Here is a 56,696-nt window from a genome sequence, read left to right as displayed (position 1 = left end):
GGCATCTTCGGCCACGGCAACGTGGCCGGCCTCGGCCAGGCGCTGATCGAGTACGGCGCCGACATGCCGTTCCACCAGGGCCGCAACGAGCAGTCGATGGTGCACGCGGCGGTCGGCTACGCCCGCCAGTCGGGCCGCCTCTCCACCCACGCGGTGACGACGTCCATCGGCCCCGGCGCGACCAACCTGGTCACCGGTGCCGCCCTGGCCACCGTCAACCACCTCCCGGTCCTGCTGCTGCCCGGCGACATCTTCGCGACCCGCGTCGCCGACCCGGTGCTCCAGCAGCTGGAGGTGCCGTACGCCGGCGACGTGTCGGTCAACGACTCGCTGCGCCCGGTGTCGAAGTACTTCGACCGGATCACCCGCCCGGAGGCCCTGATCCCGGCCGCCCTCCAGGCCATGCGGGTCCTCACCGACCCCGTGGAGACGGGCGCGGTCACCCTCGCGATGCCGCAGGACGTACAGGCCGAGGCGTACGACTGGCCGGACGAGTTCTTCGCCGAGCGCACCTGGGTCGTACGACGCCCGGGCGCCGACCCGACCGAGCTCGCCGAGGCCGTCCGGGTGATCCGCTCGGCGAAGCGCCCCCTGATCGTCGCGGGCGGCGGTGTCCACCACAGCCGCGCCGAGGAGGCCCTCGCCGAGTTCGCCGGGACCACCGGCATCCCGGTCGCCTCCACCCAGGCCGGCAAGGGCTCCCTGCGCCACGACCACCCCCAGGACGTGGGCGGCGTCGGCCACACGGGCACCGCCACCGCCGACGAACTCGCCCGCACCGCGGACCTGGTCATCGGCGTCGGCACCCGCTACACCGACTTCACCACCGCTTCCAACACCCTGTTCCAGGGCGAGGGAGTCCGCTTCCTCAACCTCAACATCGCCCCCTACGACGGCCACAAGCTCGCCGGCATCCCGCTGATCGCGGACGCCAGCAGCGGCCTGTCGGAGCTGACCGCGGCCCTCCGCATGCACAAGCACCGCGTCGCGGACGCGTACGTCACCGAGTACACGGAGGACAAGGAGCGCTGGGAGCAGCGCGTCGACGCCTGCTACGAGGCCGAAGAGCCCGACGTACGCCCGACGCAGCCGCAGGTCCTCGGCGCGCTCGACGCTCTCGCCGACGAGTCGGACGTGATCATCAACGCGGCCGGTTCGCTCCCCGGAGATCTGCACAAGCTGTGGCGGGCCCGCTCCCGGGACCAGTACCACCTGGAGTACGGCTACTCCTGCATGGGGTACGAGATCCCGGCGGCCATCGGAGTGAAGATGGCCGCGCCCGAGCGGAACGTCTGGGCGCTGGTCGGCGACGGCACGTATCTGATGATGCCGACGGAGATCGTGACGGCCGTGCAGGAGGGGATCGCGATCAAGATCCTGCTCGTGCAGAACCACGGCTACGCCTCGATCGGCGGGCTCTCGGAGTCCGTCGGCGGTGAGCGGTTCGGCACCGCCTACCGCTTCACCGCGCAGGACGGCACCTTCACCGGTGCGCCGCTCCCCGTCGACCTGGCCGCGAACGTGGCGAGCCTGGGCATGCGCGTCCTGCGCGCGAAAACCGTCCGCGAGCTGCGCGAGGCCCTCGCCGAGGCGCGCGCCGCCGACACTCCCACTTGTGTCTACGTGGAGACCGAAACGGCCGACACTGTGTCGGGCCCGCCGCCCGCGCAGGCCTGGTGGGATGTACCTGTCGCCGAGACCGCGACCCGACCGTCCGCGGTGAAGGCACGAGAGCTGTACGAACGGCACGTCTCCACCCGACGCCGCCATCTGTGAAGGAGTACTCGGTCATGACGAAGATCGTCAACCACTGGATCGGCGGCAAGACCGTCGAAGGCGCGTCGGGCACGTTCGGTCCGGTCACGGACCCGGCGACCGGCGCGGTCACCACCAAGGTCGCGTTCGCGACGGTCGACGAGGTCGACGCGGCGGTCGCGGCCGCCAAGGACGCGTACGTCTCGTGGGGCCAGTCCTCGCTGGCCAGGCGCACGGAGATCCTGTTCCGCTTCCGCGCCCTGCTGGACGCCAACCGCGACGCGATCGCCGAGCTGATCACCGCCGAGCACGGCAAGGTGCACAGCGACGCGCTCGGCGAGGTGGCCCGCGGCCTGGAGATCGTGGACCTGGCCTGCGGCATCAACGTGCAGCTGAAGGGCGAGCTGTCCACGCAGGTAGCGAGCCGCGTGGACGTCTCGTCCATCCGCCAGCCGCTCGGTGTGGTCGCCGGCATCACGCCGTTCAACTTCCCGGCGATGGTCCCGATGTGGATGTTCCCGATGGCCATCGCGTGCGGCAACACGTTCGTGCTGAAGCCGTCCGAGAAGGACCCGTCGGCCTCCATCAAGATCGCCGAACTGCTCGCGGAGGCCGGTCTCCCCGACGGCGTCTTCAACGTCGTCCACGGCGACAAGGTGGCGGTGGACCGCCTCCTGGAGCACCCGGACGTCAAGGCGGTGTCTTTCGTCGGCTCGACCCCCATCGCCCGCTACATCCACACCACCGCCTCCGCGAACCACAAGCGCGTCCAGGCCCTGGGCGGCGCCAAGAACCACATGCTGGTCCTCCCGGACGCCGACCTGGACGCGGCCGCCGACGCGGCTGTCTCGGCGGCCTACGGCTCGGCGGGCGAGCGCTGCATGGCGATCTCGGCGGTCGTGGCCGTGGGCACGATCGGCGACGAACTGGTGGAGAAGATCCGCGAGCGCGCGGAGAAGATCAAGATCGGCCCGGGTAACGACCCCACCTCCGAGATGGGCCCGCTCATCACGGCCGTCCACCGCGACAAGGTGGCCTCCTACGTCACGGGCGCGGCCGCCGAGGGCGCCGAGGTGGTCCTCGACGGCACCGGCTTCACGGTGGACGGCTTCGAGGACGGCCACTGGATCGGCATCTCGCTCCTCGACAAGGTCCCGACGACCGCGAAGGCCTACCAGGACGAGATCTTCGGCCCGGTCCTCTGCGTCCTGCGAGTGGACACGTACGAAGAGGGCGTGGCCCTCATCAACAGCTCCCCGTTCGGCAACGGCACCGCGATCTTCACCCGGGACGGCGGCGCCGCCCGCCGCTTCCAGCTGGAGATCGAGGCCGGCATGGTCGGCGTGAACGTCCCGATCCCGGTCCCCGTCGGCTACCACAGCTTCGGCGGCTGGAAGGACTCCCTCTTCGGCGACCACCACATCTACGGCAACGACGGCACCCACTTCTACACCCGAGGCAAGGTCGTCACCACCCGCTGGCCCGACCCGGCCGACGCCCCGGCAGGCGTGGACCTTGGTTTCCCGCGCAACCACTGAGCCCGTCCCGGGTGAGTTCCCGGAGGGACGGGCACGCCTGATACCGCGCCTGGTGTACGTACGAGGGGTCACGTACATCCCTGGGAGGGTGTGGAGTTCGGTCTGCGGTCGACAACTGTCCGACAGGTTGACCCCGTACCGTTGAAGCATGGATCTTCGACTGCCCGGTCTGCGAGGACCACGGCGGCCGCGACGGCTTCTCACCGCCGCGGCCGCCGTCGTCGTACTCGCCGGTGCCGGTACGTGGACGGCCGTCGCCGATGACGACGACCGGCCCGCGGTGCGCCACAGCGATCAGGTGATGTCCGTGGACGGCGTACGCCTGGACACCTCCTTCTTCACCTCCGGCGGCTCCGGCCGCCGCCCCGCCGTCCTCCTCGGACACGGCTTCGGCGGCACCAAGGACGACGTACGGCAGCAGGCCGAGGAGCTCGCCCGCGACGGGTACGCGGTCCTTACCTGGTCGGCGCGCGGCTTCGGCAAGTCCACCGGCAAGATCGGGCTGAACGACCCGAAGGGCGAGGTCGCCGACGTCTCCCAGCTGATCGACTGGCTCGCCGCGCAGTCCCAGGTCCAGCTGGACAAGAAGGGCGACCCGCGCGTCGGCGTGGCCGGTGCCTCGTACGGCGGCGCGATCTCCCTGCTCGCCGCCGGGTACGACGACCGGGTCGACGCCATCGCGCCCTCGATCACGTACTGGAACCTCGCGGACGCCCTGTTCCCCGACGGCGTGTTCAAGAAGCTGTGGACCGGGATCTTCTTCAACACCGCGGGCGGGTGCGAGAAGTTCGAGGCCGCGCTGTGCGCGATGTACCAGCGGGTCGCCGAGTCCGGCACCCCGGACGCCGCCGCCCGCGCCATGCTCGACGAACGCTCGCCGTCCGCCGTCGCCGACCGCATCAAGGTCCCCACCCTGCTGGTGCAGGGCCAGGCCGACTCCCTGTTCACCCTCGCCCAGGCGGACGCCGCCGAGAAGGCGATCAAGGCCAACGGCGCCCCCGTGGACGTCGACTGGATCGCGGGTGGCCATGATGGTGGTGATCTGGAGACCAGCCGCGTCCAGGCCCGCGTCACCGACTGGTTCGACCGTTACCTCAAGGGTGAGAAGAGCGTCGACACCGGGCCCGCCTTCCGAGTCACCCGCACCGGAGGCGTCGACTCCACCGACGGGACCGTCCCGCTGCGCGGCGCGAGCGGTGACAGCTACCCCGGCCTGGAGGGCGACCGGAGGAGCATCACGCTCACCGGCCGCGAGCAGTCCTTCGACAACCCCGCCGGCGCCAGCCCGCCCGCCATCTCCGCCCTGCCCGGCCTCGGCGGCACCGGCCTCGGCCAGCTCTCCGCGTTCGGCGTCGGCGTCTCGCTCGACTTCCCCGGCCAGTACGCCGCCTTCGAGTCCGCGCCCGTCAGCGGCGAGCTGCGGATCACCGGCGCCCCGACGGTCACCGTCCGGGTGAAGTCCACCAGCGACGAGGCCGTCCTCTTCGCCAAGGTGTACGATGTCGGACCCGACGGCAGCCGGCAGCTCCCCTCCCAGCTGGTTTCCCCGATCCGCGTCGAGGATGCCAAGGCGGGCAAGGACGTCACGATCACCCTCCCGGCGATCGACCACGACATCGAGGAGGGCCACCGGCTGAGCCTGGTCCTCGCCTCCACCGACCTCGGCTACGCCTCCCCGGCCGCCCCGGCGACGTACACGGTCTCCGTGAAGAGCGAGCTGCGGGTTCCGACGGCACCCGGAGTCACGACCGCCGCCGCCCCGCTCCCGTCCTGGGTGTGGTGGCTGCCCCTCGCGGGCGCGGCCGTCGCCCTGCTGCTCCTGCTCACCGGCCGCCGCCGCACCGCGATGCCGGCTCCCGACCCGGAACTCGCCGAGGTCCCGCTGCAGATCGCCGGCCTGAGCAAGAAGTACGCGGGCGGCGACCGCTACAGCGTCCGTGAGCTTTCCTTCCAGGTGGAGAAGGGCCAGGTGCTGGGCCTCCTCGGCCCTAACGGCGCCGGCAAGACGACCACCCTGCGCATGCTGATGGGCCTGATCAAGCCCGACGAGGGCGAGATCCGCGTGTTCGGTCACGCCGTCCGCCCAGGCGCCCCCGTCCTGTCCCGGGTCGGCTCCTTCGTCGAGGGCGCCGGTTTCCTGCCGCACCTCACCGGCCGGGAGAACCTGGAGCTGTACTGGAAGGCCACCGGCCGCCCCGCCGAGGACGCCCACATGGAAGAGGCCCTGGAGATCGCCGGGCTCGGCGACGCCCTGGCCCGCGCCGTACGGACGTACTCCCAGGGCATGCGCCAGCGCCTCGCCATCGCCCAGGCCATGCTGGGCCTGCCCGACCTGCTGATCCTCGACGAGCCGACCAACGGACTCGACCCGCCGCAGATCCGCGAGATGCGCGAGGTGATGATCCGGTACGCGGCCGCCGGACGCACGGTGATCGTCTCCAGCCATCTGCTGGCGGAGGTCGAACAGTCCTGCACCCACCTCGTGGTCATGGACCGGGGCCGGCTCGTCCAGGCCGGACCGGTCGGCGCGATCGTCGGCTCCGGCGACACCCTCCTCGTCGGCACCGCCACCCCCGTGGAGGAGCCCGTCCTGGAGAAGGTGGCCGCGCTGCCCGGCATCGCCTCGGCGGACCGCACCGACGACGGCCTGCTCGTACGGCTCGACGCCGGCGGCAGCGCCCAGCGCCTGGTCGCCGAACTCGTCCGGCTGGACGTCCCCGTCCAGTCGGTCGGCCCGCACCGCCGCCTGGAGGACGCCTTCCTCACCCTGATCGGGGGTTCCGCATGAGCACGCTCACCGAGGTCGCCTCCGGCTACCAGGCAGGCCGCACCCTGCCGTTGCGCGTCGAGCTGGTCCGCCAGCTCAAGCGCCGCCGCACGATCGTCATGGGCGGCATCCTCGCCGCCCTGCCGTTCGTCCTGCTCATCGCCTTCGCCATCGGCGGCGAGCCCGGCGGCCGCAACAACCAGGTGACCCTGATGGACACGGCCACCGCGTCCGCCGGCAACTTCGCCGCCGTCAACCTGTTCGTGTCGGCGGGCTTCCTGCTGGTCATCCCCGTCGCCCTGTTCTGCGGGGACACGGTCGCCTCCGAGGCCGGCTGGTCCTCCCTGCGCTATCTGCTCGCCGCGCCCGTGCCCCGGGCCCGGCTGCTGTGGTCCAAGCTCGTCGTCGGTCTCACGCTCAGCCTGGCCGCGATGATCCTGCTGCCGGTCGTCGCCCTCGCCGTCGGCACCGCCGCCTACGGCTGGGGACCGCTGGAACTGCCCACCGGCGGCACGCTGGACTCCGTCACGGCGGCGCAGCGGCTGGTGGTCGTCGTCGGCTACATCTTCGTGTCCCAACTGGTCACCGCCGGGCTCGCGTTCTGGCTGTCGACGAAGACGGACGCCGCCCTCGGCGCGGTCGGCGGCGCGGTCGGACTGACCATCATCGGCAACGTCCTGGACGCCGTCACCGCCCTCGGCGACTGGCGCGACTTCCTGCCCGCGCACTGGCAGTTCGCCTGGGCCGACGCCGTCCAGCCCAACCCCGAGTGGTCCGGCATGCTCCAGGGCACCGCCGTCTCCGTGACCTACGCCGTCGTCCTGTTCGCCCTGGCCTTCCGGGGGTTCGCCCGCAAGGACATCGTGTCTTAGACCGATTCGAGACCGGTCCGCAACCTCCCGTACCGCACGTTCCGGCCCCCTGCCCCGTCACAGTCACAGAAATCGACGGACACAGGGGGCACGGACGATGAAAACCCACCGCACACCGGCACTGCTCACCCTCGCCGCCGCACTGCTGCTCACCGGCTGCGGCGCCGGCGACTCCGACAGCAGCGGCGCGGCCTCGGACAGAGCGGCCCGCAGCGAGGCCTTCCCGGCACCGAGCGCACCCGCCACAGAAGTGGACGGCGACGAGGCCGCCCCCGACCACCTCTCCACCTTCGCCCTCGACGTCGACACCGCCTCCTACGGCTACGCCCGCCGCACCCTCGTCGACGGCGCGCTGCCCGACCCGTCGACGGTCCGCCCCGAGGAGTTCGTCAACAGCTTCCGCCAGGACTACGAACGCCCCGACGGCAACGGCTTCTCGGTCACCGTCGACGGCGCCCGCACCGGCGACCACGACTGGTCCCTGGTCCGCGTCGGCCTCGCCACCCGAGCCGCCGCCGACGAGAGCGAACGCCCGCCCGCCGCCCTCACCTTCGTCGTCGACGTCTCCGGCTCTATGGCCGAACCGGGCCGGCTGGACCTCGCCCGGCACGCCTTGGACACGATGACCGACCAACTGCGCGACGACGACTCCGTCGCCCTCGTCACCTTCAGCGCCGACGCCGAGACCGTCCTGCCGATGACCCGCCTCGGCGACCACCGCGCCCGCGTCCACGGCGCGATCGACCGGCTGGAGCCCGACGACTCCACCAACCTCGGCGCCGGGGTGGAGACCGGCTACGACACCGCCGTGGAGGGCCTGCGCAGGGGCGCCACCAACCGGGTCGTCCTGGTCTCCGACGCCCTCGCCAACACCGGCGACACCGACGCCGACGCGATCCTGGAACGCATCGACACCGACCGCCGCGAGCACGGCATCACCCTCTTCGGCGTCGGCGTCGGCAGCGACTACGGCGACGCCCTCATGGAACGCCTCGCCGACAAGGGCGACGGCCACACCACCTACGTCTCCTCCGAGGACGAGGCCCGCGAGGTGTTCTGCACCGACCTCCCACAGAACATCGAGCTGACCGCCCGCGACGCCAAGGCCCAGGTCGCCTTCGACCCCGAGACGGTCGCCGACTTCCGTCTCGTCGGCTACGACGACCGCGCGGTCGCCGACGACGACTTCCGCGACGACCGGGTCGACGGCGGCGAGGTCGGCCCCGGCCACACCGTCACCGCCCTCTACGCCGTCCGTACCCGGCCCGGCGCCGAGGGCCGCCTCGCCACCGCCACCGTCCGCTGGCTCGACCCCGACACCCGCACCCCGTACGAGACCTCCGGCAGCCTGAAGGCCGACGCCCTGTACGACTCACTGTCCGCGGCCCCCATCCGCTTGCAGGTCACGGCGACCGCCGCCTACTTCGCCGACGCCCTGCGCCACGCCGAGACCCCGCTGCCCGACGCCCCCTCCCTCGCCGAACTGTCCGAACGCGCCCACACCCTGGCCGCCCGCACCGAGGACGAGGACGTGGCCCGTCTCGCCCGGGCCATCGACCAGGCGGCCCGCATCGGCGGCTTCGACGAACCGTACGAGGGAGGCGACGGGGACGATCCGGTCCCGGCGGACGGCTGAGCGGACGGCTGGGCCCGGCAGGTCCGCTTGTCTTCACCCACACGAACGGCGGGCCACCGGAGAACCGGTGACCCGCCGTGCGGTACGTCGGACTGACGAGGCTCAGCCGTTCTGCGCGCCGTTGCCCGAGAGCAGCGCGATGTCGTCCAGGATGTGCGACAGCGGTTCGTCGCCCTTGGCCTGGGTGCTGTTCTCGACGCACTGCTGGTTCTGCGCGGCGGACAGGATCGGGGTGTCCTGGAGGAGCGTGCCGCCGCCGTCGAGCGTGGCGATGTTGGTCTTGGTGGGCAGGGCGAGACAGGGCTTGTTCAGCGACCCCTGAATCAGCGAGAGCTGCGGGCTCATGTCGCCGAACGTGGCCGAGTTGCCGAACTCCTGCGAGGCACCGTTGCCGCTGGCCGACGTCGTGCCGCTGTCGTCGCCGATGGCCAGGGCCTGCGGCGCGGAGGCGACGACGAGACCGGCCAGGGACGCGGCGACGGCCGCGGTCGCCCACAGCTTCTTCATGTTCATTCCCTTTCGAAAAGCGGACTCCCGGGGAGGAGCTGCGTGATCGTCAACGCGCCACCCCGGGTGAGAGTTGCGCATTTTGCCCCGATTGGCGTAGCGCATGGGGCTCAGTGGTTGGCGACGCCGTTGCCCGCGAGGAGCGAGATGTCGTCCAGGATGTGCGACAGCGGTTCGTCGCCCTTGGCCTGGGTGGAGTTCTCGACGCACTGCTGGTTCTGCGGGGCGGACAGGATCGGGGTGTCCTGGAGGAGCAAGCCACCGCCCTCGCCGGTGAGCGTGGCGGTGTTGAGCTTGGAGGGCAGGGCGACGCAGGGCTTGTTGAGGGAGCCCTGGATGAGCGCCATCTGGGGGCTCATCTTGCCGAAAGTGGCCGAGTTGCCGAACGACTGGTGGGCTCCGTTGCCGCTGGCGGACGTCGTGCCGCTGTCGTTGCCGATCGCCAGCGCCGGAGTCGCAACGGCGGCGGAGGCGCCGACGACGGAAGCGGCAACCGCGGCGGTGGCCAGAACCTTCTTGATCACTTACTGGTTCCCTTCTGAATGAACCCCGGCCATCGGAGCGCTCTGAGCAACTTCTCCCGCCGGGTTTGGTTGCTGCTGTTCACTCCGATGGCTCATTCCTCAGAGGAATCCGGCAGGGGTGCTCGACAGGCAATGTGTCGGCGCGTGCGGGCCGTCCGGCTTTTTATATGAAGACATTCGAGTGAATACCCCGAGCGCACGCGTTCGCCGCTTTCCCCGGCCGTCAATCTCTCGTGTGCAGCCTGCGGGTCATGGTGCGAGCCGATCCGAATGCGCTCGCTCGGTTCCGGCCGACAACGAGGCATGGCCGCAGAGAAGGGAATTTTCATGAAGAAGACTGCTGCTGTCGTAGCCGGTCTGGTTCTGGCCCTGGGTGGGGCCGCCGCTCCGGCCTTCGCCGATGCCGAGGCCCACGGTGTTGCCATCGGTTCGCCGGGCTTCCTGTCCGGAAACGTGTTCCAGGTGCCGATCCACCACCAGACCAACGTGTGCGGCAACTCGTTCGGCGGCGGGCTGTTGAACCCGGCCTTCGGCACCCTCTGCATCAACGACTGACGCTCCGCCACCCAGCCGTACGGCTGGCCGAGGCCGGTTCCGGGACACCTTTCGCGCGTTCCGGGGCCGGCTTTTCCCACTTCTTCAAGCAGGAAGACAACGAGAGTGCGACAGACCCTGAGAAAGGGGATGGTCGCGGCCGCCGCCGCGACGAGCATCCTGTACCTGGGCGGTGGCGCAGCCGTCGCCGACACGCACGAGGACGGTACGGCCACGAGTGCGCCGGGCGTGGTGTTGAGCACCCCCGACGCGACCCAGGAGGCCGAGCCCGCGAGCCCCACCCACGACACCCCGTCGTACAGCGACCAGAACTCCGGCCACCGAGGCTACGGCGACGACGACTCCTATCACGGCAGCCACGAGAAGCCCGGCTACGGCGGCGAGGAGAGCCCCGGTCACGGCGACCACGGGAAGCCCGGCCATGGCGACCACGGGAAGCCCGGCCACGGGGGTCACGAGAAGCCTGGCTACGGCGGCGAGGAGAGCCCCGGTCACGGCGACCACGGGAAGCCCGGTCATGGCGACCACGGGAAGCCCGGTCACGGGGGTCACGAGAAGCCCGGTCACGGTGATCACGGGAAGCCGGGTCATGGCGACCACGGGAAGCCCGGTCACGGGGATCACGACAAGCCCGGTCACGGTGACCACGACAAGCCGGGCCACGGTGACCACGACGGCTACGGCGACCACGGCAACGGCGGCCCCACCCACGGGGACGACGACTCCAGCCACGGCACGCACCCGCCGCACACCACCCCGCCGCACACCAAGCCCCCGCACACCACCCCGCCGCACACCACCCCGCCCCACACCGAGCCCCCGCACACGAAGCCTCCGCACACCACCCCGCCGGAGCACACCTACCCACCCCACACGACCCCGCCGGAGCACACCTATCCGTCGCACACCCACCCGTCGCACTCCTACCCGCCCCACAAGAAGCCGGAGCTGTCCCACACCGGCAGTGAGGCGATGCTGGCCGCCACGGGCGTCAGCGCCGCGCTGATCGCGGGCGGCGCCGTCCTGTACCGGCGAGGGCGGGCCGGATCCCGTCAGTGATCGCGCCGGGTGCCGGACGCCCTCGCGCCCGGCACCCGCGCCCCCGGTTCCCGCAGGCCCCGTCAGCGGCTGCCCGCCTTCTCGTCGTCCGTCTGTTCCGTCTGTTCCGTCTGTTCCGCCGCGGGCGGTGCCGCGGGTGCGGGCACCCGGGCGAGCAGGGCGGCCGGGCCGGGGTCCGAGGGGGCGGTGCGGGGGAGGCGGTCCCGCAGGCGCCGGGTGACGTGGGCGCACCACAGCCGCCGCATCGCACGGCCGGGCGCGGGGTCGTCCCCGGCGGACCAGGCCAGTTCGCGGCCGTGCGGGGCCGGGCGCAGCGCGGCGAGCGGCGCGTAGTTCTCGACGACGAACGTCCGCCCCGGCACCGGCTCCCCGGCCGGCAGCGGACGGTGGGTCAGATCCAGGTGCTGGGCGCGTACGACGTCCAGCCCGGCCGCGTCGGCGAAGAGCCGGAACTGCGCACCGGGACGGGGGTTGAAGTCGAGCAGGTGGTAGGCGCCGGTACGGCCGCACCGGCGGAAGTCCAGGTCGAGGATGCCCCGGTAGCCGAGCGTGTCGACGAGCCGTTCGGCGAGCGAGCCGACCTGCGGGTTCTCGGTCCACTCGCCCACCGCCGTCAGCCCGGCCCCGCGTGGCCAGGCGCACAGCTTGCGCCCCGGCCCGCCGCCGCGCAGCTCCCCGGAGCGGTCCGCGTACCCGTGGAGGAACCAGTCCCGGTCGGGGCCCGGCGGCAGGAAGGCCTGGAGCAGCAGCCGGCTGCCGGCTTCCGCCGTCCGCAGATACAGCTCGCGTGCGTCGTGGACGGAGCGCACGACGACCGTGCTGCGCAGTCCGGTGCCGGCCGGCAGCAGCCAGGGCCTGCTCCACTTCGCCACCAGCGGCAGCCCGAGGCGTTCCGCGGCACGGGCGGCCTGCTCGGCGCTGTCGGGGACGGCCGTCTCGGGGTGCGGTACGTCCGCCGCGGCGCACAGCGCGGCCAACTCGGCCTTGTCGGCGACCCGTTCGGGCACCGCGCCGGGCTGCTGCGGCAGCAGGTAGGAGGGTGCCAGTTCCTCGCGCAGCCGGGCCACCGCGACCGCGCCCGCGTCGTCCATCGGGATCAGTACGGCGGGGCGTTCGATGCGGGCGGCCACCCGCTGCAGGGCGGCGGCGATGTCGGCGGGCGTGGCGCCGGGCGGCGGCGGGGGATGCAACTGACGTACGAAACGGGACCTGCTCACGGGGCTTCCCGTCACGTCGGCGATCACGTGCACATCGATCCCGGCCCGGCCGAGCGAGCGCACGGCGCCGAGTGTTCCGTGGTGAAAGGGGTTCCGGTCGATCCGCAGCAGTACGGCGGGGACGCGGGTGTCGAGCAGCGACACGGGCAGTTCGCTTCCTGTGGTGGTGGGGGCCGGGTCGCCCGTACGGGCGAGTGAGGGCACTCGAAAGCCGTAACGGCGGCGACGCGGTCCTTTTTATGTGACTTTCATATGATTACGTGTCAGTAGGGCGTCCGCATCCCCCGTGACCCCCGCATCCCCCGTGATCCCCGTGACCCCCACGACCTCGTGTGAGTGAGGAGGAGCCGGCATGGCCCCACAGCAGCGATGTGCCCGGTCCCGACGGCCGGCCCTCGCCGTCGCCACGGCGGTGGCCGCGGTGTCGGTGGTACTGGCGTCCGGTCCCGGACTCGCCGTCACCGACCCCGTCCCGGTGCCGGGCGCGCTGCCGGCGCAGAGCGCGCAGCCGGTGCCCCCCGCAGCCCCGGAGTCCCCGGCGACCGCCGCGTCCACGCCCCCCACGTCCCCGGCCCCGGTCGTGGCTCCCACCCCGTCCCCCGTCCCGACCCCGTCCTCCGTCCCGACCCCGTCCCCCACCCCGTCGTCTCCCGTCCCGGCCGCCGACCCCACCCCCGCCTTCGGCGCCTACCTCGACTTCGGTGCGCGGGGTGTGGCCCGGATCGCCCAGCTCAGCGCCTGGCTGGGCGGGGCCGAGCTGCGGGTCGGACACACCTATCTGCCGGGTGACCAGTGGCGGAACATCGAGGGCCCGTCCGACTTCCTCGACGTGTGGGCGAAGTGGCGGCGGGAGAAGGACGACCGGATGCTCGTCCTCAACGTGCCCATGCTGGAGCGCAACGAGGAGGGCGTCTCCGACGCCGAGGTGCGCGAGCTGCTCCGGCGGGGCGCCGCCGGGGATTTCGACCACCACTTCCGCGCCCTCGCCGAGCGGCTGGTCGGACTCGGGGTGCCGGACACGGTGATCGTGCTCGGCTGGGAGATGAACGGCACCACGTACACCCACCGCTGCGGGCCGGACCCCGCGGCCTGGAAGACGTACTGGAGCCGGATCGTCACCGCCATGCGCGCGGTGCCGGGCCAGCGGTTCCGGTTCGACTTCACGCCCACCCGGGGCAAGGACGCCGTTCCGTGGACGGAGTGCTACCCCGGGGACGACACGGTCGACATCATCGGCATGGACGCCTACGACCAGCCGGCCGGACTCTCCTTCGACCGGCAGGTGTCCGAGCCGCTCGGCCTCCAGGAGCACGTCGACTTCGCCCGCGCCCACGGCAAGCCCGTCTCGTATCCCGAGTGGGGGCTGTTCCGCAACGGCGACAACGCGGAGTACATGCGGGGCATGCTCGACTGGATGGAGCGGCACGGAGCCCTCTACAACACGCTGACCGACTACTGCCCGCACGGGGTGTGGCAGTGCCGCTGGAACCCGAGGGCGTCCGCGGTCTACCGCTCGCTGCTGTCCGGCCGTACGGACGAGCGCACCCCGGTGACTCCCACGCTCCCGCAGCGCCCGGCGGACTGCTCGCCGCTCGACCTCGCGGCCTCGCTCGTCGGCAGCCTCGGCGCCAGGCTCTGCCTGCGGCTCGACGGGTGGTCGCGCGCCCGCTGAGCCCAGGGGGGCGCGCGGGACGCCGTCAGGTCCCGCCGGCACCGGCGTGCTCCTTCCGCCGCTCCCAGCGCAGCAGCAGTTCCTTGCTGCGCCGCCGTGCGGCCACGTCGCAGACGACCGCCGACAGCAGCGGGGCGGTGCGCCGCCGGGCCAGCAGCAGCCGCTGGTTGACGACCGGTTCGGGCCGCCAGTGGTGCTTGTACGGCTCGTTGCCGCGCAGCAGGCTCAGCGCGGCCCGTCCGCCGCCCTGGATGTGCTCGGCGCACGCGTCCAGCAGCATCACCGCCACGTCCGCCTTGCGTTCCCTCAGCCGGGGATGGGCGCCGTAGAGGTAGCCGCCCGCCAGCCGGTGGGACAGCAGGGTCAGATCGACCGCCACCACGTCGTCGTCCAGCCGGAACTCGGTGACCACCGCGTTCCCGGAGCGCACCATCGGGCCGACCGAGCGCACCAGGTGCTCGTGGAAGCGCGGGCGCAGATGTTCGCCCGTCACCTTGCGGCCCTGCCACTGCAGCCGGTGCAGTGCGAGGAGCCGGTGCAGCGCCGCGTCCACCTCGTCGGGCCGTACGGTGTGCCGCTCCACGCCCAGCGCGGTCAGCTTGCGCAGCTTGGCCCGCGCCCGCTGCTGGGCCTTCCCCGACGGCAGCCGGGCGACCAGCTCGTCCATGGGGACGGCCGGCAGCTCCAGGCACAGCGAGTCGCCCACCCTCCGGCGCGGCCCGCACCAGCGGTCGTAGACCTGTTCGGCCGCGCCGCCCGGCCGTACCTCGCGGAAGTCGATCAGCGCGGTGCGGGCGGCCGCCGCGAGGCCGCCGGTGAGCGCGTCGACGGCCCGCTCGCCGTGTTCGTCGTCGACGAGGACGTCCCCGTAGTCGGAGATCGCCTTGCCGAGCGGGACCAGCGAGGGGACCGGCCGGTGGACGGCCATCAGCGGGGCGACGGCGACGAGTTCGGCGCCGCCGCGGACCACGAGCAGACGCAGTCGCCCGCGCCTGCCGTAGGACAGCCACCAGGAGTGCAGCCAGGCGTGGCTCTGGAACGGGGTGGCCGCCGCGCACCGCCGGTAGAGGCGGTCCCAGGCGGGGCCGAGGCGGGCGAAGTCCCGCTCGTCGGTGACGAGTTCGGCGGTGAGCCCGGTGGTGAGTCCCGTGGCGGGTGACGGGTTGACGGGTTCGGTGACGACCCCCGTGCCGACTTCCGTGCCGACTTCCGTGCCGACTTCTGTGCGGTACGGCGGTTTCACAGCGCTCCATGGAGTTCGGCGGCGGGCGCGGTCGGGGCCGGTACGGCGCTCGGGGCGCCCGGCGTCTCCCGCTCCCGTTCCCGCCGCGGCCGCACCAGCAGCGCCAGGCCGCCGAGCAGTCCGCCCGCGCTCGCCCCCACCAGAGAGGTCAGCGCCGGGGACGGCGAGGACGGGTCGGTGGGCTTGACCGCGCGGGCGAACTGCTGGAGTTCGACGTTGGTGGTCTTCCGGGTGCTCCGCGCGTGCTCGGTGAGCGAGCGGGAGACCGCGTTGGCCATGTCCGCGGCCAGGCCGGGGCGCGGGGCGGTGGCGGTGATGGAGACCATCGGGGCGTCCGGCGAGGTCGCCGTCGTCACATGGCGCTGCAGCGTGCGCGCCCCCACGCCCGCCTCCGCCTCGGCGTCCCCGAGCACCGCGAGCTGGGTCGCGACCCGCCCGTAGGCCTGCGCGAAGCCCAGCGCGGACGCCGGGTCGGACTTCTCGGTGGGGACGGCGACGACGTAGGCGGTGGCGGTGTACATGGGCGGGGTGAGGGCGCCGTACGCGCCGCCGATCAGGCCGCCGGTGACCACTCCGGCGGCCAGCAGGGACCACGGCGGGAGCGACCTGGCGCGGCGGAGGGCGGTGGGGCGGCGGGGGTGCTCGGTCATGGGGAACTGACTCCCTGGGGGGTCGGGGAAGCGGAAGCGGAGGAGGAGGCGGGGAAGAGGACGGGGGACGGCAGGGGGCGTCCGGTGACGGCGGCCGTGTACACGTCCATGAGCCGGGCCGCGCTGCGGGCGATGTCGTAGCGGTGGGCCGCGTCGGGCGCGGTGCGCGGGCCGGGCGGTGCGGCGCGTGCCTCGGTGAGCGCGTGGGTGAACGCCTCGGCATCGCCGGTCACTCGGCGGGCGCCGGGGGCGGTGAGGCCGTCGAGCGCGGGGCAGGAGGCGTAGCGGACGGGCAGGCCGCAGGCCAGCGCCTCGATCACCGCGAGGCCGAAGGTCTCCTCGGGGGACGGGGAGACGAACACGTCCATCGCGCAGACGAGGGACGGCAGATCGGGGCCGGGGGTGCCGTCGGGGACGTAGGGGCGTTCGCCGGTGAGCAGGACGCGGTCCCCGACCCCCGTCTGCCGTGCGAGGCGGCGCAGTGCCTCCTCCTGCGGGCCGCCGCCGACCAGCAGCAGCCGGCAGTCGGCGGGGAGGGCGGCGAGAGCGCGGACGGCGACGTCGAAGCGTTTGCCCGCGGTCAGCCGGCCGATGCCGCCGACGACGTACGCGTCCCGGGGCAGGCCGAGGTGGCGGCGGGCGCGGTCGCGGGCGGCCGGGTCGAAGCGGAAGCGGGCCAGGTCGATGCCGTTGGGGACGACCGCGATCCGGGGCGACGGGACGCCCCAGGCGCGCAGCCGTCCGGCGACCGCGGGGGAGACCGCGACCGTGGTGCGGCCGAGGCGCTCACCGGCGAGGTAGAGCGCGCGGACCCCGGCGGTCAGCGGTCGGCCCTCCAACTGGGAGTCGCCCAGGGAGTGTTCGGTGGCGACGATCGCCCGTACCCCGGCGAGCCGGGCGGCCGGGCGGCCGTAGACGCAGGCGCGGTAGAGATGGGTGTGGACGAGGTCGTAGCCGCCGGAGCGGATGATCCGCGTCAGACGGGGCAGCGCGGCCAGGTCGCGGTTGCCGCGCATGCCGAGGTCGACGACCCGGACCCCGTCGGCCCGCAGCCCGTCCGCCACCGCGCCGGGGTTCGTCAGCGTGACGACCTCGCACTCGGCCGGCAAGTGCCGCAGCAGCAGCCGCAGTTGCTGCTCGGCCCCGCCCACGCCGAGGCCCGTGATGATGTGCAGGACCCTCACCGCGGCGCCTCGACCCGGCGGCGGCGCAGCGGGTGCAGCCGGTACTTGAGGAGGAGGCGCGCGGAGGTGTCGTTCTGGCCGACGTGGACGCGCGGGAAGGCGTACGGGCCGGTGAGCGGGCCGGGGTCGATCGCGCAGGCGTAGGTGTATCCGGCGTCCCGTACGGCGTCCACGGCGCGCCGGTCGATCGTCCCGTAGGGGTAGCAGAAGCCGGCGGGCGGTGTGCCCAGCAGTTCGGCGAGGGCGGTGCGGCTGCCGGTGGTCTCCGCCTTCAGGGTGGGGTCGTCTGCGCGGGTGAGGTCGGTGTGGGTGAGGCCGTGCGAGCCGATCTCGACGCCCTCGGCGGCGGCCTGCCGGATGCCGTCGGCGGTGAGCAGCGGTTTGCGCGGGCCGAGCGGGTCCCAGGCGTTGTCGCCGCCGTACCGGCCGGGCAGCACGAACAGGGTGGCCGTGCAGCCGTGGCGGCGCAGGACGGGCAGGGCGTGGGTGAGGAAGTCGGCGTACCCGTCGTCGAAGGTGAGGCCGACGAGTCCGGAGCGGGCGGGCGCGGCGAGCAACTCCGCCATGGAGACGCCCTTCAGGCCCCGCCGGGCCAGCCAGGCCAGCTGCCGGTCCAGCCGTTCGGGTGTGACCGTGACGCGGTACGGGTCGTCGGCGCGGTCCTCGGTCACCGAGTGGTACATCGCCACCCAGGGGACGGAGCTGCGTCTGGTGCTGTCAGGAGCGGCCATGGGAGAGCCTTCGGGTCGCGGAACGGACGGAACGGAGTGCGCGGGCGACGCCCTGGACGCCCAGGGCCCGGCCCAGCAGGACGAAGACGACGGTCACGGTGAGCCCGCCGGCGACGAGCCCGGCGAGGGCGCCCGTGCAGCGGGCGGTGACGAGGATCCCCGCCACGGTCGCGAACAGCGCGGCGAGCACCGGGCGGCCGAGTTCGAGCAGCACGGCCCGGGTGTGGAGGGGGACGCTGCGGGGGCCGGTCCCGGCCAGCAGGATCAGCGCGGTGACGGTGATCCCGGCCGCGTTGGCGACGGCGATCCCGTACACCCCCCAGGGGCCGACGGCCGGCGCGCCGACGGCGGACGTCAGCAGGATCCCGGTGGCCATCGCGCCCACCGGGTACCAGCGGCCGCGGCCCCCCGAGAAGTAGGAGCGGACGAGGACACCGGTCAGGGTCTGGCCGAGCAGCCCCAGCGCGTACACCCGCATCACACCGGCCGTCGCGGCCGTGTCCTGCGCGGTGAACGCGCCCCGCTGGAAGAGGAGTTCGATGATCTGCGGGGCGCAGGCCACGACGGCGGCGGTGCCGAGCAGCACGATGCACGAGGCCAGCGACAGGTCCCGCTCCACCCGGGTGCGGGCCCGCTCGGTGTCGCCCTCGGCCAGTGCCCGCGCGACCACCGGGTAGGTGACCGTGCACACCATCACCGACAGGATCATCGGCATCTGGGCGACCTTCTGGGCGTAGTTGAGGTGCGAGATCGCCCCGGCGGGCAGGTTCGAGGCGAGGAACCGCTCGACGAGGACCTGCGACTGCCGGCACAGCGCGAAGAGCAGCACGGTGACGAGGAGCGCGGTGTCGAGGGGCCGGGGTTCCTCCCCGGAGACCTCCTGCGATTCCGACCGCTTCCTCAACTGCCGTAACAGAGAGGGCAGTTGTACGGCGACCATCAGGAGGCCGCCGACCGCGACCCCGGCCGCCGCCGAGCGCACCCCCCACCGCCCGCCGAGCGCGAACATCCCGGTGACGATCCCGACGTTGTACGCCACGTAGATCGCGGCGGGCGCAACGAACCGGCGGTGCGCGCGCAGGGCGGCGCTGCAGTACCCGGCGAGCCCGAAGCTGACCACGCAGGTCGCGGTGAGCCGGGTGCAGTCGACCGCGAGCGCCGGGTCGGGCAGCCCCGGGGCGAGGATCCCCACCAGCTGGGGGGCGATGCCGGCGAGCAGCGCGCCGATGGCGACGAACGCCAGCGACAGCCGCGGGAGGGTCCCCGCGACCAGGGCGCGCACCGGATCGCCGGGGGCACCCTGGGAACGGCGGGCCAGCGCCATGCTGAACGCCGGGATCAGCGCGAACGCCAGCCCGTCCTCGATGAGCAGCGTGGCCGCGAACTCCGGCACGGTCCAAGCGACGAGAAAGGCGTCCGTGTCACTGCCCGCCCCGAACAGCCGCGCCAGCGCCTGGTCCCGGACCAGCCCGAGCAGCGACCCGGCGACCGAGAGCGCGGCGGTGACGAGAGCGGCCTTGGCGAGGAAACCCCGTGAGGCCGGGGGGAGTTCGGGGGGAGGGGGGAGTTCGGAGGGCGGGGTGGGTTCGGAGGCCGGGGGGAGTCCGGCGGGCCCTCCGGCACCGGGGCCCTCCCCGGCCGGGGAGGTGTCGCGGGCCGACGGCAGGGCCGAGCCGCCGCGGAGATCCATCAGAAGGGCCCTGGGTGTCCGTCGGGGCGGCCGGGACGGCGTCACCGTCACGCGCGGGCCTCCCCGGCTTCCGGAGTCCGTGCGGGGGGTTCGGTGTCCCGGTCGCTGCCGGTCTCCCCTCCGACCAGCGCCCACCACGCCACCAGTCCGAGGGCGACGGCGGTCAGCACGGTCGAGGGGCCGCCGATGTCGGCGTACACGAAGTCGGTGAGCTGCCAGACCAGGAGGCCGCACGCGATGAGGGCGCAGTCCGGACCGGGGCCGCGGCGGCGGGCCCGGAACAGGCCCCGCAGGGCGCAGACCAGCAGGGCCAGCCAGCTCCCGGCGAGGGCCAGCAGTCCGATCAGGCCCTGCTCGCCGAGGACCAGCAGATACATGTTGTGCGGGGACAGCAGCGGCTGCCGTACGAAGCCGGAGCCCGCGCCGTCGGTGTCGCTGCCGGAGGACAGGGCGAGGGAGGCGTACGCGTCGCGGTGCTCGGGGAAGCCCTTCAGCCCGACACCGGTGAGCGGATGCTCGCGCCACATGCCGACGGCGGCCGCCCACATCGTGTACCGGTCGGTGACCGACTGGTCCGGGGCGTCCGTGACCCGCGTGATGCTGCCGACCCGCTCCTGGAGCATCGCCGAGCCGACGCCGAAGCCGCCGACCAGCACCACCCCGGCCGCGACCCCCACCGCGCCCACCTTCAGCGCCCGCCGCGCCCCGGCCAGCACCAGCTGCGCCGAGCAGGTCACCGCGGTCGCGATCCAGGCGCCCCGGCTGAAGGACAGCGTGAGCGGCACGGTCAGGGCGAGCGCGGCGAGCGCGGAGACCGTCCGCTGCCGTACGGGGGCCCGGCCCAGCGCCAGCCCCACCGCGCAGACCAGCCCGAAGGACACCACCGTCGCCATGCCCATCACGTCCTGCGGGCCGAAGGTGCCGACCGCGCGGATCGTCTCGCCCTGGTAGGAGGCCCCGGTCCCGGTGACGAACTGATGGACCCCGACCGCGCCCTGCCAGCCCGCCAGAGCGACGAACGACCAGGCCAGCACGCGCAGATCGCGCCGGTCCCGCACGAGCAGCAGCACGGCGGCCGGGACCAGCACGAACACCTGGAGATAGCGGCCGAGGCCGGCCAGCCCCTCGCCCGGCGAGGGCGCGCCCGTCGCGGCGAGCGCGAGCCCCGCCACCGGCAGCCCCAGCACCACGGCGGCCCTACGGGACAGGGGGCGCCGCCGCTGCCGTAGCAGCCGGACCGCGCAGAACAGCACGACGAGCGCGGACACCGCGTCGGCCGGCCCGGCACCGCCCTCCCCGCCGGGCGCGACGGGCAGGGCCAGCAGGGCTGTCACGGCGACGACCGGCAGCACCGGCGACAGGGACCGGACGGCGCCCGGGAGGGGCAGGGCGTGGGTCATGGGCGGGCTCAGCTCCCCGTCGGTCGCACGAGCGCGGCCGCGGTGCGCAGCAGGATGCACACGTCCTGCCACAGCGACCAGTTGTCGATGTACGCGTTGTCGAAGCGGGCCCGGTCCTCGATCGAGGTGTCGCCGCGCAGCCCCTGCACCTGGGCGAGCCCGGTGATGCCCGCCCGCATCCGGTGACGGGCCGCGTAACCGGGATAGGTCTGGCTGAACTGGCCGACGAAGAAGGGGCGTTCGGGACGCGGCCCGACCAGGCTCATGTCGCCCCGCAGCACGTTCCACAACTGGAGCAGCTCGTCCAGCGAGGTCCTGCGCAGAAACCGGCAGAACGGGTTCATCCGCACCTCGCCCGCCACACTCCAGCGGGTCGCGGACTCGTGCTCGTCGACCGGACGGTGGGTACGGAACTTCAGCAGCGTGAACGGCCGTCCGTCCTTGCCGACGCGTTCCTGGCGGAAGACGACCCCCGGCCCGTCGGTGCACCGCAGGACCCCCGCGCACACCAGCAGCAGCGGGCTGATCAGCAGCAGCGCCACCCCGGACACGGTGACGTCGAGAAGCCGTTTGCCGAGGCCGCCCCGGTGCCCGTGCCCCAGGTCGAGGCGGCGGCAGGCGAACCCGGCGAGCCGCTCCCGGCCGGTGTACGAGGGCGAGTCGGCGTCGACCTCCCACACCGTGCAACCGGAGTCGGCCAGTGCCCGCAGCAGCGGGCCCTGCTGGGTGCGGACGGCGGGGTGGACCAACAGGACGTCCCGGACGCCGTTCTGGATGAGGGCCCGCTGCACCTCCTGGCCGGTGGTCAGCACCGGCAGCCCGTCGGTGCCGTCCGGCCGCTCCGCGACCACACCCACCGGCTCCACCCCGCAGCGCGGATGGCGCAGCACGGCGGCGGCCACCCGCTGGGCGGTCGCGGCGGGCCCGATGACGAGCGCGGCGCGCGGACACCGGACCAGTGCCCGTCGGCGGCGCAGATGGACGAGCGCACGCCCGGCGCAGGCGGCCAGGGTCTGCGCGGCGAAGCCGGTCAGCAGGGTGTGCGCCGACAGCGTGTGCGCCGGGTGCCAGGCCGCGGCGAGCGCCCCGAGCGCCAGCCAGACCACCATGATCCGGCCGCAGACGGTGGGCAGTTCGTCCAGCACACCTCTCACCGCGGGCTGCGGTCTGCGCCGCACCGCTAAGGCCAGTGCCACCAGCACGGCCGACAACGCCGGGTGATGGCCCGCCCCGAGCAGTACCGCCCCGCCCGCCGACGCGGCGACGCCGTCGGCGAGCAGCAGCGGGGGCTCGGCGGGCCGGGCGAACGGACGCCGGGCGGGGAACCGGAGGCCGGTGCCGCCGCTCTCCGGCCGGGGGACGATCGACAAGGGCGGATACCCGGGCTGCGCGCCGGCCGAGGTGACGGTGGATTCCGCAGTGCTTTCCGCAGTCACGGGTGGATGGGCTCCCTGGACTCGGTGGACTCGGTGGGTACGACCAGCGGCGCGGGCACCTGGCACAGCAGGTCGCGGTACACGTCCGCGACCGCCGCCGCCGTACGCCGCACGTCGTGCGTGGACAGGACGTGTTGGCGTCCCCGCTCGCCGAGCGAGGCCCGCAGCGGCGCGTCGGATAGCAGAGCGGCGACCGCCCCGGCCAGCCCCGCCGGATCGCCGGCGGGCACCAGACAGCGGGACGCGAGCGCGTCGGGGAGGCTCTCCCGGGCGCCGTCCACGTCGGTCACCACCACCGGCCGCCCGCAGGCCAGCGCCTCCAGCGGGGCGAGCGCCATGCCCTCCCAGCGGGAGGGCAGCACCACCAGGTCGGCGGCCCGGTACCAGGGGGCGGTGTCGTCGACGGCCCCCGCGAACAGCACCGACTCCGGCGCCCCGGACCGCAGCCGCTCCGCGTCCGGCCCGTCCCCGACGAGCACCAGCCGCGCCCCGGGCACCGTCCGCACGACGTCCGCCCACGCCTGAAGCAGCACGTCCTGCCCCTTCTGCCGGCACAGCCGCCCGACGCACACCGCGAGCGGTGCGGCCGGGTCGAGATCCGGCAGGAGGGCGGCGCGTACGGCGTCGGCCGCACCGGGGCGGAACCGCTCGGTGTCGACGCCGTTGGGGACGACGCTCCACCGGCCGGTGATCCCGGCGCGCAGCCCGGTCGCGCGCTCCGCCTCGCTCACGCACAGCAGCCGGCCGGCCCAGCGCGCCCCGAACCGCTCCCACCTCAGGGCGAGCGCCGCGGTGGCCCCGCCGACCGCCTCGAAGGACCAGGCGTGCGGCTGGAACACCGTCGGGATCCGCCCCCGTACCGCGAGCCGCCCGGCCAGCCCCGCCTTCGCACTGTGGGCGTGCACCAGTGCGGGGCGTACCCGGTCGAGCAGGCGTACGAGCCCGCGTACCTCACCCGGCAGCGAGGCCCCGGGGGACCGGGTCGCCTCCCAGCGCCGCACCTGTGCGCCCAGTGCGCGCAGGCCGTCGGCGAGGGGACTGTCGGGGCAGGCCACGGTGACGTGCAGCCCGGCCGCGAGCTGGGCCCGCGCCAGGTCGGTGACGACCCGGGCGACACCGCCGTCCACGGGCTGGGTGAGATGCAGGACCCGGGTCCCGACGTCGGGTTCTGGCTGGTGCATCGCGCGGTTTCCTCGCTCACGGTGGCGCTCGGGACGGGCGGGAACGCGCCGACTGCTTCGTCCGCGTGCCGGCGGTCGCGAAGAGCGCCCCGGTCCACGCCGCGTCCCCGTGGAAAACGAGCCTGAACCTCCGCTGGTCACCACCCGGCCACAACCCGCGCCGAGATCGAACACGTCACCGCAACAGCCCAGGGCGTCGGTATGCGCCGGGGAATGCGCCGCCGGAGCCGCCCCGGCCCGCTGATCACGGTGTTCAACACATCGTCAGATGGATAGACCGGTCGGCCGGATGTCGAGGTGGAAGCGGTGGGGGTGGGCGGTGGTCGAGCGAGTGAGCGATTCAGTTCACTCCTTCGGCGGCACAACCCCCGGCGGCGCAGCGCGTTGACACAGCGCCGGGCGTCCCCGCCCGGGTGTTGGTGTGAAAGAACCGGCAAAACCCCGTCAAAACCCCAAGGAGTACCTCTCCATGTCGCGTATCGCGAAGGGCCTGGCCCTGACCTCCGTTGCCGCCGCGGCCGTCGTCGGCGCCTCCGGCATCGCCACCGCCGACAGCGGCGCGTACGGTGTCGCCGAGCACTCCCCGGGCCTGCTGTCGGGCAACGTCCTGCAGTACCCGATCCACGACGCGTTCAACGAATGCGGCACCACCTACAACGTCACGGGCCTGCTGAACCCGGCCTTCGGGAACACCTGCGTCAACGACTGACGTCACGTCAACGACCGGCGTCACGTCACGTCCTCGTCGAACGGCCGCGCTCCCGCCGGGAGTGCGGCCGTTCGGCTTGTCCCTCCCCGGATGGCGCACGGAACGTGACCACCTGTTGCGGAGCGCCCCTGCTCCTTTCACGGTGGGTCACAGGATCCGACGCACCTCGAAAGGGACCCCCATGCGTGGCCTGCCCGTACGGCGTATCGCCTCCACCGCACTCTGCGCCTCCCTCGTCCTCGGTTTCGCCGCTCCCGCCGCCTTCGCGGCCGGCACGGCCCCGGCGGCCACCGCGTCGCTGCCCGCCGACCCCGAAACCGACGTGCTCACCGCGCTGCAGACCACGGTGGACCAGCTGCTCGCCGCCGCCACCTCCGCCGGCGTCACCGACGTCGTCCCCACGGCCGCGGGGGTCGTGAACGGTCTGGCCGACCTGGCCGACCTGGCCGACCTGGCCGACCTGGCCGACCTGGCCGGCGTGGTCGCCGCCGCGCTGAGCGACGCGCTGACCGCCGCGGGCCTGCCGCTGCCGGGCCTGCCGCTGCCGGGCGTGCCGCTGTCGGGCGTGCCCGGGTCGGCCGGCCTGTCGGTGTCGACGTCCGAGGTACCGGCGGCCGCGCCTTCCCTGCCGACGGCAGCGCCCTTGGCTCCCGCGGCCGCACCCTCCCTCCCGGCCTCCGTCGCGCCTTCGCTGCCGGCCGCCGCCCCGTCCCTCCCGGCCGCCGCGCCGGTGCTTCCGGCGGCCAACCTGCTGCCGGCCCCCTGACGGGCCGTCCGTGCCGTTTCCGCATCCCACGGGGATCGTTGTGCACGGCGTCAGCACTCCCCGTGAAAGGAACCCGATGAAGTCCCTGAAGGCCGCCGCCGTCGTCGCAGGGTCCGTCGTCCTCGCCGGCGCCGCCGCACCCGCGTTCGCCAACGACTCCGCGGACCTCACGCCCACCAGCCTCAACGGCGCCGTCGACACGATGACCAAGCGTGGTCTCACCGCGCGGGACGTGATGCCGCTGCAGAGCCAGTCGAACGCGCTCGACACCGAGAACAAGGGCTCCCTGCTCCACACCGCCAACGGCACGGCGAACGCCCTCAACCAGCACGCCAAGCTCCTCGGCGGGCTCCCCCTGAACGGCTGACGTCCCCTTCGCGGAGGGCCGGTCCCGCACGGGCTGGACCGGCCCCGGACGCGGGTGAGGGAACACTCCGGGAACGACGTCCCTCGTTCGTGTGGAGCACCCTTGAGGCGTCCCCCGGTCGGGTGAGAACACCCTCGGCCGCCCGCCGTAGCGCTTGTAGGGTCGCGCGGTGACCTCAACCCCAAGCGCAACCCGCCCCTTCCGCGTGGCCGACCTGGGCACCCTCGTCGTGCTGCCATGGAGCGGCGAGGCTCCCGACGGCAGCGACATGCCCTATCTGCTCGCCTACTCCCTCGGCGACGCGGACGGCGGCGCCGCGACCACCGCCGCCGCCATCGAGCGGCTGCTCGCCGACAACGGCCTGCCCGTCGGCGGCGATCTCGTCGACGGCAACGTACGCCCCAGCCTGCCGGTCACCCTGCTCGTCACGGCCGGCGCGGCCGTGCTCAACATGCCGATGCTCAACGCCCAGTGCGTGCCCCCGCCCGAGTGGCTGGACGCCGTCGAGGCCCGCGGCTACGCCTACCTCATCTTCACGACCCGCCCATGGCCCGAGGCCGTCCCCGGCAGGGCCGTCGAGCCCGAGGCGCTGACCGCGTTCGCGGGCGACGAGGACACGCTCACCGCCGCGGCCCACGTCGTGCTGCCCGCCCGTAGCCTGCGCGGCTGACGTCCGTGCCGGGGGCAGCCGACCCGAGGCACGCGCACCGCAGGCCCGGGCGGGTGGCGGGCTCCGGCCGCGCCTTCGCCGTGCTGCTCGTCCTGAGCGGCGCGGCCGGACTGCTGGCCTCCTGGGTCATCACCCTCGACAAGTTCAAGCTGCTGGAGGACCCCGGCTTCACCCCGGGCTGCAGTCTGAACCCGGTGGTGTCCTGCGGCAGCGTGATGACGAGCGACCAGGCCTCGGCGTTCGGGTTCCCCAACCCGATGCTGGGCCTGGTGGCCTACGGCATCGTCGTGTGCGTCGGCATGAGCCTGCTGGCCGGCGCCGCCTTCCCCCGCTGGTACTGGCTCACCTTCTCCGCCGGCTGTTTCTTCGGCGTCGGGTTCGTGTCCTGGCTGCAGTTCGAGTCCCTGTACCGGATCAACGCGCTGTGCCTGTGGTGCTGTCTCGCGTGGATCGCCACGATCGTGCTGTTCTGGTACGTCGTCTCCTTCGACGTACGCGAGGGATTCCTGCCGGCCCCGCCGGCCCTGCGCACGTTCTTCGCGGAATTCACCTGGGCCGTGCCCGTGCTGCATCTCGGCGTCGTCGGCATGCTGATCCTGACCCGCTGGTGGGATTTCTGGACGAGCTGACGATGTGGTCGTAGCACTACTGCGGCAATCGGGGGAATCGTGAACTGGTGCCGTTTCCCTGCTCGTTGTCCGGTACGGACGCACCGACCCGCACCGCCCCCAGAACCTGACGAAAGGGCCCGTACCCGAGATGAAGCCGACCACCCGAGGAACCCTCGCCGCCGTACTGACATGGGTGGCCGCCGCGGCCGGAGCAGCCCCCGCGACCCCCGCCGCGGCGGTCGGCACGGTCCCCGTCCCCGTCCCGCTGAACGGCCTGGAGAACTCCCTCGGCATGGAACTGCCCCAGGCCGGCGGCGAGATCCCGGTGCCGGCGACGGGCTCGCCCGAGGGCCCGCGCCATGCCGAGGACCGGCTGATCCCCGAGCGGGCCGTCCCGCAGCTCCCCGCCGGCGCCGGTCTGCCCGGCGCCGGCGTACGGGCTCCCCTGCCGGAGACCCTCGGGAACGGCTTCGAGAACCTCGGGCTCGACGCCCCCGCCACCGACGTACGCACGCTCGGCCCCGGCCTGGCCCTGGACGCCCCGCTCACCCCGCCGAACCCGGACAACTTCGGCCTCCCGGACCCCAAGCTGCCCCAGGCGGGCGTGCTCACCCCCGTACTGCAGGCCGCACCGGCCGCGAACCTCGGGATGGGGCAGGGCCTGTAGCACCCGCGCGGACGGCAGGGCCGGTGACACCGGCGCCGACGACCGAGTGACAACGGGCCCGGACGGCATCCCGTCCGGGCCCGTCCGTGTGCTTCGCGGTGACCCTGCGGGCCGCCGGGCGGTTACCGCTACGGACAACCGCACCCGAGGAGGAGCACCCCATGGTCGTCAACGCCGACCGAGTACCCGTACCCACCAGGCAGCCGGGAGCGGCGAGAGCCGGAACCCGGCGGGAGACGCTGCGCGGACTGCTCGGCGTCGCCGCCGGCCTCGCGCTCGTCCCGGTCGTCGCCGCCTCCTGGCCACCGGACCCCACGGACGGCGCGGGAGACACGGGCGACACGGGCGACGCGGGCGACCGGGCCGGCGTCGGCTTCGACGAGATGTACCGCGGACGCCGTATCCAGGGCGTCCTCATCCCCGTCGGCCGCTCGGCCGCCGGGGGTGCCCAGTGGGAGGTCACCGTCGACGGCCGCCCGCTGCACCTCATGCGCCGGGCCGACGGCACCTGGCTGAGCATGGTCGACCACTACCGCTCGTACCGCACCCCGCTGGAGGCCGCCCGCGCCGCCGTGGACGAGCTCGGGCCGGGCGAGATGCTCCGCGAGGGCGACGACCCGGCGGACGGCGGCCACCTGCACCACATGGGGGGACGCCATGGTCTATACGCGTAAGGACGTCAGCAGACTGACCGCCGGCGAGCGCCGACGGTTCGTGAAGGCGATGCTGGAGGTCAAACGGCGTGGCGAGTACGACGAGTTCGTACGGATGCACATCGACTACTACGTCTCCGACGGCGAGGGCGGCCTGCGAACGGCCCACATGGCGCCCTCCTTCCTGGCCTGGCACCGGCGGTTCCTGCTGGACCTGGAGAGGGCGCTGCGCCGGGTCGACTCCTCGGTGACCGTGCCGTACTGGGACTGGACGCGCAACCGCACCGCGGCCTCCACGCCCTGGACCGATGACCTCCTCGGCGGCAACGGACGCCGCTCCGACCGCCGGGTCACCACCGGGCCGTTCGCCTACGCCACCGGCAACTGGACCATCAAGGAGAACATCACGGACGGCGCGTTCCTCACCCGGGACCTCGGCCGCGCCGCCAACCCCATCGAACTGCCCACCGCGGCCGAACTGGAGTGGGCCCTGAAGGACCCGGTCTACGACACCGCGCCCTGGGACTCGACGGTCACCGAGGGCTTCCGCAACAAGCTGGAGGGCTGGGGGACCGGCCGGGGCAGCGCCGCCTGGCGCAACCACAACCGGGTGCACCGGTGGGTCGGCGGGGAGATGCTGGGCGGCGCGTCCGTCAACGACCCGGTGTTCTGGCTCCACCACGCCTTCGTCGACCTGGTGTGGACCCGCTGGCAGGCCCGCCACAGCAGCCACCGCTATCTGCCCGCCGCACCGCCCTCGTCGGAGAGCCGGCAGTACCGCCGGGTCGTCGCCCGCCACGAGAAGCTGCCGCCCTGGAATGTGACGCCGAATCAGATGGAGGACGTGTCCGGGATCTATCGGTACGCGTAGGTCCGTACGCGTGGGCCCGTACGTGTAGGCCCGTACGTGCAGGCCGTACGCGTGGTGGTGGTGGACGCGCGAGAGCCCCGGCGCTCGAGGTGCCGGGGCTCCGCTGATGCGTGGGGACGCGTGCGTCAGTTGCCGTAGCCGGCGCCGCCGTGCTTGCCGCCGCCGTGGCGGTTGTGGCCGTAGTCGCCGCCGTGCTTCTTGCCACCCTCGTCGTGGCCGCTGGCGTTGATGCAGGTGTTGCCGAAGGCCGGGTTCAGCGCACCGGTGAAGTTGACGGTGTTGCCGCAGAAGTTCACCGGCATGTGGATCGGAACCTGGACGACGTTGCCCGACAGGACTCCCGGCGAGCCGACGGCCGCACCGTGCGCACCCGCGTCCGCCATGGCCAGGCCGGCCCCACTGACCACTGCGGCGCCGGTGCCGAGGGCAACGGCGGCCACCTTCGCGATGCGAGACATCACGTTCTCCTTAAAGTGATTCGGTTCGCGCGACAGCAGGGAACGCCGTCGCACACGCCGTTCAACGCGACCGGCCCGACCGGGTCACGGCACGGCGGTCCGGATCACCCTTTTTGAACAGGAGAGACGTACAGACGGGTGCCTAGGCGGCCCGGAGGTGTGTCGCCACGAAGTCGGTGAGCGTGGCGATGGACTGCAGGCTGTCCAGGCTCAGGTCCAGCGCGGCGACGTCCACCCCGAACCGGGCGTCGATCGCGCCCAGCAGGGTCACCCCGGCCAGCGAGGTGAGGGCGATCTCCGGGCCGAACAACTCCGTGTCCGCGGGGAGTTTCCCCACCACGTCCGGGTCCAGACGGGCGGCCTCGGCGATCATCGAGCGCAGTTCCCGCTCCACACCGGCGGGGTCCTGGATGGCGGGGTCCTGGATGTCCGTCACGCCTCGGCGTCCTCTCGGTCGGATACGTGCAGATAAGGGGGCGGCTTCGGGAGGTCGCCGTGCAGGGGGCGGCCGAGGACGGCCGAGTCGGCGCCTGTGCCGGGGGCGTCGTCCACGCGGCTGTCGTCCACGCGGCTGTCGTCCACGCGGCGCAGCCCCGCCTGGCGGAGCAGGATCCGCATCTCCAGGTTGGCGTCCGTCGGGCGCAGGGTCACCCGGAACTCCTCGGCACCGGCCCGCCGGGCCCGTCCCATCAGCCAGAACAGGAAGGCCGCCGCCGCGCCCCGCCCGGCGACCCGGCAGGAGAGGGCGAGCAGCGGGACCGACCAGGTGCCGGGGGCGGTGCGGTCGACGAGGGCGGCGCCGATGACGCCGTACGACCCGAAGCGGTCCGTCATGCGCGCGGTGTACAGCTCGCGCCCGTCCGAGCCGACCAGCTCGCGCAGCCGGTCGGGGGTGAGGCCGGAGGAGTTCAGCCGGTGGGTGCGGGCGGCGAGTTCCAGGGCGCGCGGGATCTCGTCGGGCGTGGCCGCGCCGACCGTGAGCCGCATGGCGCACCAGCTCAGGAACTCCTCCCGGCTGCCCTGGAAGCGTTCGCCCTCGGCGCGGCGGGCCTCCTCGGTGCGGTACCGGCCGACCCGGGCGCGCGACTCGGGCGTGACCTCCCGGCCCTCGAACGCGGCCAGCAGCGCGGGCACGTCCTCGGGGGCGAGGGTGCGGACGACCGGCAGCAGGGCCTCGACCTCGGCGCGTTCGTAGGGCGAGTCGTCGACCAGGACGAGGGCGTCCACGGCGATCCCGAGGTCCTTCGCGATCCTGCGCAGCGACTCGCTCTTGTCCTGCCAGGACACCTGCGGGGCGAGGAACCGCTCGCGCACCTCCGGCCGGCCGGCCGCGAGCCGGTCGAGCACGGCGGGCGCACTGCGGCTCGCGATGCTGCTGAGCACGCCGCGGGCTGCCAGCGCGTCGATCGCGGCCAGCATCTCGGGGCGGGGGACGGGCAGTTCGTCGGTGGGGGACTCGACGGCGATGTCGTCCCAGAGGGTGCCGTCGAGGTCCCAGACGACGCACTTGACGCGGTCGGCGTCGAGGACGGTCATCGCTCCTCCCGGGGCAGGAAGAGCTTCATCGCCAGGCTGGTCGGGTCGAAGCCGAACTTGCGGTAGACCGTGCGCATCGGGACGTTGCCGACATGGACCCGGCCGGTGACCTCGGTGATGCCGTTGGCCAGGCAGAACTCCAGTCCTGCGGTGAGGAGGAGTTCGGCCACGTCGCTGCGGTTGTCCACCGGGGAGACCGCGAGGGAGCGGAAGTTGGCGTAGCGGTCGCCGGTCATCGCGTTCTGGTTGATGCTCACCCAGCACCAGCCGACGGGCTCCCCGCCCGGCCGCGCGGCGACGATCATGCCCTGCTTCGACTTCTCCATCGCCTTGCCGAGCCGGGCGGCCCAGCGGTCGGGGTCGTCGATGGCGTCCTCGCCGAAGGACACCCGGGCGATCTCCGCCTCGAACGCCCCGATCGCCGGAAGGTCGCGCTCGTCGGCCTGCCGGGTGACATAGGGATGCGCGCGCTTTTCGAGGGCGGCGCGGTCCTCGGGGGCCGGGGGGCGCCAGCCGATGGTGCGGGTGGAGGGGGTGACGGTGGCCGCAGGTGTGGCGGGGGTGGCGGGGGTGGCGGGGATGTCCGTACGGACGGGTGCCGCGGGCTTCTGCTCGGCCGTCGCGGGGGGCTGCTGCCGGGCCTCCGGCGCCTCCGACGGCTCCGATGCCTTCGGCGGCTCCGGCGCCTCCGAGACCAGCCGTCCCGGCCGGAACGGCCCCTTCCCGCAGCTCGGGCAGCCGTCGGCGCGCAGGGCCGCGACCGAGGCCCACCGGGCGCCGGGGCCGACGCGGACCTTGTGGCCGCAGGCCACGCACTCGTACTCGCGCTGCCGGGTCCGCTTGTCGCCCGTGTACAGGGGGCCGCCGTAGTCGCCCTGGCGGGAGGCGGTGGAGCTGGTGGTGAGGAGCTGCTGGAAGAAGCCGACACCGCCGAGGATGCCGCTGCCCTCGTACTCGTTGAAGTTGCGGATGTAGCCGTTGGTGACCAGGCCCAGGGCCATGATCTCCCGCTGGACCTCCAGCATCTCGTCCGGGCTCTTGCCGCCGAAGGAGAAGAAGACGCTGTGCGCGGGACCGGGCCGCAGGCCTTCCACGGCGCGCGACAGGAAGAGCCGGGCGCCTTCGGGCGTGTACGGCGGGTCGGTCATGGCGACGTCGTGCCGCCCGCGCAGCCGCTCGGGCAGGGGCTGCCGCAGATCGTGCTGAACGGTGTCGACGCGGGTGCCGAGTTCCGCTGCCACCTTCTGGACGTAGTCGAGGATCTCGGCGGAGATGTCGACCACGGTCACCCGCTCGACGATCGGCCCGCCCAGTACGTCACCCACGACGGCCACGGCCAGCGACACGAGGTCGTCGTCGCCGATGAGCAGCAGCGAGCCGCCCGGCAGCGCGCCCGCCGTCAGCAGCGCCAGCACCCGGCGCACCTTGGTCTCGGCCGTGCAGTGCGACTGGTCGATCGCCATGTCGGCGGCGGGACCGGACTCCATGAGCGCCCGCAGCCGACGTACGGCCTCGTCCAGCACCTCGGGGATCACCAGCTCCCGGCCGTCGCAGGTGCGGCAGGTGGCGTCCATGGTGAGGTCCATGCCGAGCTGCGCGACGAGGTCCGCGCCGGCCTCGGTCAGCCGGGACGGGCGCTCCTTGGTGACGAGACCGCGGCGGCGCAGTTCGTTCCCCAGCGCGGCCACGATCGGGACCGGCAGGCCGGTGGCGCGGCTGAGGTCCTTGGTGGAGGCGGGGGCGAGGCGCCGCAGCGCACGCAGCACGGACCGCACTCCGGGCGGGCCCTCCTGAAGCCGGACGGCGTCCGCGACTTCCGTGAGCAGTTGATCGGCGGTGGTACTCCGAGGGTGCCGACGCACGTTCGTCACAATGCTGCTCCAGGGAAGCTGGTGGATTCCGGGGGTATCGAGTATACGGGCCGGTGGACGCCCCGATCGGACTCGGTGCGACGGCCGCGAACAGGAATGGGAAAGAGGAATTCCGGAGACGGTCCCGCGGTGTTCCAGCTGGTGTTCCGACCGGTGTTCCGGCGGGCGGAATTCCGCACCCCCGGTCGAGAACGTTTCCCGGAATTCACGACACACTTTTCCGGCCGAATATGCCCCCGGTCTTCCCGCCCCCTTGACGAGGTGTGCTCGCGAGCCGCATAGCGCCCCGGATGCTAGGCTTGGCCCAACCGAGCGCCAGTCCCGGGCCTCGCGACCTTTCTCTTCAGCCGCGCGGACCAGCGCAGATCTATCCGAAAGGAGACGGGGGCAGCGGTTCCTCACCCCCGGTTCCCCATGACCAACTCCGCAAACCTCGCCACCGAGGGTATAAACGTCGACGATCTGTGCTCTTATGCCGTCGACGTATGGGTGAGCGACCACAGCATCCTGACCGACGAGGAGCGCCTCCTCCAGGTGCTGCGCACGGCCGCCGAAAAGGGAAACGCCACGGTTCTCGGTGAGGCGTCGCACGTTTTCCCGAACGGCGCGGTGACCGCCATTCTCCTGCTTTCCGCCTCACATCTGAGCATTCACACCTGGCCCGAATTCAGCCTGGCCAACGTCGACCTGCTCGCCTACGGCCGGCTGAACGGCGAGCGGATGATGCAGAGCGTGGAGCTCGGCCTTTCGCCGACGAAGATCAACGTGACGCGCATGCTGCGCGCGGTGCACTAGCGCCGCGGCACTGGTTTCCCTTCCCGCTGCCGCTCCTGCTGCCGTCGTCGTGAAGTCCGTGCAGGTCTCGTGGGCGCGCTCAGCCGATGCCCACGAGGGGCTGCCGGCTCTGCTCGACCCGGTGGAGCGCGCCCGCTACGAGGCGACGGTGGACCCCGCCACCCGGAACCGGTTCCTCGTCGGCTGCGCTCTCAGCCGCCGGATCCTGGGCGAGCTGCTCGGCGTACCCCCCGAGGAGGTACCCCTGCGGCGTGCCTGCCCGACCTGCGGCGGACCGCACGGCAAGCCCCGGCTGGCGGTCCCCGCCGGGTACGACTTCTCGGTCACCCACAGCGGTGACGTCGTCGGCGTGGCCGTGTGCCGGGGCGCGGAGGTGGGCCTGGACGTCGAGGAGGCCGGCACCGCCCTCGACGTCGACGCCGCGGCCCGTACGGCACTCTCCCCCCGTGAGTCGGCCGCCCTGTACGCCCTGCCCCCGGCCGAGCGGAAGCCCGCCTTCCTGCGTGTCTGGACGCGGAAGGAGGCGGTGCTCAAGGCGCTCGGTGTGGGCCTGCGCGCACCGCTGCGGGAGCTGGAGGTGTCCGCCCCCGCCGCTTCCCCGACGGTCCTGGCCTGGCCGGATCTGCTCGGCGACCACCCGGGGACGACCCTGACGGACCTGACCGTGGACGGCGTCCATCCGGCCGCGGTGGCGGTGACGACCGGCGTGCGGACACCGTCGTAGCCCGGCGCGGAAGGCATCCGAGCCGGGCTGCGACGGAGCTGCCCGCAGCACCCGCGGCAGGCCCGCCGACAGCAGGCCCGTCAGAGTCGGGCGGTCACTTCTTCGTTTTCGGGGTCTGGCCGCCCGAGGCCGGCTTGATCTGGACCCAGCCCGCGGTGCTGGGCACGCCTTCCTCGTTCAGGAGGAAGAGCATGTAGTAGCCGGGAGGGGCGGCATTGGCCGACGGCGGTGCCTGAAGTTCGAGGAAGTTGCCGCTGCGGCTCTTGATCCGCAGGTCGAGGTGGCGCTGGCTGGTGTTGACCGAGTGGGTCGCGGTGGTCGGCGCCAGCAGGACGGCACGGGTGACGTCGGAGGCGGTGTTGCTGCTCACCGTGATCTTGTCGTTGTACCCGACGGACGGGTTGAACACCATGCCGAGGTGGGGGCGGCTGCCCTGCTGGAGGTAGGCCGGCTCGTAGATCTCGATGCTGCCGTTCATGTCGTCGGTGATGTCGGGGTCGTTGGCGAGCTGCTGGAGCTCGTCACCGGTGACCATCACCCGGCCGTCCGGGAGCACCACGGCGTTGGAGTGGTAGCCGCGCGGCAGCCGCTGGGCCGGGCCGAGCCTCCAGTTGCCGTTCTCGTCACGCAGTTCGATCTGGCGGTACTTCAGATCCGCGTTGGGGTTGTACGGGCCGTTGCCGTAGTCGCGGATGTCGAAGGCGCCGTTGACGGTCATCAGGGTCCCGTCCGGCATGAGTAGGGTGTCGTCCTGGGTGCGGCCGAAGGCCCTCGCCTTCTCCTTGCTCCACTGGCCGCCGACCAGCTGGTACGTGTTCGGGTCGTCCCGGTCCCCGCCGAGTACCAGCACCGAGTCCGGGCCCTTGAAGCCGGCCGGGAGCGGCACGGCCGAACCGTAGTTGCGCGGCATGTTGTCCGGTCGGGGTGCCAGGTCGGTCCGGGTCTCGGCGGCGGGGTCGAACTTCCACTGCTGCTCGGGGTTGCGGCCCAGGCCGTAGATCTTGCCGTCCCGCAGCGAGAAGAGGTGCGGGTAGTCCCGCTTGAACGGGGCGTCGGCCTTGAACCGTTCCACCGCCCAGCCCTCCGGCCTGTCCGTCCTGGCCGTGGGCACGGGCTTGTTCAGGGCGGGGAAGCGCTCGACGATCGGGGTGGGGGTGCCCCAGCCGAGCTCCGACTGGCCGGACATGATCAGCTGCCGGCCGTCCGCGCCGGTCACCACCGACGGGTACCACCGGCCGACCGCCATGTCCTCGTTCTGGTACCACTTCTCCTCCCACGGGTCGAAGACGAGGGAGAGTTTCGCGCCGGAACCGCCGTTGCCGCCGAGGTTGCCGCCGAAGACACCGAGCATCCCGTTGGGCAGGAAGGAGTGACCGGCACAGAAGAACGGCGCGGGGCGGGGCTCGTCGAGCCCGTCCGGCATGTTGATCACGGGCGGTGTGACCTTGGTGAACGAGCCCGGGCCGGTGCCCTTGGCCGGATCCCACAGGTACGCGCGGCCCGCGTTCTCCTTGCCGATGGTGTCGGTCGGGGCCGGCTCCTTCTGGGGGTTGCTCTCGATGCGCTCGAAGGAGAACAGCAGCACCTTGCCGGTCGGCAGCATGGCGATGTGCGCGGCGAAGTCCGGGGACTGGAAGTACTCCCGGAACCTGCCGGCGTCCAGCGCGTCGAAGTCCGCGTTGACCTTGGCCTGGGAGGCCGTGAGCGCCTTGAGCCGCTCGGTGCGGGTGGACTGCGGGTACTCGCCGACGTCCTTGATGGCCCTCCTGGTCATGGCGTGTTCCTCGGCGTGCTCCTTGCCGATGACCTTCGCCTCGTCCGGGTCGGCCTGCGCCCGGTCGGCGTGCGTCCGGTCGGCCTGGGCCCGGTCGGTCTGCGTCCCGTCGGCCGAGGGGGCGTCGTCGCCGTGCCCGTGGGCGGCGGCCGGGCCGGACGACAGCACGGTGAGGGTCAGCGCGGAGACGGCACACGCGGAGATCGCCGCGTACAGCATCCGTCTGGACGACGGACCGGGCAGGTTCCTGGGGGACATGGGACTCCTTGCGAGAGAGAGGGCAGGCGGTAGCGGTGGCGTCGGGGCCGCGCCGTGTCACCGGTCCGATGGCGAGCACGTGACGAAAGCACTTGACGAGAGCACATGACGTAGGCGCGCGACATAGGTGCACAATGAAGCCGAACGACTACTCACAGTGTTCGCGCGTCGGACGGCCGCTGTCGCGCGATGCCGGGCAGGCGGGTGACACCTCGACGGCCAAGCGGGTCGGAGCCCTTGCGGGACAGGGGTTCTGCGCCGGAGCGCGCGAGATCGCGACGAGGTCGACCTGCAGGCCCCCCATCCCCACGTCGGTCACGTTGGGTAGTTCCATGATTACTATGACGATGGGACGGCATATGCGACTGTCAAGGAGGAAATGTGGCCGAAGACCTCAAACTGCGTGAAAGCGACGACATTCAGGGCGATGTGCTCGCGGGCTTCAAGAAGGACCGCATGACACTGCTCTTCCTCAAGTTCGAGGACCCCGCGCGGGCGCGCACCTGGGTGAAGCGGCTCGCCTCCCAGATCTCCACCACCAGACAGGTGGCCGCCTTCAACGCGGCGTTCCGCAAGGCCAGACAGGCCACCGGCGGCGACGACCCGCAGACGCTCAAGGCCACCTGGACGAACGTCAGCTTCACCTACGAGGGCCTGAAGGTCCTGGTCGGCGGCAAGGACCCACTGCCCTCGGTACGCAAGGGCGGCACGCTGGAGGCGTTCAAGGAGGGGTCCCACAAGCGCTCACTGGGCGACACCGGCGACAGCTCACCCGAGAACTGGCTGTTCGGGGACGGCAAGGGCCAGACCGTGCACGCCGTGATCACCGTCGCCTCCGACACCGCCGAGGGGCTCCAGGACGCGTTGACCGCCCAGCGCGAGGCAGCCGCGCAGGCCAAGATCGTGATCGTCTTCCAGCAGAACGCCGCCACGCTGCCGGGTACCCGCCGCGGAAAGGAACACTTCGGCTTCAAGGACGGGGTCAGCGAGCCGGGGGTCATCGGCTTCGACGAGCCCGACCCGAAGCGGCCGGAGTACGTCAAGGACCACCCGGGCACCCGGCTGATCCCGCCCGGTGAGTTCGTCGTCGGGCACGACCGGGTCGGCGGGATTCCGTACGACGAGATGCCCGAGTGGGCCGGCAACGGCAGCTTCCAGGTGGTGCGTCGGCTCGGTCAGGACGTCCCGGGCTGGTGGGCCCAGGTCACCGCGCAACTGAAGGTCCTGAGGAAGGCCAAGGTGGTGCCTGACGAGGCGACCACCGAATGGCTGGCCGCCCGCCTGGTGGGCCGCTGGCGCTCGGGCACGCCCGTCGCCAAGTGCCCGCACGCCGACATGCCGGACAACGCCCTCGCGAGCCAGGACAACGACTTCGGCTACCGCAACGACCCGGAGGGGTTCATCACCCCGCTCTTCTCCCACCTGCGCAAGACCAACCCCCGGGACGGCCTCCAGGAGAAGCCCGGCGCGGACCCGTTCCCCGAGAACCCGGTCATGGACCGACGCCGCATCATCCGCCGCGGCGCCCCCTACGGCGCGCCCTTCGACCCGGCGTCGGACGGCCCCGGCGGCCCCGACCAGCCGCGCGGACTGCTCTTCGTCTGCTACCAGTCCGACCTCGTCGAGCAGTTCGAGTTCATCCAGAAGAGCTGGATCAACAACGTCGACTTCCCGCCGAACCGCCCCGCGAAGCCCGGCCCCGACCCGATGGTCGGCCCCACGGGCAAGATCGCCTTCGAGAGCCCCAACGCGACGACCGAGCTGAGCTTCCACCAGTTCGTCACCACCGAGGGCTCGGTCTACGCCTTCGTCCCCTCGCTCACCACACTGCGGCTGCTGGGCGACGGCCGCCTCACCGACAAACTCCCGGACACGGTCCGGCCGACCGACGCCTTCCTCCCCATCCCCGACCGCCGACGGGACCAGGGCAAGAGCTGGTACTGGGCCTACGGGACCGGCGGCGACGGACCGGTCTGCCGCACCCTCTCCATCGCCGACGGCGACGAGCACAAGGACGTCGTCGAGCGCCCCGACCGGCCCCTGTCCACCTGGGCGGCGTACGACGGCGTGTCGCGGGTGGACGCGATCCTGCCGGTACCGGACGAGCAGCGCGTGGGCGGCCGGAGCCGGTACTGGCTGTTCCACACCGTGGAAGGCCGCCAGGTCTACCGGCTGATCTCGGTCGCGGACGGAGCGGAGTCCGGGCTCGCCCCCGAGGCGGCAGTCGCCGTCGACCGGCCCGACCGGCCGATCTCGGCCTGGGCCTCGTTCAACGGAATCGCGCAGGTGGACGCCTTCCTGCCGGTGCCCGACATGCAGCGCCAGAACGGGAAGAGCCACTACTGGCTCTTCCACTCCTCCCTGGGGCAGCAGGTCTACCGGCTGATCTCGATCGCCGACGGCTCCGCACACAACGACGTCATCGAACGCGGCGACCGTTCGCTCGGCCTGTGGCAGTCACTGGCCGGCATCTCCCGCGTGGACGAGTTCCTCGCCGTGCCGGACATGCAACGCATCAACGGGCTGAGCCTGTTCTGGGTGTTCCACCAGCAGAAATACCGGATCATCTCCATCGCCGACGGCAGCGGCCACAACGACCAGCTCACGGTCGACGACCGCCCCCTCACCCTGTGGAAGTCCCTGACGGCCTGAACCACGCCCCCGAAGGCAGCTCCACGGTTCAGCGGAGGTGCCTTCGGGGTTCCGCCGGAGCCTGTCTCAAAGTCCGGCTCATTTGATCTTGTGGCAAGATCGCGGGATGCTACGACTAACCGACTTCATCATCGATTGCCCGGACACGATGAAGCTGGCAGCCTTCTACTCCGAGGTGATGGGGCTCCCGGTGAAGGAGGGCAGTAACGAGAACTGGGCCGGTATCCAGTTCGGCGAGATCGAACTGGCCTTCATCCAGGTAGAGGACTACCGCGCCCCGCAGTGGCCCGACAGCGAGCACCCCAAGCAGTTCCACCTCGACTTCGAGGTCGACGACATCGAGGCCGAACAGCGCCGCGTCCTGGCCCTCGGCGCGACCCTGCAGCGGGACTGCATCGGCCCCGACGGCTACGGCTTCCGCGTCTACGCCGACCCCATCGGCCACCCCTTCTGCCTCTGCCGCAACAAGGGTGTCATCTGGACCGATCAGGGCCTCATCTGGCCCGAGCGCGACTAGCGGTTGATCGAGATCTCGTAGACCGGCTCGCAGCGAGCGGCGGGCACGACGATACGGTTCACGACACCTGCCCCGGCGTGCGGCCCTCCCTCGGGGAGGACGGCAAGAGTGCTGGCTGTGAGGTCGTACGGCTCCCAGCTCGTCGAGAATTGCACCGGCCTGGCGTCGGCAAGGAACTCATACGCCGTTCGCACGCACAGATCCCCTTCGGCGATCCCGAGCCGCGCCGCGATCTCCGCCGGTGCCGGCACCTTGGCATCGGTCCGGCTCTCTCAATCCCCTTGCCTGCCAACGGCCTTCATGTCCGCGCGGAAGGGCGACCCGTTGGGCTGCTCGCGGGTAGCGAGGCAGGCTCCTTTCCAACCCGCGCTGGGAGAGGGACTTGAGCACGAAATCGGATCCCTCTCCCTGCTACGTCACGTCGGGCGGACCTGGCCCGTCTCCGCTACCCTCACCGCTCCCGCACGGTCTAGCACAGGTGTAGCGGGGCTGGTCGAACTTCCGCTTCACTATGCGGCATGGAGCTTCAGTGGTTGGGCCCGTGGGAGGCAAGCCACCATCAGGCTGACACAGCATCTGCGCGGGGCGAGTGTTCCTGGGCTGCGCCATGCCCTAGCCCTGCAATGTGGAGTGTTCGCGTCGCGGACACTGGCTGCGAGAGCTGGTGGGCTGTGTGTGCGGAGCATGCTGCCACTTCTCGGGTGCTGTCCTCCGGCTTGCCGGCTGAGTAGCACATGAACAGGACGAATCGCGTCCTACCGCGGTCGCGTGACTGATACGTGGATGGGATCGAGCGGGCCGTACGCGGTGAGGGCCTCGCTGATCGGATCACGCTGCGTTGCGAGCTGCTCCGCGACCAGGAGAACGGTCCCGGCGAAAACGTCGAGGTTCGGACGCTGGATTCGATCACGCTTGCCTTCGCGAGGAGGTCATATGCCAAATATCGCCGTCCAATGATGGAACTCTTGGCTGACGGCCGATCCGCTTATGCAGTCCGAAGGGACGGCCGTGCCCTGGTCCGGCGGGTCGATTCAACGGTGGCCGCGCTGGAGAAGGGCGGCATACTCGCGGGTTCGGTCATCCGCAGGGCGTGGCGGAGCGCGCGCAAGGCCGTCCTGCCCCAGCACGTCTTCGAGGTGCCCACGGGGAGGCGGGTGTACGACAACCGGCACACGCGCCTCACGAAGTGGCTCAATGACGGAATTCCGCCCGCCCAGGTGGCGGAATGGGCCGGGAACAGCGTGCCGGTGCTGCTGGCCCCATATGCCCGGTGCGTCGAGGGACAGCTTCCTGACCTGAAAAGGCGGCTGGAGGCGGCGGGGGACCTTCCCGAGCCGCCCGATGCGGGCTGAGGCGTCTCGCCGAGGGGGAGTGCCCGGGGCTTCGCCATGAGGAGTGAAACGTGCTCTGAACAGCAAAAATGCCCTCCCAGAGGGAGGGCGGAGACTTGCGCCCCCGGCAGGACTCGAACCTGCGGCCAAGCGCTTAGAAGGCGCCTGCTCTATCCACTGAGCTACGGGGGCCGGGTGGGGTGGCCTCGTACGTGCTGCCCGGGTGTGGGCTGATCCGTGACGTTGCCGGGGACAAGGATAGGGCTCCCGGTTCCTTGTCCTGGTTGCTTCGCCTCCGTGGCTCAATGTGGAGGTTCGGTGAAGCGGTCCTGATAATCGCAGGCAGGTGCGAATCGTGCACCGCTTTTGGCGTCTCGCGACCCGGGTGTTGTGCACTCGTTATGCCTGGGCTGTGCCTGTGTCCCAGTCGTCCCTTCCGTCCCTTGTGTCCTATCGGCACGCAGACATGCCTATATGCTTCATAAATCCCCCGAAATTGGGCATTCTTCGCATGTGGTGACCTTGGACGTACGGCCTCAGCTGCTCGACGCACTTTCCGCCCTGCGCGACCGTGTCGCCGCCGCTCGCTTCCCGCTGCCCCTGGCGGGGGCGCCACGCGCGCGTGCCAACCGCGACGAACTGCTCGCCCAGCTCGACGACTACCTGGTGCCCCGCCTCAGACAGCCCGAAGCACCGCTCCTGGCCGTCGTGGGCGGTTCCACGGGCTCGGGCAAGTCGACTCTCGTCAACTCCCTGGTGGGGCGGCGCGTCAGCGAGGCGGGCGTGCTGCGGCCGACGACCCGGACCCCGGTGCTGGTCTGCCATCCGGAGGACCATCACTGGTTCAGCGGTATGCGCGTCCTGCCCGGCCTCACGCGCGTGTGGGTGCCCCATCAGGAGTCCGCGGACGACCTGTTGCCGCCTGGCGAGGACGGCCGGCGCGTCCTGCGCATCGAGACCGCCGAGACCCTCCCGCCCGGCCTCGCCCTCCTCGACGCCCCCGACATCGACTCCCTCATCGCCGACAACCGCGTCCTCGCCGCCGAACTGATCTGCGCCGCCGACATCTGGGTCATGGTCACCACGGCCGCCCGCTACGCCGACGCCGTGCCCTGGCATCTGCTGCGCACCGCCAAGGAGTACGACGCGACCCTCATCACCGTCCTGGACCGCGTGCCCCACCAGGTCGTCGCCGAGGTGTCCCGGCAGTACGGCGCCCTGCTCACCAAGGCCGGACTGGGCGACGTACCCCGCTTCACCGTCCCCGAGCTCCCCGAGTCCGCTTGGGGCGGCGGGCTGCTCCCGGCGACCGCCGTGGCCCCGCTGCGGACCTGGCTCGTCCACCACACCCAGGACCCCGGCGCCCGCCACCACGCCCTCGCCCGCACCGCCCACGGGGTCCTCGACTCCCTCAGGTCCCGGATGCCCGAACTCGCCGGCGCCGCCGCCGCGCAGTACGCGGCCGCCCTGCGGCTCACCACCGCCGTGGAGAAGGCGTACGACAGCGAGTACGCGCGCGTGCGGGGCCGGCTGCAGAACGGCGCCGTCCTCGCCGGGGACGCCCTCAAGCGCTGGCGGGCCTTCCCCCTGGACTGCACCGCGGGCGAACTCCTCGACGCCCTCACGGAGAGCCTGGCCACCCTCCTGCTGTGCGCCGTCACCGCCGCCGACGAACGCGTCGTCGAGGCCTGGCGCCGCGAACCGGCCTCCGCCGCACCGGCCCTGACCGACGCCGAGTCCACCCCGGAACACGCCGAACACCGTATCGGGATGGCCGTACGACGGTGGCGGCGCGAGCTGGAGGAGTACGCGGAGGACGAGGTACGCGCCCTGGAACGAGGAACCGCACCCGACCCCGAGGCGGTCGCCGCCCTCGTCGCCACCGCCCTGCTCGGCGGGCGCCGGGCCCGCACCGCGGGCGAGGGCCTCGCCGAACGGCTCGGCGCACACGGCGCGCTGCGCCTGCGCGACCGCGGCGGCCGGCTGCTCACCGAACACCTGGACCGCGTCCTGCACAGCGAACGCGAGCGCCGCCTCGCCCCCCTCGACGGACTCGACGTCCACGCCGAACCCCAGGCCGAACTCATCGCCGCGCTGTCCGTACTGCAGAAGGAGAGGTGACCGGTGACCGCCGTCACTGACGAGGACCACACGGACCACTCGGATCACTCCGGCCACTCGGATCACACTGCCGACAGGGGGTGTGGCGGCGGTGGTCGGGGCGGGGAGGGTGTGAACGACGCTCCTGCGGGCGATACCCCGGCTGCTGAGAAAGGCCGTACGGAAGGCCGTACAGACCGTACGGACCCCGTCGCCGAAGCGGTCGGCGCCTGGGACGACGGGCTCATCGCGCGCCGGGTGAACGAGGGTCCCGCCGGCGAGCAGGCCGCCCCGGTGAAGACCGTCCGCGCCGCCGGCGCCCCGGCACCCGCCCCGCCCGTCTACGACGGCCCCCTGCGCTCCCGGCTCGACGCGCTGCGCGAACTCGTGGGCCTCTCCCGCACCCGCCTCGACAACAGGACGCTCGCCGAGGCCGGCCAGGTGCTCGACGAGGCGGCGGCGCGGCGCAAGCTCTCCGGACAGCACACCGTCGTCGCCCTCGCGGGCGCCACCGGCAGCGGAAAGTCCCAGCTGTTCAACGTACTCGCCGGGGTGCCCATCTCGGAGACCGGCGTACGGCGCCCGACGACCGCCGCGCCCATCGCGTGCAGCTGGAGCGACGGCGCCGCGAGCCTCATCGACCGCCTCGGCATCCCGGGCCGGCTGCGCAGACGGCCGGCGCAGAACGCGGAGGCCGAGGCACAGCTGCGGGGACTCGTCCTGATCGACCTGCCCGACCACGACTCCGCCGCCGTACAGCACCGCCAGCAGGTCGACCGCATCCTGAAGCTCGTCGACGCGGTCGTCTGGGTGGTGGACCCCGAGAAGTACGCCGACGCGATGCTCCACGAGCGGTATCTGCGGCCCCTGGCGGGCCACGCCGAGGTGATGTTCGTCGTCCTCAACCAGGTCGACCGGCTGCCCGGCGAGGCCGCGGACCTGGTCCTCGACGATCTGCGCCGGCTGCTCGACGACGACGGCATCGCCCTCGGCGAGTACGGCGAACCGGGCGCCACCGTGCTCGCGATGTCCGCGCTCACCGGGGACGGCGTCGGCGAACTGCGCGAGCTGCTCGGCCAGTTCGTCAGGGAGCGCCGCGCGGCGGGCCGCCGGGTCTCGGCCGACGTGGACGGTACCGCGGCCCGGCTGCGGCCCGTCTACGTCACCGGGCAGCGCACCGGGCTCAGCGAGGAGGCGCGGGACGAGTTCGCCGACCGGCTCGCGGACGCGGTGGGGGCCACCGCGGCGGGCGAGGCCGCCGAACGCGCCTGGCTGCGCAACGCGGGCCGCGCGTGCGGCACACCGTGGCTGCGGCTGTGGCGATGGTGCCAGGACAGCGCGGACCCCGTCACCGGCCGGTTCCCGGCCCGCACCCAGGCCGACGAGGAGGCCACGGCCCGCCAGCGCGTCGAACAGGCGGTGCGGACGGTGTCCGAACGGGCCTCGGCCGGGCTGCCCGCGCCCTGGGCCCAGGCGGTGCGCGAGGCGGCCGTACGCGGCTCCCAGGGGCTTCCGGAGGCGCTGGACGAGCTGGCCGCACGGGCCGGACTGCCACCGGGGCGCCCGCCGCGGCCGGGGTGGTGGCCGGTGGCCGTGCTGGCGCAGGCGGCCATGACGCTTCTTCAGATCGTGGGCGGGCTGTGGCTGGTGGGGCAGATCGCCGGGGTCATGGACCCGAACCTGGGCGTGCCGGTGCTGCTGATGGTGGCCGGGATCGTCGGCGGGCCGCTCGTGGAGTGGAGCTGCCGGATGGCGGCCCGGGGCCCGGCCCGACGGTACGGGCAGGACGCGGAACGGCGCCTGCGGGACGCCGCCGCGGGCTGCGGCCGGGCCCGGGTCCTGGACCCCCTGGCGGCGGAGCTGCTGCGGTACCGGGAGGTGCGGGAGCAGTACGGGAAGGTGGTGGGGGTGGGGGTGCGCTGACCTCGAGCGTGGGGGCGGGGAGTGATGCACAGGCTGGGGGAGTGATGCACAGATGGGGCGTGTGATGCACAGGTTGCCGTGTGATGCACAGGCGGCGCGTGTGATGCACGGGCGGGGCGAGTGATTCACAAGTGGATCTTCGTGGCTCACTCGTCCGGGTGGTGGATTTGTCCACAGGCGGGTGGTCGTCCACAGGGCCCGGCGGGCTCGGACCGGCGGCGGCAGTCTGGCGGTGCGGCGATCGCGACGGACGCGGTCGGCGCGGTGACCGCAGCCGTACGGGACGGGCCCGTACGTGTGTCCGCCCGGCGGAACGGCCGGGCTACGGGAGGGGTTCGAACGACATGAACGAGACGATCGTGTGCGCGGTGGGCAACGTGGCGACGCAGCCGGTCTACCGGGAGCTGGCGGCGGGACCGTCGGTGAGGTTCCGGCTGGCGGTGACCGCCCGCTACTGGGACCGCGCGAAGAGCACCTGGACCGACGGGCACACCAACTTCTTCACGGTGTGGGCCAACCGGCAGCTGGCGGTGAACGCGCAGGCCTCGCTGAACGTCGGCGATCCGGTGATCGTGCAGGGCAGGCTCAAGGTCCGCACGGAGACCCGGGAGGGACAGCAGGCCTGGACCTCGGCCGACATCGACGCGGTGTCGATCGGCCACGACATCGCGCGCGGCACCTCCGCGTTCCGGCGCTCGGCCAGGACCGAGCCGATCGCGGTCGGCGCACCCGCGCAGCCCGAACCCGACTGGGAGACGCCCGCGCCGACGGCGGACTCCGGCGAGCGGGAAGCCCAACAGGCGCGTGAACCAGTGGCGGTGACGTGAGGTCGGGTGACGTGTTGGCGGGTGCCGTGAGGTCGGGCGGTGCCCCGAGCTGACCGGTGGGGGGCTTATCGGCGGATCCATCCGCGTTGCCCGGTGGATTTGTCGATAAGCGCCGTTCGCGGCCCGCCAGTTGGCGATCTTGGGGATAACGATTCCGAGTCGGATCGTCCATCCGATGACTGACCGGGAAACCGGGTGCGCGGGCGTCTCTAGGATGCCGATCGTGGCTCACGGGGCTTCTGATTCCGCCGGCGGGACCGTACCCCCCGGGTCAACGAGTCCTGCTCGAAGGGGAATTGCGTTGATTTCTTCGTTCTCCGCGCCGTTCGCGCGCCGGCGGGGTGCTGCCCGCCTCGCCGCGTCGGCGCTGGTCTCCGGACTCGTCGCCGCCGCGGGCATGCTCGCCTCCGCGGGCCCGGCCGCCGCCGAGGAGACCACGCAGGCCCAGGGCGGAGCCACCGCGACCATGGGCGGCCTCAAGACGTACGGCGCCGCCGTGCTCCACGACGACAGCGGGGACCAGGAGATCTCGGCGGGCCTGTTCGAGATGTCCGTCGACGGCGGCGGCACCCTGCAGACCTACTGCGTCGACCTGCACAACCCCACCCAGCGGGACGCCAAGTACCACGAGACGCCGTGGAGCGGCACCTCGCTGGGCGCGGGCGGCGACGCGGGCCGGATCCGCTGGATCCTGCAGAACTCCTACCCCCAGGTCAACGACCTGGCCTCGCTGGCGACGAAGGCCGGCATCGCCGGCGGACTCACCGAGCAGGACGCGGCGGCCGGCACCCAGGTGGCGATCTGGCGCTCCTCGGACGACGCGGACGTCGACGCCGTCGACCCGCAGGCCGAGCAGCTCGCGGACTACCTGCAGAGGGCCGCCCGTGACGTGGCCGAGCCGGAGGCGTCCCTGGCACTCGACGCGCCGGCCGTCTCCGGCCACCCCGGTGAGCTGATCGGGCCGGTGACGGTGCGGACCGACGCGAGCTCGGTGACGGTGACGCCGCCGCTGGACGCCGGCAAAACCGGGGTGCGGATCGTCGGCAAGGACGGCGAGCCGGTCACGGTCGCGCGCAGCGGCAGCGAGCTGTTCTTCGACGTCCCCGCCGACGCCGAGCCGGGCTCCGCCGAGCTGACGGTCCAGGCGTCCACGACCATCCCCGTCGGGCGCGCCTTCACCTCCGAGAGCCGCAGCCAGACGCAGATCCTCGCCGGCTCCAGCGAGTCGACCGTGTCGGCGACGGCGAGCGCGACCTGGGCGGAGCAGGGTGCCGTACCGGCCCTGTCGGCGGCGAAGAACTGTGCCAAGAGCGGCCTGGACATCACCGTGGCGAACCAGGGCGACGAGGCCTTCACCTTCGAACTGATGGGCGCCGAGTACACCATCCCGGCGGGCACGTCCCGGACGGTGACGATCCCGCTGCAGGAGGACCAGCCCTACGACTTCACGATCACCGGCCTCCAGGGCGCCCAGACCCGCTTCACCGGCCTCCTGGACTGCCGGACCCAGACCGCGGAGACCTCCGACCTGACCACCCAGACCCTCAGCGACCCGAGCCCGGCCACCGTCGGCGGCACCACCGCCACCGACGACACGAACCTCGCCGAGACGGGCGGCTCCAGCGCCACCCCGATCATCGCGGGCACGGCCATCGGCCTGGTGGTGATCGGCGGGGCGGCGCTGCTGCTGGTGGGCCGCAAGGAGAACGGCTGAGGCACCGAGGAGGCCGCCCCCGCACCTGACGGCCGGACGTCAGCGCGACGCGGCGGCCCGCGTACCGACGCGGACGGCACGCAGGGCGCGCTCGACGGTCTCCTGGTTCTCCCCGACGGGGGCGACATAGTCGAGGACGCCACGAGCGGCGTCCTCCCCGACCGTCCTGCTGATCACCCACGTGGCGAGGTACTGCGAGGCCAGACACCCGCCCGCCGTGGCGATGTTCCCCTCGGCGTGGAAGGGAACGTCCAGCACGGTGACCCCGCAGGCCTCGACGAACGGCCGGCTCTTGCTGTCCGTACAGGCCGGCATCCCGTCCAGCAGCCCGAGCCGGGCGAGCACCAGAGCACCGGAGCACTGAGCACCGACCAACTGCCGGGAGGGATCGACCGGCAGCCGAGAAAGCATCCGGTCGTCGGCGACCACCTCCCGCGCCTTCACCCCGCTGCCGATCAGCACGACATCCGCGTCCGCCACGAACTCCAACGGCCGCTGCCCCCTCACCTCGACCCCGTTCATGGAGGTGACCACCGGCGTCGGCGTGGTGATGAACGCCTCCAGCCCATCGCTCCGACACCGATTGACCAGCGCGGAGGCGACAAAGCTGTCCAACTCGTTGAACCCGTCAAAGGTGACCACGGCAACCTGCACGGCATCTCCTCACACCAGGTACGGAACGGCACACGCAGTCTCCCAGCCCGCCCCGCCCGGGTCGCGGGCCAATCCACGACCGGTGGCTCATCGACCCGCGCGTGCCGCACGCCCTCAGCCGGGCCGCCGGGTTCTCTCAGCCGGTGTGGAGGATCCGGAAGCGATCCGGCTCCGCCGGATCTCGGTCGACGACCTGGACCGGCGTCCAGACCCATTGCCAGACGCCGATACCCGGCGGGCGGGAGAAGCGGATCGGTCCGCGGGTGCCCTCGACCGCGACGCGCGGCCAGGACTCGGCTGTGCGCGCCCGGTCCGTGCCGTGGGAACGGAGCACATCGGCGAGGACGGCGACCGTGTCGTAACCCTCGAAGGCGACGAAGGAGGGCGCTTCTGCCAGCCGCTCACGGAGGGCCGCCTCGACGCGTGCGCCAAGTGGGCCGAGGCGCTCCGGCAGATAACGCAGGAACGGGATCGCGGCACCGTCGTCGCCCAGCAGCGTCGCCCATTCGGAGAACTCCGGCTGCCCGGCAGGAGCACCGATCAGGATCTCGGCGAGGCGCTGGTCGCGCCGGACGGACCGGACGATCGACACCGCCGGCTCCGGGTGGCCGACCAGAAGAAGGAGGGCCGTCGCGCGATGCTCGACGAGCAGGTCGCACACCGCCGCGGAGGCGAGCGCGTCCATGTCGAGTTCGACGACGGTGCCGCCGCACGGAGCGAGGCGGTCCCGCAGAATGCGGACCCCGGACGCCCAGTAGACACTCGACGCGGCCGCCACGGCGATGCGACGGTGGCCCGCGCCGAGGACGAAGTCCGCGTAGATCCGCCAGCCGTGGGACTGCGCGGGGGCGAGGCGTGCGACCCATTCCGTCGGCTGTTCGGTGAGCGCGTCGAGAACCGCCGACGAGCAGAGGAACGGCAGGCCGAGGGCGTCGGCCCTGGCGGCAACGGCGCGAGCGACGACGCTGTGATATTCCCCTGCCAGGGCGGCCACACCGAGTCGAGCCAGTTCATCCACGGCCGCCGCGGCCCTCTGCGGATCAGCCGCGGTGTCCCGGACCACCAGTTCGAGCGGCCTTCCGGCGATCCCGCCGCCGTCATTGACCTCGCGAATGGCGAGCTCGAGCCCGGCGAGCAGGTGCCGACCCGCCTCGGTCCAGCCGGGCCGGGTCAGCGGAACGAGAGCGCCGATCCGGACCGCTGACGAGTCGGTCCGCTCCGCTCCGGATGGCGACGGCGGCGTGTGCATGGGGTGGCGTCTCCCGAGTGGCGGTTCGGATGCGACTGGATCGCAGAGCGATCGTCGGTGGCGCCGAGAGTAGCCGAGCCGTGAACGGCCGTCGTGGGCTCTCGGTGCAACTGTCGGCGCGGGCGGACCGTCGTACCCGCCATGACCGAAGGATCCGCACAGCACCGCACGAGGTTGTCGCCCGCCGTCTCCACGGCAGCGGGCACCGGGAGTCCGGCGCTCGCCGCCGTGGCGAGCTGGAGCAGCCTCCTGCTGGTCGTGCAGGGGCGGGTGGTCCCCGGCTGGGGCGTGAGCGCGGCTCTCCTGGCCATGGCGCTCGTACTCCGAGGGACCCTCACCCGGGTGGGCCGCCCGGAGGCTGCTCCGGGGCTCGCGCGGAAACGAGCCGGATGGGCACAGCCGGTCGGCCGTCTGCTGATCGGCACGGCAGTGCTCGGCATCACGGCGGGAGCGCTGGGCGACGTGATCTCGGACGCGAAGTACCACGTGCTGACCCCTGCGGGGCCAGGGGGCTGCACGGCCGTGGTGCGGGAGACGTCCTTCCTCATGGCCAGCGGCGGCGAGGCCTACGCGGTGGGGCGCACCGGCCTGGCCCTGGGCACGGCGGGATCCTGGACGGTCGACGACGGCGACCGGCCCGTCGACGCGGGCAGGTACGAACTGGCCTGGGGGCGCGACAGCGGCCTTCTCCGGATCAACGGCACCGTCACCGATCCGGTCCTCGGCGGGGGATCGGCCGACATCGACTGCTGACCGGTCACCGCACCGCGCGTCGAGATCGGTCCCGCCGATAACCGCTGTACCGGGGATCCCGAGGCCGGAAGACTGCCGGGCATGGAGTTCTTCTGCTACCACCGGGACCGGCCCCGCTCGCTGGCGCTGCGCCAAGAGCTGGTCGAGCAGCACTGGTCATACATGGATCGGTATGCGTCGGAGATGATCGCCCGCGGGCCGACGCTTTCCGCCACCGACGGGGTGCCCACCGGCAGTGTGCATGTCGTCGACCTGGCCACCCCGGCAGCCGCCCGCGCGTTCGCCTTCGATGAGCCGGGCTACCAGGCCGGTGTGTACCGGGACGTACTGCTGCGGCGGTGGCACAACATGCTGGGGCGCACGATGTGGGAATTCCCCGGCGGGCGAACCGGTGGCAACCGATTCCTGGTGCTCGGTCTGGGCCGCCCGGATGAGGCCGCCGACGTCACCCTCCCGCCCGACCAGGACGAGCTGATCGCCTACGGGCCTCTGCTGTCCGACGACGGAAGCACCTGGCTGGGTACGGCGGCACTGGTACGGGCACCGGACCCGGAGACGGCACGCGCCGTCCTGGCCCCGGACCGGTACGCGGACATCGAGGTCCACAGCTGGCAGTTCGGCGGCCGGCCGTCCTGAGCCGCCCGCGCTGTCGATCAACGACTGCGGCGACTGGGCACCGGAGTACCGACCGCGGCGGACCACCCCCGGCCGTCAAGAAGACCACCTACTTCCAGTAACGTCGTCCAGTCCGACATCAGGCCGGGGTCCCGATGGGGGCAGGGGCCGCGGGAAGGCGGCCGGGCTGCGCCGCCCGCGCGACCGCAACCGCGCGGGAGGCGTTGCCGTGCCGCTGCTGGCCGTTGCACACCCGCTCCCGAGGCCGGGCAGCGAGACCGGGGCGCCCAGCGGCAGCCCCTCGGGAACGCCGTCTTCCGAACGGACCCCTACTCCAAGTGCTGTCCAGTGCTTTACATGCCAGTCCGTACTTCGTGTACGCCCAACTCTCCTGCCAGGGCTCGCAGTTCCTCAGAGGGGGGCTGGCTCATGGTCAGTAGGTCCGTCACGAGTTGCTTCACGACCGGCAGGGCCCGCACCATCTCGGGCGACAGTTCGCGTGCCCGCAGCAGCGCCGAAACCGCGTCAGCAAGCTGGCGACGCTGGGCATAGGCCCTGGCGACATCAATCTGAAAACGCGTCTGCCGTTCCGCCGACAGACCCGACGCAGCAACACCCTGCGCGGCCCTCAGGGCAACGCCGGCATCTCCCAGGTCGACCGCGACGGCCACCTCGTGCAAGCTCACGTTGGTCGGCCCGAACTCGGTGTTGTAGTCATTGCGCCCGTCGCCGACCTGATCCGCCATCGCGCGAGCATCGCGGAGATACCCGTACGCCTCATCCGCCAGGTTCAACCGGGCCGCGGCGACCGATCGTTGCAGCGTCAGCGCACCACGCAGTGCCACCGCCTCGACCTGTCCGGAATCAGCCAGGGGCCGCAAAGCGTCAGCCGCGCTCCCGGACACCTGGGCTGCCTGCTCGAAGTGACGCGCGCCGAGGAAGACGAGAGACAGACGGAACTCACCGGCCGCCATCAACAGCGGATCGTTCGCCCGCTCCGCAGCGACCACGGCACGATCAACGGCGATCCAGACCGCTTCGGGCTCACCCATGTTCGCCAGCGCGCCACTGCACGTGTGATACATGACGGCCACAAGGCGAAACAGCTCGGGACGCTCCGCTTCCGGAACCGACCGGGTGGCCGACTCCAGCCGGGGAACGAGCCCTTCGAGCAGCTCGGCCAGGTCGGCGTAGTTGCCCTGGTGCGTCAGTGACCAAGCGCGGTCGACGTCGGCGCGCAGGGCAGACACATCCGGGGATGCGGTCTGGTGGCCGAGGACCGCCTTCAGCGAATGGGCGGCACTCAGCACCAGCCGGAGCCGACTCGCACCGGGCGGCTCGCCTTCTGTCACCGACGCCACGATGGGCGCCTCCGCCGCCAACTCGGCAATAGGTAGCTCAAGAACGTCGGCGACCTTCTCCAGCACGGTCATCCGGTCAATACGACGTACGCCCCGCTCCACCTGGGACACCCATGCTTCCGAGCGTCCCAGCAGGCCGGCGAACTCTTTTTGCGACAGCCCCCGGCGCTTGCGGTTGAAGGCGATCTTGCGGCCGAGCGCCTTCTGATACTCACTGCTCAACGTCCACCCCCTTGCCGGACACGAAGTCCAATCGGTCGACCTCCGTACCGGAGAGGTACTGGTCCCGCTCGGAGAGGAAGGCCCGCACGTAGTCCTTCGACTCGTGCACCTCGAAGGCCTCTTCGTCCCGGTAGAGCTCGTAGAACACGCGCTGCAAAGGACGGCCGTCAACACGGTGCACGGTGTAGATCACCGTTCCGGGCTCATGCGCGCGGATCTGCTCCCCGGTGCGCGCAACCAGATCATCGAAGGCAGCCGCCGCCACCTCGTCCTTGCAGGTGAAACGCACCATCAGTCCGAACATGCGCGGTCCTCTTTCCATGGCTTCCAGGTCGGCACCAGACCACACGGCGAACGCTATGCGCCACTCCGCCCGCACGAAAAGTACGAACCCGCACTCCCAGTACGCGCACATTCGGTACGGTGCTAGTACTAATTGTACGGCTCTGCATGGTCCGTGTCAGCCGGTCGGTACAGCTGACGCAGAAAGCAGCAGGTCACCGCCATGGAGGACCCAATGCCCACCCATCGACGCACCTTCCCCGGAGATCCCCAAGAACTCAGCACCGCGCGCAGCTGGACCCGTGCCACGCTGAACGGCCACCCGCACTCCGAAGACGCCGCACTGATCGTGAGCGAACTCGGCACCAACGCACTCACGCACACCGCCAGTGGCGAGGCGGCCGGCTCCTTCCACGTCACCCTCACCGTCTCGGAGCTGACCGTCACGATCGCGGTGACCGACTCCGGACACACAAAGACCGTCCCCGAAGTCCAGCACCCGCCCCTCAACGCCACCCACGGCCGCGGGCTCGGCATGGTCGCCGCACTCGCCGAGAGCGTCACGGTCCAAGGCGACGACTCCGGCCGCACCGTCACCGCCGAGCTCCGCGTCCAGGCAAGCCTTCAGGAGTCAGCACCGTGCTCTTGACCCCCGAGCTACACACCCACCAGGCCCACAGCAACGTTGGCGGATCCACCGTCACCCCGGCGTTCGTCACAAACACCCAGGCGGGAGGCCCCCGGTGCCGATGACAAAACCCCGACGCGGCTTCTGGTGCGAATGCTGGACACAGAACCTGGACGGGCAGTCGGCGCCGGCACTCTTCGGGGCCTACGACGCCTACTCCGCAGTCGAGGCCAACAACTGGGTGGCGACAATCCTCCGCACCATCTCACCCGCACTCGACACCGCCGCCTCCCAAGAAGCCTGGAACCGGCTCTACGACCAACGGATCGACACAAGACGAGCCCTCCTGCGCCGCGAGCACTTCACCGTGTCCATCACCCACGCCAACACGCGCATCACCTGGACAGTCCGACCGGCAACCTTCCTGCCACTCGCACACCGCCACGGCGCAGAACTCCCCACGTGCGCATACGACTTCAAGCCTCACCCGGGACCGGACACGCCCCAGGAGCCCGTGTCGGAGCCCGACTGAGTAACAACCTTCTTCACGGGTTCAAGGCGGCTCGCTCCGCTCACCGCGCGCGGCCCGGCCCCCGGCCGGGCCTGCGCTCCTGCCTCCGTCCCGCTCCAGCCCGGCCGGCGCCCATGCCGCGCTCTGAGCGATCTGCCACCGTGAGAAGAGTGCCTCGCGGCCGGGAGCTTCATCGCTGGCCCCAGCCTGGGCAGGCCACTGGCCAACTCCCTCTGCGCCTCACGCCGTCCTGGCAGCACGCCCTGCTGCTGCCATTGTTCGGCAGTTACCGAGACGGAGCCTCTAGAGTTGTAGGTAGCAGCACACAGGACTCTGTCACTTCGGGGGTGCTAATGGACATCGACATCACAAGACTCTATTTCGGCAAGGCAGCGGCTGAAAGCGAAGTCCCCACAAATCCCGATAGATTTTGGAGGACATACCTTGATCGCTGGAACCTCTCCGAGCTTGTGCTGGAGCACGAAAAGTTCCTCATCCTGGGGCCAAAAGGGTCAGGCAAGAGTGCCGCCGCCTACTATGTCGAACTCGATTGGAAGAGGCGCTTCGGAAACGAATCGGTCTTCTTCAGCCTTGTTGACTTCGATGAACTAAACCGAACCCAGAGTCCACTACCGTCAATCGACAAGAAACTTGTATCTGACGAGGTATCAACTCTAACGGATGCTGCTTGGAAGCTATTCTTGGGAGTCCGGCTTCTTGACTCCCTGATTGGCGATAATGCTTGCAGTCTCAGCCAGGATCCAAAGGTTCTGCAGTTTGTTTCTGAGCTCCGTAAGGCGGGTCTTGCTTCAGATGATTACCCTCAGGTCCTTCGCCGCGTAAGGGAAAGGAAGGGGGGCGTCAAGATCCCTTACGCCTCCTACGACGTGACCGCGAGGGACTCTGACATTGTAAGTCCTGGCCAACTGGGAGATGCGATCATCAACATGATCGCTAGCGCCAAGACCCCGAATCGTCACCTCCTGGCAATCGACGGACTCGATAAAGCCATCGGGGACAACGACGCCTACTGGAGAACTCTGGCAGCACTAATTCGAGTAGGGGACAAAGTTACTCGGAAATTTCTCACGGCAGGGAACCGGAACGTCTACCTAATGATCATGTGCAGGAGTGATGTTTTTCGGCGGGTCGATTTTGCCGATGCCCCCAAGATTGCGGCTGACAGTGGAATTCACATGGACTGGGGTGCCGAGCTTCAAGACTTCCGGGAAGTTCTGCTCTGGGACTATCTAGCACGAAAGGCTGAAATTGATCGGGATCAGCTTCTGACTCTGCTCCCCGATTATGTTTATGTGGGTGCCGATAGACCGATCAGTGCGCCAAAATACATTCTCGATTTTACGCGGTACACACCTCGTGACATGACGGAGCTTTTCCGGTCGATCCAGTCCCGCGCTAAGGTATATCGACCTTTGACCGGCGAACAACTTCGGGCGGCAGCAGACAGTTTCGCCAACAATCATCTTCTACATGAAATCAAGTCTGAATCCGTAGGGCTCCTTCCAGGGGAAGCGACCAAGCGTCTCGAACAGGTTCTGTCTTGCCTGCCATCGCGCATCTTCGACAAGAGTGATTTGACTCAAGCACTCTCTGAAGCCGACCTCTCCGACAAAATCCCGCTGAGTGAATTCGGAGAGTATCTTTTCCTGCAGGGAGCTATCGGGAATTATCGAGCAGACAGAGGTTATGTCCAGTTCTACCATCGCCGCAATACGGCAGCATTTGACCGTCGTGGCCCATGGGTGCTTCACACGGGCCTCACGTATGCCCTGAATCTCCCCTTCTCGTAAGCAAGCGGGAGGCGGAGCTTGAGGTCATTTACTGAGATCAGTAAATGACCTCTACTGTTCAGCGGCTAGGGCCGTCTGGTTACGGCTCCAGACGTAAATAGTTGGACGATGCTTGCGGCAATATGTACGCCCGCGCGAGCAGCCTCAAGCGTCTCCGGCACCGTAGTAGTCCTTGCGCCGTGCCGAGAGGTCTGCCCTTCCCAAAGGGCCCTCATCATGGCCTCAATAGGTGAAATTGGATCCCTACCTGCCGGCGTAGATAGTGTTGTATCGAACTTCAACGGCAGGTTGCGGATAACGCCAAGCATGGTACCGAGGGTTGCCTTTGCATTTCTCGGCTCGATCGTGTCGTGTGCGGCTGCCTCAGCCGCCTTAATGGCCTCACTGTATGCCCGCCCAGGGGCAGGCTGGCGGCCGTATGCAGCCCTCCACGCCGTGGCCAGATGGTCAGCAGCGGAGCCAGAATTTTGCGCTTGAGTTGCCGTGCTGATGGCCTGCTTCACTGCATCCCGCACCGTTGGGTCGATGGTCTCTTCGAGCCCGTTCCGTTGATCATTGACCCGATACGCCGAACCGCCATCAGTGAGGATTTTAGCTAGTTGGTCACCCGGATCGCCGTACCAGCCATTCTCGGCTCGCACAGCTAGAACGGCGTCCACCACATCGAGCAGCATAGCCCCTTGGACGGAGGTCACTTCGCGTAGCGGAGTGCTGTTGGAAGACACCGGAATGCGCAACCTTAGGCACACCACCCTAGACAGATCGTTGTCACCCGTGTTGGCGTTTCCTCGGACCCAATGTTGAAGAGGCTCAACAAGATGATCCGGAACACCGTCGTACGGAGCGTCGTCGTCGACATCCCGAGTCAGGCCGACCCGGATTGAGAAGCGCGTTCGCGGAGTCGAAGTCATAGCCCTCGAGCTTACCTTCCCTCTCGTGTACCAGATGCGTGCTAAGAAAGCGCAGAGACAAGAGAACATTGACGGCAGGTCAGTGCCCCCTCAGACGCCATCGTTTCTGCGACGCAACCCAACACGGCGACACCTCTGAGCCCCCTAACTTCTGAGAGCCCACCTTGTCTCGTCACCGGCCGACCGACCGGCGACGATCGCGTCCCGTGGAGTGGTGTAACTGGGCAGCGTCCCGGAACGCGCGGGTGTCTGCCCGGGGCGTGCATCCGCTGGTGGTGCATGCTCCCT

The 56,696-nt window shown here is 71.4% G+C and carries 50 protein-coding genes, 1 tRNA gene and 1 pseudogene (1 of these 52 running past the window's edge); 30 read left to right on the top strand and 22 right to left on the bottom strand.

The window, feature by feature from the left end; genetic code table 11:
- The 5 genes from iolD to ACLZN2_RS17365 all read left to right on the top strand — a co-directional run.
- Positions 1 to 1,776: the 3' portion of a 3D-(3,5/4)-trihydroxycyclohexane-1,2-dione acylhydrolase (decyclizing) gene (iolD, locus tag ACLZN2_RS17385; protein WP_416979384.1), read on the top strand. It extends 105 nt beyond the left edge of the window; the window shows 1,776 of its 1,881 coding nt (coding positions 106–1,881); the start codon falls outside the window, past its left edge; it ends in the stop codon at positions 1,774 to 1,776.
- Positions 1,777 to 1,790: 14 nt separating this feature from the next.
- Positions 1,791 to 3,293, top strand: a complete 1,503-nt coding sequence (mmsA, locus tag ACLZN2_RS17380) for a CoA-acylating methylmalonate-semialdehyde dehydrogenase (protein WP_416979383.1) — start codon at positions 1,791 to 1,793, stop codon at positions 3,291 to 3,293.
- 148 nt (positions 3,294 to 3,441) lie between these two features.
- Entirely contained in the window at positions 3,442 to 6,081 is a 2,640-nt protein-coding gene (locus ACLZN2_RS17375) for an alpha/beta fold hydrolase (protein ID WP_416979382.1), read from the top strand.
- The gene (locus tag ACLZN2_RS17370; protein WP_416979381.1) at positions 6,078 to 6,932 is read left to right on the top strand and encodes an ABC transporter permease; all 855 of its coding nucleotides are present in this window, start codon (positions 6,078 to 6,080) and stop codon (positions 6,930 to 6,932) included. Before ACLZN2_RS17375 ends, ACLZN2_RS17370 begins: the two co-directional genes overlap by 4 nt.
- 97 nt (positions 6,933 to 7,029) lie before the next feature.
- The gene (locus tag ACLZN2_RS17365; protein ID WP_416979380.1) at positions 7,030 to 8,568 is read left to right on the top strand and encodes a YfbK domain-containing protein; all 1,539 of its coding nucleotides are present in this window, start codon (positions 7,030 to 7,032) and stop codon (positions 8,566 to 8,568) included.
- A gap of 102 nt (positions 8,569 to 8,670) precedes the next feature.
- Here the strand turns inward: ACLZN2_RS17365 and ACLZN2_RS17360 are convergent, their stop codons facing one another.
- Positions 8,671 to 9,075 (bottom strand): rodlin, encoded by a 405-nt coding sequence (locus tag ACLZN2_RS17360; RefSeq protein ID WP_416979379.1) that lies wholly within the window; start codon positions 9,073 to 9,075, stop codon positions 8,671 to 8,673.
- Between the two features lie 110 nt (positions 9,076 to 9,185).
- Complete coding sequence (locus tag ACLZN2_RS17355) at positions 9,186 to 9,599, bottom strand: rodlin (RefSeq protein WP_416979378.1); 414 nt, start codon at positions 9,597 to 9,599, stop codon at positions 9,186 to 9,188.
- A gap of 303 nt (positions 9,600 to 9,902) precedes the next feature.
- Between ACLZN2_RS17355 and ACLZN2_RS17350 the strand changes: the two genes are divergently transcribed.
- Positions 9,903 to 10,154: a chaplin gene (locus ACLZN2_RS17350; RefSeq protein WP_416979377.1), complete on the top strand. Its 252-nt coding sequence runs from the start codon at positions 9,903 to 9,905 to the stop codon at positions 10,152 to 10,154.
- Between the two features lie 105 nt (positions 10,155 to 10,259).
- Positions 10,260 to 11,213 (top strand): hypothetical protein, encoded by a 954-nt coding sequence (locus ACLZN2_RS17345; protein ID WP_416979376.1) that lies wholly within the window; start codon positions 10,260 to 10,262, stop codon positions 11,211 to 11,213.
- A 62-nt stretch (positions 11,214 to 11,275) separates the two neighbouring features.
- Here the strand turns inward: ACLZN2_RS17345 and ACLZN2_RS17340 are convergent, their stop codons facing one another.
- Entirely contained in the window at positions 11,276 to 12,574 is a 1,299-nt protein-coding gene (locus tag ACLZN2_RS17340; protein ID WP_416979423.1) for an ATP-grasp domain-containing protein, read from the bottom strand.
- Positions 12,575 to 12,782: 208 nt separating this feature from the next.
- On the opposite strand from ACLZN2_RS17340, the gene ACLZN2_RS17335 reads away from it, so the two are divergent.
- Positions 12,783 to 14,102 carry a glycosyl hydrolase gene (locus ACLZN2_RS17335; protein ID WP_416979375.1) on the top strand — a complete coding sequence of 440 codons (1,320 nt, stop codon included), beginning with the start codon at positions 12,783 to 12,785 and terminating at the stop codon, positions 14,100 to 14,102.
- Positions 14,103 to 14,127: 25 nt separating this feature from the next.
- On the opposite strand, the gene ACLZN2_RS17330 is transcribed toward ACLZN2_RS17335, so the two are convergent.
- The 8 genes from ACLZN2_RS17330 to ACLZN2_RS17295 are packed head-to-tail and all read right to left on the bottom strand — an operon-like array spanning position 14,128 to position 23,617.
- Complete coding sequence (locus ACLZN2_RS17330; protein WP_416979374.1) at positions 14,128 to 15,345, bottom strand: GNAT family N-acetyltransferase; 1,218 nt, start codon at positions 15,343 to 15,345, stop codon at positions 14,128 to 14,130.
- Complete coding sequence (locus ACLZN2_RS17325; protein WP_416979373.1) at positions 15,342 to 15,995, bottom strand: lipopolysaccharide biosynthesis protein; 654 nt, start codon at positions 15,993 to 15,995, stop codon at positions 15,342 to 15,344. The genes ACLZN2_RS17330 and ACLZN2_RS17325 overlap by 4 nt, the downstream gene beginning before the upstream one ends.
- Positions 15,992 to 17,179 (bottom strand): glycosyltransferase, encoded by a 1,188-nt coding sequence (locus ACLZN2_RS17320; RefSeq protein WP_416979372.1) that lies wholly within the window; start codon positions 17,177 to 17,179, stop codon positions 15,992 to 15,994. Before ACLZN2_RS17320 ends, ACLZN2_RS17325 begins: the two co-directional genes overlap by 4 nt.
- Positions 17,176 to 17,910, bottom strand: a complete 735-nt coding sequence (locus tag ACLZN2_RS17315) for a polysaccharide deacetylase family protein (protein ID WP_416979371.1) — start codon at positions 17,908 to 17,910, stop codon at positions 17,176 to 17,178. The genes ACLZN2_RS17320 and ACLZN2_RS17315 overlap by 4 nt, the downstream gene beginning before the upstream one ends.
- Complete coding sequence (murJ, locus tag ACLZN2_RS17310) at positions 17,897 to 19,600, bottom strand: murein biosynthesis integral membrane protein MurJ (RefSeq protein WP_416979370.1); 1,704 nt, start codon at positions 19,598 to 19,600, stop codon at positions 17,897 to 17,899. Before murJ ends, ACLZN2_RS17315 begins: the two co-directional genes overlap by 14 nt.
- A 47-nt stretch (positions 19,601 to 19,647) precedes the next feature.
- A complete protein-coding gene (locus ACLZN2_RS17305; RefSeq protein WP_416979369.1) occupies positions 19,648 to 21,000 on the bottom strand; it encodes an O-antigen ligase family protein in 1,353 nt (450 codons plus the stop codon).
- Between the two features lie 8 nt (positions 21,001 to 21,008).
- Positions 21,009 to 22,436 carry an exopolysaccharide biosynthesis polyprenyl glycosylphosphotransferase gene (locus tag ACLZN2_RS17300; protein WP_416979368.1) on the bottom strand — a complete coding sequence of 476 codons (1,428 nt, stop codon included), beginning with the start codon at positions 22,434 to 22,436 and terminating at the stop codon, positions 21,009 to 21,011.
- Positions 22,433 to 23,617: a glycosyltransferase gene (locus ACLZN2_RS17295; RefSeq protein WP_416979367.1), complete on the bottom strand. Its 1,185-nt coding sequence runs from the start codon at positions 23,615 to 23,617 to the stop codon at positions 22,433 to 22,435. Before ACLZN2_RS17295 ends, ACLZN2_RS17300 begins: the two co-directional genes overlap by 4 nt.
- 469 nt (positions 23,618 to 24,086) lie before the next feature.
- On the opposite strand from ACLZN2_RS17295, the gene ACLZN2_RS17290 reads away from it, so the two are divergent.
- The 8 genes from ACLZN2_RS17290 to ACLZN2_RS17255 all read left to right on the top strand — a co-directional run bounded on the left by ACLZN2_RS17290 (position 24,087) and on the right by ACLZN2_RS17255 (position 28,931).
- The gene (locus ACLZN2_RS17290) at positions 24,087 to 24,326 is read left to right on the top strand and encodes a chaplin (RefSeq protein WP_416979366.1); all 240 of its coding nucleotides are present in this window, start codon (positions 24,087 to 24,089) and stop codon (positions 24,324 to 24,326) included.
- Positions 24,327 to 24,507: 181 nt separating this feature from the next.
- A complete protein-coding gene (locus ACLZN2_RS17285) occupies positions 24,508 to 25,092 on the top strand; it encodes a hypothetical protein (protein ID WP_416979365.1) in 585 nt (194 codons plus the stop codon).
- Between the two features lie 76 nt (positions 25,093 to 25,168).
- Positions 25,169 to 25,459 carry a hypothetical protein gene (locus ACLZN2_RS17280; RefSeq protein WP_416979364.1) on the top strand — a complete coding sequence of 97 codons (291 nt, stop codon included), beginning with the start codon at positions 25,169 to 25,171 and terminating at the stop codon, positions 25,457 to 25,459.
- A gap of 169 nt (positions 25,460 to 25,628) precedes the next feature.
- Positions 25,629 to 26,129: a DUF5949 family protein gene (locus ACLZN2_RS17275; RefSeq protein WP_416979363.1), complete on the top strand. Its 501-nt coding sequence runs from the start codon at positions 25,629 to 25,631 to the stop codon at positions 26,127 to 26,129.
- A gap of 5 nt (positions 26,130 to 26,134) precedes the next feature.
- Complete coding sequence (locus ACLZN2_RS17270; RefSeq protein WP_416979362.1) at positions 26,135 to 26,758, top strand: vitamin K epoxide reductase family protein; 624 nt, start codon at positions 26,135 to 26,137, stop codon at positions 26,756 to 26,758.
- Between the two features lie 130 nt (positions 26,759 to 26,888).
- On the top strand, positions 26,889 to 27,407 hold the full coding sequence (locus ACLZN2_RS17265) for a hypothetical protein (protein ID WP_416979361.1): 519 nt from the start codon (positions 26,889 to 26,891) through the stop codon (positions 27,405 to 27,407).
- Between the two features lie 161 nt (positions 27,408 to 27,568).
- On the top strand, positions 27,569 to 28,081 hold the full coding sequence (locus tag ACLZN2_RS17260; protein WP_416979360.1) for a tyrosinase family oxidase copper chaperone: 513 nt from the start codon (positions 27,569 to 27,571) through the stop codon (positions 28,079 to 28,081).
- On the top strand, positions 28,065 to 28,931 hold the full coding sequence (locus tag ACLZN2_RS17255) for a tyrosinase family protein (protein WP_416979359.1): 867 nt from the start codon (positions 28,065 to 28,067) through the stop codon (positions 28,929 to 28,931). The genes ACLZN2_RS17260 and ACLZN2_RS17255 overlap by 17 nt, the downstream gene beginning before the upstream one ends.
- Positions 28,932 to 29,056: 125 nt before the next feature.
- Here the strand turns inward: ACLZN2_RS17255 and ACLZN2_RS17250 are convergent, their stop codons facing one another.
- The 4 genes from ACLZN2_RS17250 to ACLZN2_RS17235 all read right to left on the bottom strand — a co-directional run bounded on the left by ACLZN2_RS17250 (position 29,057) and on the right by ACLZN2_RS17235 (position 32,796).
- On the bottom strand, positions 29,057 to 29,389 hold the full coding sequence (locus ACLZN2_RS17250) for a chaplin (protein WP_416979358.1): 333 nt from the start codon (positions 29,387 to 29,389) through the stop codon (positions 29,057 to 29,059).
- Positions 29,390 to 29,531: 142 nt separating this feature from the next.
- The gene (locus ACLZN2_RS17245; protein WP_416979357.1) at positions 29,532 to 29,825 is read right to left on the bottom strand and encodes an acyl carrier protein; all 294 of its coding nucleotides are present in this window, start codon (positions 29,823 to 29,825) and stop codon (positions 29,532 to 29,534) included.
- Positions 29,822 to 30,925 (bottom strand): HAD-IIIC family phosphatase, encoded by a 1,104-nt coding sequence (locus ACLZN2_RS17240; protein ID WP_416979356.1) that lies wholly within the window; start codon positions 30,923 to 30,925, stop codon positions 29,822 to 29,824. The genes ACLZN2_RS17245 and ACLZN2_RS17240 overlap by 4 nt, the downstream gene beginning before the upstream one ends.
- Positions 30,922 to 32,796, bottom strand: coding sequence for a GNAT family N-acetyltransferase (locus ACLZN2_RS17235; RefSeq protein ID WP_416979355.1), 1,875 nt, complete (start codon positions 32,794 to 32,796; stop codon positions 30,922 to 30,924). The genes ACLZN2_RS17240 and ACLZN2_RS17235 overlap by 4 nt, the downstream gene beginning before the upstream one ends.
- A 414-nt stretch (positions 32,797 to 33,210) precedes the next feature.
- On the opposite strand from ACLZN2_RS17235, the gene ACLZN2_RS17230 reads away from it, so the two are divergent.
- Both ACLZN2_RS17230 and ACLZN2_RS17225 read left to right on the top strand, forming a co-directional pair.
- The gene (locus ACLZN2_RS17230) at positions 33,211 to 33,591 is read left to right on the top strand and encodes an S-adenosylmethionine decarboxylase family protein (RefSeq protein ID WP_133911411.1); all 381 of its coding nucleotides are present in this window, start codon (positions 33,211 to 33,213) and stop codon (positions 33,589 to 33,591) included.
- Between the two features lie 49 nt (positions 33,592 to 33,640).
- The gene (locus ACLZN2_RS17225) at positions 33,641 to 34,315 is read left to right on the top strand and encodes a 4'-phosphopantetheinyl transferase family protein (RefSeq protein WP_416979354.1); all 675 of its coding nucleotides are present in this window, start codon (positions 33,641 to 33,643) and stop codon (positions 34,313 to 34,315) included.
- Between the two features lie 94 nt (positions 34,316 to 34,409).
- Here ACLZN2_RS17225 and ACLZN2_RS17220 read toward each other — a convergent pair whose 3' ends face one another.
- Entirely contained in the window at positions 34,410 to 36,347 is a 1,938-nt protein-coding gene (locus ACLZN2_RS17220) for a galactose oxidase-like domain-containing protein (RefSeq protein ID WP_416979353.1), read from the bottom strand.
- 381 nt (positions 36,348 to 36,728) lie between these two features.
- Between ACLZN2_RS17220 and ACLZN2_RS17215 the strand changes: the two genes are divergently transcribed.
- Positions 36,729 to 38,999, top strand: a complete 2,271-nt coding sequence (locus ACLZN2_RS17215; RefSeq protein WP_416979352.1) for a Dyp-type peroxidase — start codon at positions 36,729 to 36,731, stop codon at positions 38,997 to 38,999.
- A 106-nt stretch (positions 39,000 to 39,105) separates the two neighbouring features.
- A complete protein-coding gene (locus tag ACLZN2_RS17210; RefSeq protein WP_416979351.1) occupies positions 39,106 to 39,516 on the top strand; it encodes a VOC family protein in 411 nt (136 codons plus the stop codon).
- Here ACLZN2_RS17210 and ACLZN2_RS17205 read toward each other — a convergent pair.
- Positions 39,513 to 39,860, bottom strand: a pseudogene (locus tag ACLZN2_RS17205) (UTRA domain-containing protein); the annotation flags it as partial. The gene ACLZN2_RS17210 and the pseudogene ACLZN2_RS17205 sit on opposite strands and share 4 nt — an antisense overlap.
- A 435-nt stretch (positions 39,861 to 40,295) precedes the next feature.
- On the opposite strand from ACLZN2_RS17205, the gene ACLZN2_RS17200 reads away from it, so the two are divergent.
- Positions 40,296 to 40,868 (top strand): hypothetical protein, encoded by a 573-nt coding sequence (locus tag ACLZN2_RS17200; RefSeq protein ID WP_416979350.1) that lies wholly within the window; start codon positions 40,296 to 40,298, stop codon positions 40,866 to 40,868.
- A 98-nt stretch (positions 40,869 to 40,966) separates the two neighbouring features.
- On the opposite strand, the gene ACLZN2_RS17195 is transcribed toward ACLZN2_RS17200, so the two are convergent.
- Positions 40,967 to 41,039, bottom strand: a tRNA-Arg gene (locus tag ACLZN2_RS17195).
- A gap of 321 nt (positions 41,040 to 41,360) precedes the next feature.
- Here ACLZN2_RS17195 and ACLZN2_RS17190 point away from each other — a divergent pair.
- The 4 genes from ACLZN2_RS17190 (at position 41,361) to ACLZN2_RS17175 (ending at position 47,411) form a co-directional block, all read left to right on the top strand.
- Positions 41,361 to 42,968 carry a dynamin family protein gene (locus ACLZN2_RS17190; protein WP_416979349.1) on the top strand — a complete coding sequence of 536 codons (1,608 nt, stop codon included), beginning with the start codon at positions 41,361 to 41,363 and terminating at the stop codon, positions 42,966 to 42,968.
- A 3-nt stretch (positions 42,969 to 42,971) separates the two neighbouring features.
- Positions 42,972 to 44,870 (top strand): YfjP family GTPase, encoded by a 1,899-nt coding sequence (locus ACLZN2_RS17185; protein ID WP_416979348.1) that lies wholly within the window; start codon positions 42,972 to 42,974, stop codon positions 44,868 to 44,870.
- Positions 44,871 to 45,214: 344 nt separating this feature from the next.
- A complete protein-coding gene (locus tag ACLZN2_RS17180; protein WP_416979347.1) occupies positions 45,215 to 45,697 on the top strand; it encodes a single-stranded DNA-binding protein in 483 nt (160 codons plus the stop codon).
- Between the two features lie 301 nt (positions 45,698 to 45,998).
- Positions 45,999 to 47,411, top strand: coding sequence for a TQXA domain-containing protein (locus ACLZN2_RS17175; RefSeq protein WP_416979346.1), 1,413 nt, complete (start codon positions 45,999 to 46,001; stop codon positions 47,409 to 47,411).
- A gap of 39 nt (positions 47,412 to 47,450) precedes the next feature.
- On the opposite strand, the gene ACLZN2_RS17170 is transcribed toward ACLZN2_RS17175, so the two are convergent.
- Positions 47,451 to 48,065, bottom strand: coding sequence for a DJ-1/PfpI family protein (locus ACLZN2_RS17170; RefSeq protein ID WP_416979345.1), 615 nt, complete (start codon positions 48,063 to 48,065; stop codon positions 47,451 to 47,453).
- A 136-nt stretch (positions 48,066 to 48,201) separates the two neighbouring features.
- The gene (locus tag ACLZN2_RS17165) at positions 48,202 to 49,314 is read right to left on the bottom strand and encodes an ABC transporter substrate-binding protein (protein ID WP_416979344.1); all 1,113 of its coding nucleotides are present in this window, start codon (positions 49,312 to 49,314) and stop codon (positions 48,202 to 48,204) included.
- A 141-nt stretch (positions 49,315 to 49,455) separates the two neighbouring features.
- Between ACLZN2_RS17165 and ACLZN2_RS17160 the strand changes: the two genes are divergently transcribed.
- Together ACLZN2_RS17160 and ACLZN2_RS17155 are read left to right on the top strand one after the other, a co-directional pair.
- Positions 49,456 to 50,067 carry a hypothetical protein gene (locus ACLZN2_RS17160; protein WP_416979343.1) on the top strand — a complete coding sequence of 204 codons (612 nt, stop codon included), beginning with the start codon at positions 49,456 to 49,458 and terminating at the stop codon, positions 50,065 to 50,067.
- An 81-nt stretch (positions 50,068 to 50,148) separates the two neighbouring features.
- Positions 50,149 to 50,703 carry a YciI family protein gene (locus ACLZN2_RS17155; protein WP_416979342.1) on the top strand — a complete coding sequence of 185 codons (555 nt, stop codon included), beginning with the start codon at positions 50,149 to 50,151 and terminating at the stop codon, positions 50,701 to 50,703.
- Between the two features lie 332 nt (positions 50,704 to 51,035).
- Here the strand turns inward: ACLZN2_RS17155 and ACLZN2_RS17150 are convergent, their stop codons facing one another.
- Positions 51,036 to 52,265, bottom strand: coding sequence for a helix-turn-helix domain-containing protein (locus ACLZN2_RS17150; RefSeq protein WP_416979341.1), 1,230 nt, complete (start codon positions 52,263 to 52,265; stop codon positions 51,036 to 51,038).
- Positions 52,255 to 52,569 carry a putative quinol monooxygenase gene (locus tag ACLZN2_RS17145; protein ID WP_416979340.1) on the bottom strand — a complete coding sequence of 105 codons (315 nt, stop codon included), beginning with the start codon at positions 52,567 to 52,569 and terminating at the stop codon, positions 52,255 to 52,257. The genes ACLZN2_RS17150 and ACLZN2_RS17145 overlap by 11 nt, the downstream gene beginning before the upstream one ends.
- Before the next feature lie 213 nt (positions 52,570 to 52,782).
- Between ACLZN2_RS17145 and ACLZN2_RS17140 the strand changes: the two genes are divergently transcribed.
- The 3 genes from ACLZN2_RS17140 to ACLZN2_RS17130 all read left to right on the top strand — a co-directional run bounded on the left by ACLZN2_RS17140 (position 52,783) and on the right by ACLZN2_RS17130 (position 55,497).
- Positions 52,783 to 53,196 carry an ATP-binding protein gene (locus ACLZN2_RS17140; protein ID WP_416979339.1) on the top strand — a complete coding sequence of 138 codons (414 nt, stop codon included), beginning with the start codon at positions 52,783 to 52,785 and terminating at the stop codon, positions 53,194 to 53,196.
- Positions 53,197 to 53,296: 100 nt separating this feature from the next.
- On the top strand, positions 53,297 to 53,707 hold the full coding sequence (locus tag ACLZN2_RS17135; protein WP_416979338.1) for a hypothetical protein: 411 nt from the start codon (positions 53,297 to 53,299) through the stop codon (positions 53,705 to 53,707).
- A 332-nt stretch (positions 53,708 to 54,039) separates the two neighbouring features.
- Positions 54,040 to 55,497: a P-loop ATPase, Sll1717 family gene (locus tag ACLZN2_RS17130; RefSeq protein ID WP_416979337.1), complete on the top strand. Its 1,458-nt coding sequence runs from the start codon at positions 54,040 to 54,042 to the stop codon at positions 55,495 to 55,497.
- Positions 55,498 to 56,696: the final 1,199 nt, after the last annotated feature.

It is taken from the genome of Streptomyces sp. T028 (assembly GCF_048159505.1).
Classification (GTDB): domain Bacteria; phylum Actinomycetota; class Actinomycetes; order Streptomycetales; family Streptomycetaceae; genus Streptomyces.
The sequence above is the reverse complement of the archived record's forward strand: the minus strand, read 5'-3'. Positions and strand labels throughout refer to the sequence as shown.

Excerpts from the sequence above, each read along its gene's own strand:
- mmsA (WP_416979383.1), top strand. The coding sequence starts at position 1,791 with ATGACGAAGATCGTCAACCACTGGATCGGCGGCAAGACCGTCGAAGGC.
- ACLZN2_RS17375 (WP_416979382.1), top strand. The coding sequence starts at position 3,442 with ATGGATCTTCGACTGCCCGGTCTGCGAGGACCACGGCGGCCGCGACGG.
- ACLZN2_RS17370 (WP_416979381.1), top strand. The coding sequence starts at position 6,078 with ATGAGCACGCTCACCGAGGTCGCCTCCGGCTACCAGGCAGGCCGCACC.
- ACLZN2_RS17365 (WP_416979380.1), top strand. The coding sequence starts at position 7,030 with ATGAAAACCCACCGCACACCGGCACTGCTCACCCTCGCCGCCGCACTG.
- ACLZN2_RS17360 (WP_416979379.1), bottom strand. The coding sequence starts at position 9,075 with ATGAAGAAGCTGTGGGCGACCGCGGCCGTCGCCGCGTCCCTGGCCGGT.
- ACLZN2_RS17350 (WP_416979377.1), top strand. The coding sequence starts at position 9,903 with ATGGCCGCAGAGAAGGGAATTTTCATGAAGAAGACTGCTGCTGTCGTA.
- ACLZN2_RS17335 (WP_416979375.1), top strand. The coding sequence starts at position 12,783 with ATGGCCCCACAGCAGCGATGTGCCCGGTCCCGACGGCCGGCCCTCGCC.
- ACLZN2_RS17325 (WP_416979373.1), bottom strand. The coding sequence starts at position 15,995 with ATGACCGAGCACCCCCGCCGCCCCACCGCCCTCCGCCGCGCCAGGTCG.
- ACLZN2_RS17315 (WP_416979371.1), bottom strand. The coding sequence starts at position 17,910 with ATGGCCGCTCCTGACAGCACCAGACGCAGCTCCGTCCCCTGGGTGGCG.
- murJ (WP_416979370.1), bottom strand. The coding sequence starts at position 19,600 with ATGGATCTCCGCGGCGGCTCGGCCCTGCCGTCGGCCCGCGACACCTCC.
- ACLZN2_RS17305 (WP_416979369.1), bottom strand. The coding sequence starts at position 21,000 with ATGACCCACGCCCTGCCCCTCCCGGGCGCCGTCCGGTCCCTGTCGCCG.
- ACLZN2_RS17295 (WP_416979367.1), bottom strand. The coding sequence starts at position 23,617 with ATGCACCAGCCAGAACCCGACGTCGGGACCCGGGTCCTGCATCTCACC.
- ACLZN2_RS17290 (WP_416979366.1), top strand. The coding sequence starts at position 24,087 with ATGTCGCGTATCGCGAAGGGCCTGGCCCTGACCTCCGTTGCCGCCGCG.
- ACLZN2_RS17285 (WP_416979365.1), top strand. The coding sequence starts at position 24,508 with ATGCGTGGCCTGCCCGTACGGCGTATCGCCTCCACCGCACTCTGCGCC.
- ACLZN2_RS17280 (WP_416979364.1), top strand. The coding sequence starts at position 25,169 with ATGAAGTCCCTGAAGGCCGCCGCCGTCGTCGCAGGGTCCGTCGTCCTC.
- ACLZN2_RS17265 (WP_416979361.1), top strand. The coding sequence starts at position 26,889 with ATGAAGCCGACCACCCGAGGAACCCTCGCCGCCGTACTGACATGGGTG.
- ACLZN2_RS17260 (WP_416979360.1), top strand. The coding sequence starts at position 27,569 with ATGGTCGTCAACGCCGACCGAGTACCCGTACCCACCAGGCAGCCGGGA.
- ACLZN2_RS17255 (WP_416979359.1), top strand. The coding sequence starts at position 28,065 with ATGGTCTATACGCGTAAGGACGTCAGCAGACTGACCGCCGGCGAGCGC.
- ACLZN2_RS17250 (WP_416979358.1), bottom strand. The coding sequence starts at position 29,389 with ATGTCTCGCATCGCGAAGGTGGCCGCCGTTGCCCTCGGCACCGGCGCC.
- ACLZN2_RS17240 (WP_416979356.1), bottom strand. The coding sequence starts at position 30,925 with ATGACCGTCCTCGACGCCGACCGCGTCAAGTGCGTCGTCTGGGACCTC.
- ACLZN2_RS17230 (WP_133911411.1), top strand. The coding sequence starts at position 33,211 with ATGACCAACTCCGCAAACCTCGCCACCGAGGGTATAAACGTCGACGAT.
- ACLZN2_RS17220 (WP_416979353.1), bottom strand. The coding sequence starts at position 36,347 with ATGTCCCCCAGGAACCTGCCCGGTCCGTCGTCCAGACGGATGCTGTAC.
- ACLZN2_RS17210 (WP_416979351.1), top strand. The coding sequence starts at position 39,106 with ATGCTACGACTAACCGACTTCATCATCGATTGCCCGGACACGATGAAG.
- ACLZN2_RS17180 (WP_416979347.1), top strand. The coding sequence starts at position 45,215 with ATGAACGAGACGATCGTGTGCGCGGTGGGCAACGTGGCGACGCAGCCG.
- ACLZN2_RS17165 (WP_416979344.1), bottom strand. The coding sequence starts at position 49,314 with ATGCACACGCCGCCGTCGCCATCCGGAGCGGAGCGGACCGACTCGTCA.
- ACLZN2_RS17160 (WP_416979343.1), top strand. The coding sequence starts at position 49,456 with ATGACCGAAGGATCCGCACAGCACCGCACGAGGTTGTCGCCCGCCGTC.
- ACLZN2_RS17155 (WP_416979342.1), top strand. The coding sequence starts at position 50,149 with ATGGAGTTCTTCTGCTACCACCGGGACCGGCCCCGCTCGCTGGCGCTG.
- ACLZN2_RS17145 (WP_416979340.1), bottom strand. The coding sequence starts at position 52,569 with ATGTTCGGACTGATGGTGCGTTTCACCTGCAAGGACGAGGTGGCGGCG.
- ACLZN2_RS17140 (WP_416979339.1), top strand. The coding sequence starts at position 52,783 with ATGCCCACCCATCGACGCACCTTCCCCGGAGATCCCCAAGAACTCAGC.
- ACLZN2_RS17135 (WP_416979338.1), top strand. The coding sequence starts at position 53,297 with ATGACAAAACCCCGACGCGGCTTCTGGTGCGAATGCTGGACACAGAAC.
- ACLZN2_RS17130 (WP_416979337.1), top strand. The coding sequence starts at position 54,040 with ATGGACATCGACATCACAAGACTCTATTTCGGCAAGGCAGCGGCTGAA.